Source organism: Brevibacillus fortis, from assembly GCF_003013395.1.
In the GTDB taxonomy this organism is placed as follows: Bacteria; Bacillota; Bacilli; order Brevibacillales; family Brevibacillaceae; genus Brevibacillus; species Brevibacillus fortis.
The window spans coordinates 1-45,726 of record NZ_PXZM01000032.1; the positions used below are offsets into that span (position 1 = coordinate 1).

At 47.1% G+C, this 45,726-nt stretch carries 40 protein-coding genes; 8 read left to right on the plus strand and 32 right to left on the minus strand.

The genetic code is table 11. The features are described from left to right. Positions 1-140: 140 nt before the first annotated feature. On the minus strand, positions 141-950 hold the full coding sequence (speD, locus tag C7R93_RS19550) for an adenosylmethionine decarboxylase (protein ID WP_106840415.1): 810 nt from the start codon (positions 948-950) through the stop codon (positions 141-143). A gap of 203 nt (positions 951-1,153) precedes the next feature. Between speD and C7R93_RS19555 the strand changes: the two genes are divergently transcribed. Next, entirely contained in the window at positions 1,154-1,507 is a 354-nt protein-coding gene (locus tag C7R93_RS19555; protein ID WP_106840380.1) for a DUF805 domain-containing protein, read from the plus strand. Positions 1,508-1,608: 101 nt separating this feature from the next. Here C7R93_RS19555 and C7R93_RS19560 read toward each other — a convergent pair whose 3' ends face one another. The 11 genes from C7R93_RS19560 to C7R93_RS19610 all read right to left on the minus strand — a co-directional run bounded on the left by C7R93_RS19560 (position 1,609) and on the right by C7R93_RS19610 (position 13,325). Then, positions 1,609-2,481, minus strand: a complete 873-nt coding sequence (locus C7R93_RS19560) for a sugar phosphate isomerase/epimerase family protein (RefSeq protein WP_106840381.1) — start codon at positions 2,479-2,481, stop codon at positions 1,609-1,611. 45 nt (positions 2,482-2,526) lie between these two features. Beyond that, positions 2,527-3,522: a Gfo/Idh/MocA family protein gene (locus tag C7R93_RS19565; protein ID WP_106840382.1), complete on the minus strand. Its 996-nt coding sequence runs from the start codon at positions 3,520-3,522 to the stop codon at positions 2,527-2,529. Beyond that, on the minus strand, positions 3,519-4,424 hold the full coding sequence (locus C7R93_RS19570; RefSeq protein ID WP_106840383.1) for a Gfo/Idh/MocA family protein: 906 nt from the start codon (positions 4,422-4,424) through the stop codon (positions 3,519-3,521). The genes C7R93_RS19565 and C7R93_RS19570 overlap by 4 nt, the downstream gene beginning before the upstream one ends. Next, complete coding sequence (locus tag C7R93_RS19575) at positions 4,418-5,659, minus strand: ROK family transcriptional regulator (protein WP_106840416.1); 1,242 nt, start codon at positions 5,657-5,659, stop codon at positions 4,418-4,420. The genes C7R93_RS19570 and C7R93_RS19575 overlap by 7 nt, the downstream gene beginning before the upstream one ends. Positions 5,660-5,681: 22 nt before the next feature. Then, on the minus strand, positions 5,682-6,644 hold the full coding sequence (locus C7R93_RS19580) for an ABC transporter ATP-binding protein (RefSeq protein ID WP_208637835.1): 963 nt from the start codon (positions 6,642-6,644) through the stop codon (positions 5,682-5,684). Continuing rightward, entirely contained in the window at positions 6,637-7,629 is a 993-nt protein-coding gene (locus tag C7R93_RS19585) for an ABC transporter ATP-binding protein (RefSeq protein ID WP_106840385.1), read from the minus strand. Before C7R93_RS19585 ends, C7R93_RS19580 begins: the two co-directional genes overlap by 8 nt. An 18-nt stretch (positions 7,630-7,647) precedes the next feature. Continuing rightward, positions 7,648-8,538 carry an ABC transporter permease subunit gene (locus tag C7R93_RS19590; RefSeq protein WP_106840386.1) on the minus strand — a complete coding sequence of 297 codons (891 nt, stop codon included), beginning with the start codon at positions 8,536-8,538 and terminating at the stop codon, positions 7,648-7,650. 19 nt (positions 8,539-8,557) lie between these two features. After that, complete coding sequence (nikB, locus tag C7R93_RS19595) at positions 8,558-9,481, minus strand: nickel ABC transporter permease (RefSeq protein WP_106840387.1); 924 nt, start codon at positions 9,479-9,481, stop codon at positions 8,558-8,560. 67 nt (positions 9,482-9,548) lie between these two features. Next, positions 9,549-11,135 carry a glutathione ABC transporter substrate-binding protein gene (locus C7R93_RS19600; RefSeq protein WP_106840388.1) on the minus strand — a complete coding sequence of 529 codons (1,587 nt, stop codon included), beginning with the start codon at positions 11,133-11,135 and terminating at the stop codon, positions 9,549-9,551. A 71-nt stretch (positions 11,136-11,206) separates the two neighbouring features. Next, positions 11,207-12,271 carry a Gfo/Idh/MocA family protein gene (locus C7R93_RS19605; protein ID WP_106840389.1) on the minus strand — a complete coding sequence of 355 codons (1,065 nt, stop codon included), beginning with the start codon at positions 12,269-12,271 and terminating at the stop codon, positions 11,207-11,209. Positions 12,272-12,350: 79 nt separating this feature from the next. Next, the gene (locus C7R93_RS19610) at positions 12,351-13,325 is read right to left on the minus strand and encodes an ROK family protein (protein ID WP_106840390.1); all 975 of its coding nucleotides are present in this window, start codon (positions 13,323-13,325) and stop codon (positions 12,351-12,353) included. Between the two features lie 349 nt (positions 13,326-13,674). On the opposite strand from C7R93_RS19610, the gene C7R93_RS19615 reads away from it, so the two are divergent. From C7R93_RS19615 to C7R93_RS19625, 3 genes are all read left to right on the plus strand, one after another. Further along, positions 13,675-14,442, plus strand: coding sequence for a matrixin family metalloprotease (locus C7R93_RS19615; protein ID WP_106840391.1), 768 nt, complete (start codon positions 13,675-13,677; stop codon positions 14,440-14,442). A 213-nt stretch (positions 14,443-14,655) separates the two neighbouring features. Then, on the plus strand, positions 14,656-15,180 hold the full coding sequence (locus C7R93_RS19620) for a GNAT family N-acetyltransferase (RefSeq protein ID WP_106840392.1): 525 nt from the start codon (positions 14,656-14,658) through the stop codon (positions 15,178-15,180). Between the two features lie 95 nt (positions 15,181-15,275). Beyond that, positions 15,276-15,467, plus strand: coding sequence for a hypothetical protein (locus tag C7R93_RS19625; protein WP_106840393.1), 192 nt, complete (start codon positions 15,276-15,278; stop codon positions 15,465-15,467). Between the two features lie 59 nt (positions 15,468-15,526). Here the strand turns inward: C7R93_RS19625 and C7R93_RS19630 are convergent, their stop codons facing one another. From C7R93_RS19630 to C7R93_RS19720, 18 genes are all read right to left on the minus strand, one after another. Further along, positions 15,527-16,744: a CynX/NimT family MFS transporter gene (locus C7R93_RS19630; protein ID WP_106840394.1), complete on the minus strand. Its 1,218-nt coding sequence runs from the start codon at positions 16,742-16,744 to the stop codon at positions 15,527-15,529. A gap of 234 nt (positions 16,745-16,978) precedes the next feature. Beyond that, positions 16,979-17,548: a helix-turn-helix domain-containing protein gene (locus C7R93_RS19635; protein WP_106840395.1), complete on the minus strand. Its 570-nt coding sequence runs from the start codon at positions 17,546-17,548 to the stop codon at positions 16,979-16,981. Positions 17,549-17,994: 446 nt separating this feature from the next. Beyond that, a complete protein-coding gene (locus tag C7R93_RS19645) occupies positions 17,995-18,462 on the minus strand; it encodes a hypothetical protein (RefSeq protein ID WP_167402482.1) in 468 nt (155 codons plus the stop codon). 85 nt (positions 18,463-18,547) lie between these two features. Further along, complete coding sequence (locus C7R93_RS19650) at positions 18,548-19,147, minus strand: response regulator transcription factor (protein WP_106840397.1); 600 nt, start codon at positions 19,145-19,147, stop codon at positions 18,548-18,550. Next, on the minus strand, positions 19,144-20,286 hold the full coding sequence (locus C7R93_RS19655; protein ID WP_106840398.1) for a sensor histidine kinase: 1,143 nt from the start codon (positions 20,284-20,286) through the stop codon (positions 19,144-19,146). Before C7R93_RS19655 ends, C7R93_RS19650 begins: the two co-directional genes overlap by 4 nt. A 63-nt stretch (positions 20,287-20,349) precedes the next feature. Beyond that, a complete protein-coding gene (gene desA / locus C7R93_RS19660) occupies positions 20,350-21,408 on the minus strand; it encodes a Delta(5) desaturase DesA (RefSeq protein ID WP_106840399.1) in 1,059 nt (352 codons plus the stop codon). A gap of 379 nt (positions 21,409-21,787) precedes the next feature. Then, complete coding sequence (locus C7R93_RS19665; protein WP_106840400.1) at positions 21,788-22,807, minus strand: ABC transporter substrate-binding protein; 1,020 nt, start codon at positions 22,805-22,807, stop codon at positions 21,788-21,790. Positions 22,808-22,924: 117 nt separating this feature from the next. Continuing rightward, positions 22,925-24,505 (minus strand): helix-turn-helix domain-containing protein, encoded by a 1,581-nt coding sequence (locus tag C7R93_RS19670; protein WP_244191589.1) that lies wholly within the window; start codon positions 24,503-24,505, stop codon positions 22,925-22,927. A gap of 121 nt (positions 24,506-24,626) precedes the next feature. Beyond that, on the minus strand, positions 24,627-26,708 hold the full coding sequence (gene fhuB / locus C7R93_RS19675) for a Fe(3+)-hydroxamate ABC transporter permease FhuB (protein ID WP_341866945.1): 2,082 nt from the start codon (positions 26,706-26,708) through the stop codon (positions 24,627-24,629). Continuing rightward, positions 26,708-27,727: an ABC transporter substrate-binding protein gene (locus tag C7R93_RS19680; RefSeq protein ID WP_106840420.1), complete on the minus strand. Its 1,020-nt coding sequence runs from the start codon at positions 27,725-27,727 to the stop codon at positions 26,708-26,710. The genes fhuB and C7R93_RS19680 overlap by 1 nt, the downstream gene beginning before the upstream one ends. Before the next feature lie 315 nt (positions 27,728-28,042). Next, positions 28,043-29,923, minus strand: a complete 1,881-nt coding sequence (locus C7R93_RS19690; RefSeq protein WP_106840402.1) for an FtsX-like permease family protein — start codon at positions 29,921-29,923, stop codon at positions 28,043-28,045. Between the two features lie 13 nt (positions 29,924-29,936). Then, the gene (locus C7R93_RS19695; protein ID WP_106840403.1) at positions 29,937-30,704 is read right to left on the minus strand and encodes an ABC transporter ATP-binding protein; all 768 of its coding nucleotides are present in this window, start codon (positions 30,702-30,704) and stop codon (positions 29,937-29,939) included. A gap of 176 nt (positions 30,705-30,880) precedes the next feature. Continuing rightward, positions 30,881-31,888, minus strand: coding sequence for an ABC transporter substrate-binding protein (locus C7R93_RS19700; protein ID WP_106840404.1), 1,008 nt, complete (start codon positions 31,886-31,888; stop codon positions 30,881-30,883). 156 nt (positions 31,889-32,044) lie between these two features. Then, the gene (locus tag C7R93_RS19705; protein WP_106840405.1) at positions 32,045-33,496 is read right to left on the minus strand and encodes a polysaccharide deacetylase family protein; all 1,452 of its coding nucleotides are present in this window, start codon (positions 33,494-33,496) and stop codon (positions 32,045-32,047) included. Beyond that, positions 33,497-33,619, minus strand: a complete 123-nt coding sequence (locus C7R93_RS30945; protein WP_279629453.1) for a hypothetical protein — start codon at positions 33,617-33,619, stop codon at positions 33,497-33,499. A 6-nt stretch (positions 33,620-33,625) separates the two neighbouring features. After that, a complete protein-coding gene (locus C7R93_RS19710; protein ID WP_106840406.1) occupies positions 33,626-34,855 on the minus strand; it encodes an efflux RND transporter periplasmic adaptor subunit in 1,230 nt (409 codons plus the stop codon). Positions 34,856-34,875: 20 nt separating this feature from the next. Further along, positions 34,876-38,007, minus strand: coding sequence for an efflux RND transporter permease subunit (locus C7R93_RS19715; RefSeq protein WP_106840407.1), 3,132 nt, complete (start codon positions 38,005-38,007; stop codon positions 34,876-34,878). Between the two features lie 38 nt (positions 38,008-38,045). After that, positions 38,046-38,429, minus strand: coding sequence for a MarR family winged helix-turn-helix transcriptional regulator (locus tag C7R93_RS19720; RefSeq protein ID WP_106840408.1), 384 nt, complete (start codon positions 38,427-38,429; stop codon positions 38,046-38,048). A gap of 233 nt (positions 38,430-38,662) precedes the next feature. Between C7R93_RS19720 and C7R93_RS19725 the strand changes: the two genes are divergently transcribed. Together C7R93_RS19725 and C7R93_RS19730 are read left to right on the plus strand one after the other, a co-directional pair. After that, positions 38,663-39,817, plus strand: coding sequence for a sensor histidine kinase (locus tag C7R93_RS19725; protein ID WP_106840409.1), 1,155 nt, complete (start codon positions 38,663-38,665; stop codon positions 39,815-39,817). Positions 39,818-39,852: 35 nt separating this feature from the next. Continuing rightward, positions 39,853-40,566 (plus strand): response regulator transcription factor, encoded by a 714-nt coding sequence (locus C7R93_RS19730; RefSeq protein WP_106840410.1) that lies wholly within the window; start codon positions 39,853-39,855, stop codon positions 40,564-40,566. Positions 40,567-40,597: 31 nt separating this feature from the next. Here the strand turns inward: C7R93_RS19730 and C7R93_RS19735 are convergent, their stop codons facing one another. Beyond that, on the minus strand, positions 40,598-41,035 hold the full coding sequence (locus C7R93_RS19735; protein WP_106840411.1) for a GNAT family N-acetyltransferase: 438 nt from the start codon (positions 41,033-41,035) through the stop codon (positions 40,598-40,600). Positions 41,036-41,101: 66 nt separating this feature from the next. Next, positions 41,102-42,823: an amidohydrolase gene (locus C7R93_RS19740; protein ID WP_106840412.1), complete on the minus strand. Its 1,722-nt coding sequence runs from the start codon at positions 42,821-42,823 to the stop codon at positions 41,102-41,104. 274 nt (positions 42,824-43,097) lie between these two features. Here C7R93_RS19740 and C7R93_RS19745 point away from each other — a divergent pair, with 274 nt between their 5' ends. After that, on the plus strand, positions 43,098-43,547 hold the full coding sequence (locus tag C7R93_RS19745; RefSeq protein WP_167402483.1) for a MarR family winged helix-turn-helix transcriptional regulator: 450 nt from the start codon (positions 43,098-43,100) through the stop codon (positions 43,545-43,547). Next, positions 43,535-45,154 (plus strand): DHA2 family efflux MFS transporter permease subunit, encoded by a 1,620-nt coding sequence (locus tag C7R93_RS19750; protein ID WP_106840414.1) that lies wholly within the window; start codon positions 43,535-43,537, stop codon positions 45,152-45,154. The genes C7R93_RS19745 and C7R93_RS19750 overlap by 13 nt, the downstream gene beginning before the upstream one ends. Positions 45,155-45,726: the final 572 nt, after the last annotated feature.

Here is a 45,726-nt window from a genome sequence, read left to right on the forward strand (position 1 = left end):
CAGGGGTCAGTGCATTCATTCCGGAGCGGACAGTCATTCCCCCCTTGTGGGGCGTAGGCCGAAGCGTAGACTGGAAATGCGCTTCTTTCCCCCACTTCAGCTACGAAAAAAAGCCTCCCCAATCAGAGAAGGCTTCCTCGTTAATTCACAATATTTTTCCCATAGTAAATCTCGTCCATCTCTATTTGCAGTTGCTCTGTAATATCCGCCTGCTCCTCCGGTGTCAGCTTGTCCTTTGTGTATCCAAACAAATAATTGTTCAGATCAAATTGCCTGCGCTTGCATTTGGTATGAAAAATATTATCTTGGTACACATTTACATCAATCATGTGGAACAATTCCTTAATTTCCTCGGGAATATAATTTTGGATTGAACTGATGTCGTGATCGATAAACAGCTTGTATCCATGTATATCCCGGGTAAAACCGCGCACCCTGTAATCAATCGTCATCAAGTCTGTATCAAACGAACGAATTAAATAATTAAGTGCTTTGAGCGGAGAAATCTCGCCACAGGTCGAGACGTCGATATCGGCTCGGAACGTACTTATGCCCTCCGTTGGATGGTACTCAGGGTATGTATGCACCGTAATATGGCTCTTGTCCAATTGCAGCACCACATTTTCAGGCAAAGGTCCGGGGGATTCCTCATATGATTCAGTAGGGACCTCTACGACTGGCCCCTCGGATACAAGAAAAGTGACGCTCGCACCTTGTGGTACATAATCTTGTTGGGCGACATTCAGTACGTGTGCGCCGATAATATTCGACACGTTTTTCAGGATATTCGTCAACCGCTCGGCATTGTATTGTTCATCTATGTATTCGATATACGCTTCCCGTTCCGCTTTTGTTTTCGTGTAGCAGATGTCGTACATGTTGAAGCTGAGTGACTTGGTTAAATTGTTGAAGCCGTGCAGCGTAACGTTTTGTTCTGTTTTTTGTTCCAAGCGCATTTCCCCCTGTGATAGCATCCAAACTCGTTTGCTCTTACTTTTTCCTCCATCTCCTTCATAAATACCCATTACTTTTGTCCCACACAAAAATGATTCATTAGCATTAGGAAAACTTGACAGGATATGGTTCTAATCCCATTGGTTTAGTGATAAAATATCGAAGTGTGTCAAAATTTAGCAGAAAGGGGGAAATTATCATGCATTGGTATACAAGCGTGTTGAAGAAATACGTTGCTTTTGAAGGAAGAGCTAGACGTCAAGAATATTGGATGTTCACTTTGTTCAACATCATCGTGTCTCTGGTAATTGCTCTCGTAGAGTCATTAATTGGTACAGCATCTGTTTTGGGCATAATCTATTCACTTGCAGTATTACTGCCTAGTTTGAGTGTAACTGCTCGCCGATTGCACGATACTGGAAGAAGCGGTTGGTGGATCCTTCTTGCGTTTATTCCTTTAATCGGGGCAATTATTTTGCTCGTATTCTTGTGCCAAGACAGCCAAGGAGACAACCAGTACGGCGCGAACCCAAAAACATCGCAATCATTCTAATGTCTCCATCGCCTCTCCTCATAAGGGAGAGGTTTTTATATTTCGCCTAAAGAAATAACGGCAATTCAGGTCTCCCCAAATGCCGTTTTTCCACTACCGTTTTACGCTTCGTCCCAAAAACGTCGCAAGTTGTCCATCCCAATCTTGGACCCTTCGCGGCAATCTTCCATGCCTTCGAATTCGACCGTGATATAGCCATCATAGCCGGACTGTTTGACCAGCTTGACGACTTCCCGGATGTTGATATCGCCTTGTCCAACTATCGCCCCACGCAGGAAGTTGCCGTTGACGGTTTTGAACCATTTGCCTGCGCCTGGATCATGGTAGGACGGACGGAAGTAAAAATCTTTGAAATGCACGAGCGAAGCGTAAGGCAGATTTTTTTGCACCCCTACCAGCGAAGCCTCGTCTACGCACATGAAGTTTCCGATATCCAGCGTCGTTTTGAAATTCGGACGATTGACCTCATGCAAGACACGCTGCACGCGGTCACTTGCCTGCACAAGCCAGCCGTGATTCTCGATTGTCGTCGTTATTCCGAATTGCGCGGCATAATCAGCGATTCGGCAGCTTCCCTCTACCATCTCAGCCAAATGCTTTTCGAAGTATTCGATTGTCGTCTCCTCTACGGGAACAGTAAAGGCGGACACATCGTGGCGCATATGCTTGATGCCCATGCGGTGCAGCAGATCAACATGTGTTTTTACACGTTCAACTTCTGCTTCAAAGGCTTGCTCGTCGGGCTGAATAAAGTTGGTCGGCATCGAGTAGTTGGACAGCTCAATCCCTACCGCTTTTGCCTTATCCCGAACAGCATCTGCCAATTCGTAGTTATCAACCAGTGTAAAACCGTACGGCACGATTTCCATGTGCTCGCCACCGTTATCCGCGATCCATTGCACGACATCCAGTACATCCATTTCACCAGCTCGAATTGCTGTCAGCAGGCTGTAAGTGCTCAATCCAATTTTCATCAGTTCCACCTCATTTGATTTATTGTATAGAAAGGCTACTGCTCATCATGATGAGAAATGCACCTTGTTGATAGTGACGACTTGCTTGAGACGATGGGATTCATAGGCTGCCTTCACCACTTCGAGCGTCCGCAGTCCATCTTCTCCTGTAATTGACGGAGGTCGGCCTTCCATGACATTTTGCACAAAATCGGCAATCAGCCGCTCATCCATATCCACAGCCCAAGGTAAATGTTGCAGCTTCGAATCGCGGTCATTGTAATAGAGCGCGTGTTGCTTGAACACATCGACGTCCAACGTGCCTTTGGTGCCAATAATCCGCATCGTCACATCTCCCCACGTCGGGAACGTCTTCGGCCGCGACCAGCTCGGATCGATACCGACGATCACGCCAGACTCCATTTCCACGGAAACCATGCCACAATCCTCTACCTCCATCTCGTAAAAGCGTGTGTCCAGCTCGGCGTAGACGTTTTTCACTTCATCTTGGAGCATCCAACGTACGAGGTCCATCAAATGGACGATGTGGTCCGTCGCTGCCCCACCGCCAGACAGCTCTTTTTCAATGAACCAGCCGCCGGGCATTTGTCCGTGGTTCGTGCCATCGATGGCGAGAATGTCTCCGAGAGCACCTGACTGAACAATCTGTTTGACGTTTTCCATCACGGGCGCAAATCGGACAGGATAGGCAACCTGGAGCATGACTCCTTCTTCTTTGCAGACCTGAATCATTTCACGTGCATCCGCAATCTCGGTGGCAATTGGTTTCTCGCACAAAATGTGCTTTTTCGCTCGTGCTGCCGCAATTACGTGCTCCTTGTGCTTGGCATTTTCCGAGCAAATAATGACCGCGTCGATACCAGACTGCAAAAAGACTTGCAGATCTTCGTAAAAATCGAGCTGGTAGGCTGTCGCCATTTCCTCTCCACGACGCGAGTCATCATCCCAGACTGCTATCAACTGCACATCACGGTGCTTTTGCAAATATGTAGCGTAGCTATGTGCATGCATATGGGCAAAGCTGATGATTCCTACCTTCATCCCTCGTCACCTCCGTGGATGAGCTTCACAGGTTGTCCCCTCTTGACCGATTCTCTCGCCGCTGCAACGATATCAAGTGCGGCTAACAGATCACGAGCATGCAGACGTGCCACTTCCTGTTTCTGTACACAGCGAACGAAATGCTCCCGCTGTCGCTGCATCAGGTCCAGCCCTCGGAATGTTACAGAAAGAGATCGCTCTCCCCCACTCCAGCGAATTGGGATGCTTTCCCGGCTATCATGCGTAATCATCCCTTGATCACCGGTAAGCTCAAAGGAAGCATGTTCTGTCCCATCCGCCAAAGACAGCTCTACATGAGCAATTGCCCCGCCTGCCATCCGAAGCATGACCAACGCATAATAGACGATCTGTCCTGACTCATTCATGTGCTTGACCTCTCGCGCCATCACTCGTTCAACCTCGCCAAATGTCCAGCGCAGCCAATCGAATTCCCGCATTCCAAGCTCTTGAAATAGGCATTTCCCTGCATTTTCAGCCGAAGCAGGAGCACCTCTTCGCAAGCGAATGACACCTGCTTTTCCTATGGTGCCATTCTTTATTTGCTCGTGCGCCTGCTCGTATTCTGGAGCAAAACGCAACGTATTTGCATATTGCAGCACTACACCATATTGATCGCACAAACGGATTCCTTCACGCCCTAGAGCAGAACCGTCTGCGCATAAAATATGCTTTCCCGCCTGTGCAGCAAGCGTCACCCATTGGTCAGCGCTTTCTGAAACCGAGCCAATATCCACGATATCCACTTCTGTTCCCTGCAAGATTTCGCCCAAAGAAGACAAGCTGTCAGCCACACCTACAATCTCTGCCTCTTTGATCCGAAACCAAGCCTGCGACTCTTTGACGCTTGTTCCCACTTCCCCTGCGACAACAACCTTTACCATGAACCCGATCTCCCTCTCCCCGTGCTTCCCTCATATAGCGAAAACTGAAATGTATCCTGCAATAAAACCGCGGCAGCTCCTGCGACCTCTACATTTTCACCCAATGAATTCGGCCGAATCTCCAATTCCTCCGTCAGGATTCCGTGCGCGTATTCCCCCACGTAGTCTTTTACTTTGGCGATCAACAGCTCATTTTCGAAGGCGATCTCACCGCCAAGAATGATGACTTCCGGATTGAACAAATGAATCAGATTGACCAGCCCCGAAGCCAAATAAGAAGCGGTTTCCTCCAAAATGCTGACCGCAAGCGGGTCCTGCTCTGCCAAAGCCTGCCGAAACACCACAGGAGTAATCCGGCCAACATCCTGCCCCACCAATTCCGAGATGTGGCTCGACTTTCCTTTTGCAAGCGAGGAGATCAGCTTGGAGTAAATCGCAGGCCAGCTCACGTAATTTTCCAGACAGCCTACATTTCCACAGTCACACCGCACACCTGCCCGATCAATCGTGGTGTGACCGAATTCACCGGCCCCGCCTTTAAAGCCCCTGTAGATTGCACCATTCATCAAAATACTGGCTCCCAGTCCATCCCCAATCGTGACGTACAGCATGTTTTGATAATGACTGAAATCCCCGAGTGTCTTCTCGGCGAGTAAGTACGCATTCGTGTCGTTATCCAGCCAGGTTTTCAACTGGAAGCGCTGCTCGACCATTTCCTTAACAGGGGCATTCTGCAAGCGAAGCTTCGGATTATAGCGAATCACCCCATGGACCGAGTCCACGATGCCTTGCGTGACAATCGAGATTCCCATGCATGTCTCCAGGCTCGCGGCTCCACGCAAAAATTGTTCAATGATGTCCATCAAATAAGCGAGGACACTCTCCCCTTGGTACGGCTTGATCGAGTGAACTTCCTTTCGTTTGACCGCGGCTTCCAGATTCATCTCGGCAATCGTAATCTTCGACCCAGAGATCGAAATACCGATCAGAAAGTGACTGTCAGGGGAGAACTGGACCAAGATCGGTTTTCGTCCGCCATTTGACTCTCCTGTCCCCACCTCACATACGAACGAGTCGCGAATCAACTCACTGACAGCCGAAGTCACGGTAGTAGGACTCAGTTTGTTCCGCTTCGCTATTTCACTCCGGGAAATGGGGCCGTAATGACGGATCGTATCGAATATGATGGAGCGATTCAGTTCCTGGATCAGCTTTAAATCACCCGTCCTACGCATGTAACCATCCCTTTTATTCAAATCATAAATGGCAGGCGACAAAATGATCACGGTCTGCCGCTTCCCGCAATGCTGGCGGTGTCGACTTGCATATGTCCATCACAAACGGACAGCGTGTATGAAACAAACAGCCTGACGGCGGATTCACCGGGCTCGGCACATCTCCCTGCAAAATGATCCTCTCCCGCTTTGCCCGTGGATCAGGAATCGGAACCGAAGATAGCAACGCTTTTGTATACGGATGACGGGGATTGGCAAAAATCATTTCCTTCGGGCCCGATTCTACGAGACTCCCCAAATACATCACGCCGATCTTGTCGCTAATATGCTCCACCACGCTCAAATCATGGGAAATAAACAAATAGGTTAAATGAAATTCTTCCTGCAAATCTTTTAGCAAATTCAAGATTTGCGATTGAATCGACACATCAAGAGCAGAGACTGGCTCATCCGCGACGATCAGCTTCGGCTTCAAAATCAAGGCGCGAGCGATTCCGATGCGCTGCCGTTGCCCTCCACTGAATTCATGGGCAAATTTCTCCGCATGATAGCTGGAGAGCCCAACAACCTCGAGCATTTCAGCGACAATCCGATCGCGCTCTTGAGCAGACAGCTTCGTATGAATGAGAAGAGGCTCTGCTACCACATCGCGAATTTTCATCCGTGGATTCAGGGAGGCGTACGGGTCCTGAAAGACCATCTGTACTTGCTTGCGCACCTCCCGCAGCTTCGTTTCGTTCATTTTGGAGATTTCTTCGCCATTGATCCAAATCTTGCCCTCATCTGGCATCAAAAGTCGTGTGACCAAGCGCCCTGTCGTCGACTTGCCGCAACCACTCTCTCCGACCAGACTGAACGTCTCGCCCTCCTTGATATCGAACGACACGTGATTCACAGCTTTTACGCTTTTTTTGCTGCTCAATAAACCGCTATCAATCGGGAACGTTTTTTTGATACCGTCTACCACGACCAGTGATTTAGACATGACCATCCCTACCTTCCTCTTGATAGAGCCAGCAGCGGCAAAAACGTTCCTCTCCCACAGTCGTAATGACGGGCTCCTTTTCCCAGCAGACAGGCATGACATCCTTGCAACGCGGCGCAAATTTGCAGCCCTTGGGCATATTGTTTGGTGTCGGTACGTTCCCGGGAACCGAATCCAGCCGCGCGCGCTTTTGCCCGATTTTGGGGACAGAACCGATCAGGCCTTTGGTATACGGATGTTTGGGCTCATCGAACAAGTCGTAAACAGATGCTTCCTCCACGACACGCCCTGCGTACATGACCACGACACGGTTGCACATCTCTGCCACGACGCCGAGATCGTGCGTGATCAGCAGCATCGACATATGCTCATCAGCCTGAAGCTGCTTCATCACATCGAGGATTTGCGCTTGAATCGTGACATCGAGCGCAGTAGTTGGCTCATCGGCGATCAACAGGTTGGGATTGCAGGACATCGCCATCGCAATCATGATGCGCTGCCGCATACCGCCGGAGAGCTGATGCGGATACTCCCCCATTATTTCGCTCGGGCGCGGAATGCCCACTTTTGTCAGCATGCTCACTGCTTGCTCTCGCGCCTTTTGGTCTGAGTAGCCGAGATGCAAGCGAATCGCTTCCATCAATTGCTCTCCGATTTTCATCACCGGGTTGAGTGAAGTCATCGGCTCCTGAAAAATCATCGAGATTTCTTTTCCGCGAATACGGCGCATATCACTCTCCGAAATCGAGAGCAAATTCGTACCGTTGTAAACAATCTCGCCATTGGTAATCTCTCCAGTCGTGTCTTTGAACAGGCGCATGATCGACAAGGAGGTCACGCTCTTGCCACAGCCCGATTCACCAACCAGTCCGAGCACTTCGCCTTTTTTTATATGAAAGCTGACATGATCGAGGACGACTGTCTTCTGGTTGTCTCTCGTAAATTGCGTCTGCAGATGCTTTACTTCCATGATGTTCTCACTCATCTGCCCCATCTCCCTCGTTTAGTTCTTCGTTTTCGGGTCCAAAATATCGCGCAAGCCATCCCCAACCAGGTTGAACGCCAGCACGGTCAAAAAGATCGCAATCCCGGGAATGATGACCACATGAGGAGAGGTGGCGAGATAATCACGCCCCATACTGAGCATCGCCCCCCAGTCAGGACTCTCAGGCGCAGCACCCAGACCGAGAAAGCTGAGACTGGATGCAGCCAAAATCGAGGTACCGATCCGCATGGAAAAAAAGACGATCATACTGGAGACGGTCTCTGGAAAGATGTGACGAAAAATAATCCGACTGCTTTTTGCCCCCATGGACCGCGCCGCTTCTACAAACACCGCTTCCTTGGCAGCCAATGTATTGCCGCGAATCAAGCGAGCAAATGATGGAATACTGAACACCGCTACCGCCACGACGACATTCGTCAAGCCCGGGCCGAGAATCGCAACGATCGCGATTGCGAGCAGCAAATCAGGAAAAGCAAACATGACGTCACTCCACCGCATGATGAGCCGATCCATCCAGCCCCCGTAATATCCACTGATCAAACCTAAAATCGTTCCAACCACTGCACCGACCAGAACAGAAGAAAAGCTGACGCCAAGCGAGATTCCCGTCCCTACGATGATGCGGCTCAAAATATCCCGACCGTACTCATCTGTCCCTGCCCAATACTCCATGGAAGGTGTCTGCAACGTCACATCATAGTTTGGCTCGTACGGATCATAAGGCGCGATCCACGGGCCAAACAGCGCGATGACAAACAAGAACAAGATAAAAAATCCAGCCCAGAAAGCTGTCTTTTGCTTTTTCCACTTCTTCCAAAACTCACGCGCGCGCGATTTCTTTTCCGTAGGAACCACTGCGCTATGGCCGATTTCTTTTACTACCTCCATTTACGTCACCTCCTTGCCATTAGCTGTCATAACGGATTTTCGGATTCAGTGCCTTGTACAAGATATCTACCAGCAGATTCACGAGAATGAACTCCAGTGAAAACAACAGGATGACAGCCTGTACAACCGGATAATCGCGGAACGCAATGGAATCGATCAACAGACGCCCCATACCCGGAATGCTAAACACCGTCTCCACGACAACTGATCCGCCCAACAGAAAGCCGAATTGAAGACCAGCGATCGTCACGACTGGAATCATCGAATTTTTCAATGCGTGCTTGCGAACGACTACGGATTCCTTCAGCCCTTTTGCTCGACCTGTTCGGATAAAATCTTCCTTTAAGGTTTCGAGCAGGGAGGAGCGTGTAAAACGAGCGAGCATCGACATGATGCCTGCTCCTAAGGTTAACGAGGGGAGCACGTAGCTCTTCCAGCTCTCAACCCCACCTGTGGGAAACCAGCCCAGCGTGACAGAAAAAATTTGTATGAGAATGAGCCCCAGCCAAAATCCAGGCAAGGAAATACCGGAAATCGCCGTCAGCATCCCTACATAATCCGGCCATTTATTGCGGAAAACAGCAGAGATCGTCCCAATCAGCAGTCCGAGCACCAATGCCCAGCCCAGGCTCATGAATGTCAGCGTCATCGTTACGGAAAAACGGTTTTCAAACATATCGCTAATGGGAAGCCCCGTCTTCAAGGAGTGTCCCAAATTCCCTGTTAGCAGGTTTTGCATGTAGTTGACGTACTGGGTATGCAATGGTTTATCCAAGCCCAGCTCCTGACGCACCCGTTCGATTTCCTCCAACGTCGCTTCTTTTCCCGCCGCCAAGCGGACAGGATCACCCGGAACCAGATGGATAAAAAAGAAAATGAGCAACGACACGACAAAAATAATCGGGATGATCTCGATGAGTCTCTTTACGATATAACGGAACATGGTACGGTTCCTCCTAAAAGGAAAGCAGCGCCCAGCGGCAGACAATGCCCGAACGCTGCTTCAAGTATTATTGGAACGCCGCTTCTCTTACATAGATGCCGCCACTCGGTGTGATATAAACACCGTTCACGTTCGCGCGTTTTCCGTACAAGATTTCATCGACTGCGAGGAAAATCCATGGTGCATCTTTAAACACGTTTTCTTGCACGACGCCATACAGCTGCTTTTGCTTATCTTGGTCTGACGATTGTGTCGCTTCCTTGATGCTTTGATCGACGCGGTCATTTTTGTAGAAAGCCGTGTTCGCTCCTGCTGGCGGGAAGTTCTCGCTGCTGAACAATGAACGCATCGCATTGTCTGGATCAGCAGACGACCAGCTTACGTACCACATGTTCATTTTTGCTTCTTCTGGCGATTTGATGCCGTAGATTTCATCAGACAGCGTCGCTTCTTCCATCGATTTCACTTCAACAGTAATCCCGACTTGCTTCAATTGCTGCTGGATGAATTGCATGCCTTTCATCGTATCTGAGTTCGTATTGCCCCAAATATCGGTTGTGAAGCCGTTCTCGTAGCCTGCTTCTTTCAAAAGCTTTTTTGCCTTTTCGATGTTGTATTCATAGACGCCTTGCTTCGAGTAGTGTGCGATCGTCGGGGACATCACGGATTCCAATTGCGTCCCGTATCCGGCCTTTACCACTTTAATGAACGCATCCTTGTCGACTGCATGGTTGATGGCTTGGCGCACTCGGGGATCATCAAACGGCTTTTTCAGCATATTGATCGAGACATAGCGGGTGATGGTAGAAGGTGTGCGCTCTACCTTTACTCCCTCTGCTCCATTCAGTGTCTCTACCTGCTGCTCCGGCAACGGATAGATGACGTCTGCTTCTCCGGTCTTCAGCATGGCTACACGAGAGCCGTTTTCCGGAACGGGCTTGTAGACGATTTTACCGACCTTGGCAGCGCCCTTGTTCCAGTGATCTGGATTCAGTTCTACCGTCAGATGGTCACCCTGTACCCATTCCACGAATTTGTATGGACCTGTACCGACTGGATTTTTGGTAATGTCTTTCCCGTACTTTTCCAAAGCCGCCGGGCTGATGATTCCAGTCGTGAATTTGTTGATCATCGCAGAAAACGGCTGGTTCAGCGTTACTTTTACCGTGTGCTCGTCGACTACCTCTGTGGACTTGATGTATTTGTAGTTCCGATAAGCTCTCAGGTTATTGTCTTTGTTGCTCATCCGGTCGAAGTTGATTTTGACCCCTTCTGCATTGAATGGTGTGCCATCATGGAACTTAACGTTTTGCCGGAGCTTGAAGGTGTACTCCGTCGCATCTTCATTCACCGAATATTCAGTCGACAAACCCGGCATGAGCTTCAAATCCTTGTCGTAAATCAGAAGCCCTTCAAACATGGCGCTTTGGACACCTGATGACAGTGCATCCCCTGTATTTTGCGGGTCCATCGTGATGAAGTTCTCGTTTACGGCGATCACCATCTGATCTTTTTGCGGCGCTCCTGTTGTTGTCCCCCCATTGGAAGCGGCCGGAGTTCCATTGCCACTACCACCGCCACTGGAACATCCGAAAAGTAAAGCCACTGAAAAAAGTAAGACGGATGCTGTTCGCAAAAACGATGCTTTTTTCATTTCTTTTCCCCCTTGTCTTCATCTGCTTTATGGGTGATATCTGGATGTCCATGGATTGGTCTTGCTAACCGTTATCGGGTGAACACAATTTCTCGTCCGGTCGTGGCCGATTCGTAAATGCCGCACAGAATCTTCATCATCTCTACACCGTCCTGCACGGGGCTGAGCGTTTCTTTTTCACCCAAAATGCTTGCGATGAAGTGATCGATCTCGTTTTGGAAGCCTCGCTTGAAATCAAACGATAATTTATCCATTTGCGGGCTGACGTTCAGGATGGTGTCATGCTTTTCCGCAATGATGGACAGCTCTGGCTCCACCTCGGCGCCTCCCTTGTCTCCGTACAGCTTGACGGTCAGCTCGTCTTTTTTCGCATGCAGCGTATAGCTCACATCCACGAAAAGGGACGCTCCGTTTTCAAAGCGAATGAGTGCATTGGCCATATCCTCTACCGTGTTTTTGGAAGGGTCGTAGTCAGCTGCTTTGTAAAAGGAAAGATTTTTGACGTTGGCGCGATTGCCCAGCTTGTTGTATGTATTGCCGCTAACAGTCGTTACTTTTGGGCAGCCCATCAAGTACCAGCACAGATCAATGACATGCACACCGAGATCGATCAGCGGACCACCGCCCGATCTGTCCTTGTCGGCGAACCAACCACCCGGATTGCCCAATCGGCGCAGACAGGATGCCTTCGCGTAATAAATCTCTCCCAGCTCTCCCGCATCGATGAACTGTTTGAGCAATTGCGCATTCGTGTCGTACCTTCTCACAAAGCCCACCTGAAGCAGCTTCCCACTCTTTTTCACAGCCTCTTCAATTTGGAGAGCGCTTTCAATTGTTGTACTTAAAGGCTTTTCCAAAAGCACGTGCTTTCCGGCTTCAAGAGCAGCGATGGCAATTTCTGCGTGTGTATTGTTCCACGTACAAATGCTGACAGCGTCTACCTGTTCATCTGCGAAAACATCTTCAAGCTTGCTGTAGTAAGTCCGGGCACCGTACTTCTCTGCTTTTTCCTTTGCCCTCTCCTCGTTGAAGTCGACGACAGCGCGAATTTCTGTACGCTCGTTTTGTTGGTACGATTGCAAGTGCATGTCTGAAATAGACCCTGCACCAATCACCGCAACCCTCAATTTTGCCATGATTTTTTCTTCCTCCTTGGTTCTCGTTTGTTAATTAATTTTTTCAGTGGAGTAATTAATAAGATGATACAAAATTGTTTTAATTTTTGCAATATGGATTTTTGAATATTCCCCCTGCCGCTCCCATCACACCTGCCTCCACCCCTATATGACTTGTGACCACCCGCACTTCATTCACCAATCCAGGGATGCATCTCTCTCTCATGCTCGTTTCGATTTCCGGGAGCAATAAGGCGGATGCGTTCATAACCCCACCACCAAAGACGATTACCTCTGGATTAAACAAATAGATCAGATTGGCTGCTCCTATGCCTAAGTAAAACCCAGCTTGCTTTACGATTTGCGCGAAAAATGGATCGCCTGCAAGAGCAGCTTCACTGATCACCTTTGCTGTCAGCTCTCCATTTTCAACAAGGGTTCGATTGGTAACGGGCTCCTTCGCGGTTGTCAGTATGTGACGGGCGGCGTTTTCGATGGCAGTGCCAGAAGCGTAATTTTCCAGGCATCCGCGATTTCCACAACGGCATGACGGTCCGTTCCAATCGATCGAGATATGACCGAATTCTCCCGCACTCCCATCTCTACCTGAAACCAACCGCCCGTCACTGATGATTCCTGCCCCTACCCCTGTGCTGACCGTGACGTAAATCATATTTCGTGTACCGACACCCGCGCCCCATAGCCACTCCGCAATTGCCGCTGCATTCGCATCATTGAACAGTTGAACAGGCAATCCGAACCTTTGCCCAATCAACGTGCCAATCGGTACATTTCGCCACCCCAAATTGCTCGCAAAAACGACTTCACCGCTATCGCTGTTAATCACACCCGCTGAAGCGATTCCTACACCGCGTACTTTTTCAGGATGGATGCCGCTTGCTGACAGGACATCGTGCGTGGCGGACAGCACCCTTTCGATCACTGCCTTCTCTCCCTCTTCCGCGTGCGTAGGCAGTTGCTTTTGTGCGATCAATCGGCCTGTCTGATCCACCAGACCAGCCAAGATTTTGGTCCCGCCCAAATCCAGTCCAATCGCATATTCCTCTTTTGACATGCTCGTCTCTCCTTCGTTTACTGTAACTGCTTTACGTTAATTTCTCCAATGGCTTTATAAATTCAACTAACTTTATTTGTAGCACAACCCTTCCTCTTCGTCCAGATTATTCTGTAAATTTACCTCGCGATTTTTGGGCGTTCATGCCCTCTCCTCCATTACTCCTTTTTGATCACCATTTCCAGAAATTTTCAGTAAAAAACTACTATTGAAATGGCAAGGAAAAACCAGATTTGTAGGGAGAAGGGTTCTATTATTGTAAATATTTTGTAATTGACTTGAAAATATTGGGACCCTATTTTACCATTAGACAAACATTTTTAATCTCGTTTGGAAAGGAGCCCCACTGATGTTAGAAAGAATTTTACGTACACTCCTACTATTCACGCTTACTCTAGTTACTCTCGTAAATGGATACTTTGTCACTCCGACAAGCGCACAGGATCAATCCGAATATAAAGTAGATTTTAGCGGTGTATCCGCTCCGATCCCTGTCAATATCCGTACCGGACCATCTACTTCTGCCGCAATCATCGACAGGCTTTCTCCTAATACCCGAGTACAATTTTCTGGTTGGACCCGAGGTACCTCGCTCACTGATTATTGGACAAGCGCCTCAGATAATAGATGGTTCTTCTACGAGAAAAACGGCGTGAAATACTATGTCGCCTCTGCTTTTATTAATGGAAATCCACCTGAAATCGATCAAAATAACCCCTTCGTTTCGTACCAAGTAACCATTACCACAAACATTCCTGCTCTTAGACAGGCCTATGAAAAAGCGATACGCAATTGGAATAACACAGGCATTGTTTTATTAACACCATCACAAAACGCTCCCATTACCTTAGGTGAAGGTTATGCGAGAGGCTATGATGGATTTGGCTGGTGGCAATCGAATGGCTCGAGAGTTACCGGTGGCACTGTCATCCAATGGAACAGAGTAAGCAACAGAAACGCCGCTTATTTAGAAGCCTTGGCTACTCATGAGATTGGACATGTCATACGCCTAAATCACAGGTCCGATTACTCGATCATGAATAATTCCTGGCTAACAAGAATCACCGGTCCCACACAAAACGACATCAATGAGCTTAGGAACATCTATAGTCGATAACTTCATTGCCGCAATTTTCCCATCCGTTACAAGCTTTATACGATAAAGCTTTGTCCAACAAAAAAGACGATACTAGGCAATCTTTTGGCTGTCGAGAATATCGACGGCCTTTTGTGATGAACAGCCCAACTCTTGGTAATAGACGCCTTTCCTTCTCATTCATCAACGTATACTATTAGAAATATTCCTTACAATTCCCCAAAGGAGGATCCCATGAATACTCAAATCCTCAGTGCACGCCTGACTCTCACGAAAGTGGCCTTACACGATTGGGAGCTGATCCGTTCCATCTATTCCAACCCGACACTGATGGAGCATATCGGAGCGACCATGAGCGAAGAGGACATCCGCCGTAACTTTGAGAAAGAACTCGCTCCGTGGAGCCTCGACTCCACCCACTGGCTCACCTGGATCATCCGTGAAACCGACTCTGGTAACGACGTTGGCTTGATTAGCATCTGCACCCGTAACCGAGAACATCTCACTGCTGAAGTGGGCTTCATCATTCTGGAGGGATCCAAAGGCAAGGGCTATGCTACAGAAGCAATCAGACGCGTATTTGATTTCGCTGTGGATACTTTTGGATTCAATAAATTTACGGCCGTTTGTTCTGAAGAGCATGCAGCTTCAAGACGCGTTTTGGAGAAGGCTGGAATGAAGCTGGATAAAATCATGCCCGAAAGCACTGAAATTGCGGGTAAGATGGTGAATGACTGTTTTTATTCGTTGGAGAGTTAGTTTTTGGATATATTTTCCTTATGAAGATTGGGCTTCCATCACGGAATCCCCCTGTAGGTTTATGCTATAATACTTCTTAACTGGAGGTGTGCAGCATGAATTCTTCGAACAACAATCAAGCCTTTAACAGCGCAATGAGTCACTTGCAAAATATCGAAGGACTCCCGAGCAAATCCGCCGATTTACATAGCATGCCAGCACCTGTAAGATGGTTTGCTTACATTGCTTTTGGAGGTATGGCTATCGGTGGAATCATTGCTTTCATCCTGGCCTTGATGAACAATTAACGGTCTGTACTCTGTACAGGCTTTTTTTATTCAATTTGTAGGAATGAACAGATGTTTTACTATTTGGGTGATCCAATATAACGATTTCTAGCTGCACCTAGACCAAATATAAAGAGCAAGGCTGACGCGCAAACCAAAATGAGAAGTGGAATCGTCCAGCTACCAGTTACATCATGCAGATATCCGAAAAGAGTCGGGCCTATTGCAGCAAGTAGGTATCCAACTGATTGAGCCATACCGGACAGCTCTGCAGCCTGTTGTGCATTCTCTGTACGTAAGCCAAAAAACATCATGGCTAAGCTAAATGCAAAACCTCCCCCAATTCCTAGTACGATGATCCACAAAACGATTAAATTCGGGCTTCCGTAAAGTAACCCAAGAGTTCCAATGAAAAGCAAAATCGTCGTAATCGTAACTAATGAACGTTGACTGGACATACGTCCTGCAATAATCGGAACGACAAAAGTAAATGGAAGCAAAGCTAACTGCATAATAGAAAGTAACCAACCAGATTGATCTGAGCTTATGCCTTGTTGTTTCAAGATTTCAGGTAGCCATGTGATAAGTACGTAAAAAATCATAGATTGGAGTCCCATAAATAAAGTTACTTGCCATGCTAGTGCAGAACGCCATAAATTCACGTTGCTATCAGCCGTTTGCTTATGAAGAGGGTCTGTTTCCCCACGGCGGCGTTTCATTTGAGGTAACCAAAAGAATACGGATACGAAACTAAGAATACCCCAAATTCCCAGTGCACCTTGCCATCCAAGTCCTAATCCAACTGCAATGGGAACACTAATACCAGAGGCTATCGCTCCTAATAAATTCATAGATATGGAATATACACCCGTCATTAAACCAATTCTTCTGGGAAACTCCCGTTTAATAAGACTAGGCAACAATACATTAGAGACAGAAATTGCCAATCCAAGAACAACAGTACCGATATATAAAGTAGCGATTCCTGACAGGGAACGCAAAATAACCCCAAAAGTAAGAAGAATAATGGAGATGAGAATCATTACTTCTACTCCAAACTTTCGTCCTAATTTAGGAACAATAGGAGAAAAAAGTGCAAAAGCTAATAGAGGTAACGTGGTAATCATACCTGCCAGCGTATTCGAAATGTGAACATCGTCCCTAATAAGACCAACTAGAGGCCCCACCGACGTTAAAGGAGCCCGTAAATTAGTTGCAATAAATATGATACCTACAATCATCACCCAAACTGCTGATCTAGTAACATTTGGATTTGATTTTATATCTTGAGTGCTCATAATTATCCCTCCTCGTTTTTTAAATTTGATACAGAAGTTCATTCAAACCCAAAACATTATAAGTATATTATAATATACTTTTTGCCCAACAAATATCACTATAATATAACTAGCAACAATTGTCCAATAGCTATCATCGTTTATAAATCACAACAAGAAATAACCCTTTATCAACCATTCAGTCGATAAAGGGTCATAGTCATCGTAGTCTATGAGAATACAGGGGATAGATTTTTAGACCCCGTATTTCAAAATAATATGGATCACAACAACATCGTCGGATTGATTTATATATGAATGCATGCCATCTGCACAAAAACTAATCGAATCATATTGATTCAAGGTGTATGACTCATTATTAACATTGATAGAAAGGGTTCCTGACATTACTGTCGCAATTTCCGTTGTATTGTGATGATGCTTCTCTGGATAGTATGAGCTATTCGGTTGTAAATAAGCTCTATACGTTTCAATTTCATTACTTACGTTTTGAAAGATTGGCTCAATTACCCAATCTTTATTATCCCCAGCAATTCTGAGTCCCTTCCCAGCCCGGGACAGATTCACACTGTTTTCGGTTGAGAATAAAGCCAAGAGTGGTATAGATAAGCATTTCGAAATCTTCCACAACACCCCGATTGTTGGATTAGTTTCTCCACGTTCAATATTTCCAAGTGTCAGTTTGCTCACACCCGATAATTCTGATAAATCTTCAAGGCTCAAATGTTTCTCTTTACGAAGTTTTTTTAATACCCCACCAACCTGTAAAACAACTTGTTTTGGATCATCGGTTTCTAGATTCACTTTAAGCCTCCCTTTGCAATATGGATGGAAACTATAAAAAAAATTTGCTATTAGCATTTTATTTACTATAGTGGATGAAATCATACTAAATATACCAGATCATCAATCATTAAGGGTTGCATCCAACAAAATTCAAGATGAAAGCTACACTCACATTGTTTAGGAAAGGAGACTTCCTAAATGAGCTTCGAACTAGTAATAAACCTCTTTTGCATCGGAATTCTACCTGTCATTACTGCACCGATCCTACTCTGTTATGCATTTTACCGTGATAAGCAGCGGTTGTTTCGGATTTGGCTTTTCCTGATGCTTGCATCCCTCATCTTCACGGCCTTCTTTAGTTATTTTTGTTGGGATACGATTACCTACCTCTTCGAGATCATTTCAGCTGGACTTAATCATTGATTTACCATGAAAAACTTTTGAGTACATACCAACGAGTACCTCTATTCCCTTATCAACTTTCTAATTTGAGAGTCATACTCCTCTGGTTGAAACGTCATACTTGGTACTTTTTCAAGCCACTCTACTTTTGTCCCTATATTTTCAAAACTGTTAATCAAATCTTCCCTCGTGCATTGGTCGATACCCATTCGCTCCCACTTAATAATGCCCTCAAATCTTACAACTTCAACGATAATTAATGTGCACCACAAGTCACAATCGTCGGGACACATCAATATGGGAAGCATTTCTCTCTGCTTGAATGAAAGATATCGGCTTCGCACAAAAGCCTTCTCTCTTGGTTCATCTATCCAGTCTAGAATAGTCGGAATCAATCCGTCCAAATGATGGTTGGGGTAAAGAGAATGAACGATAACATCAAGTGGGACCTCATCAATCAAGACACACTCATGTTCACTATCGCAGTATTTACTTGTCATCTTCTTCACTTCTATTTTATTCAGTGCCAACTGAGTAACCCTCCATCCACGGCTCCGCCGAAATACAATAAAACCCTTCCTGCCAAAACAGAAAGGGCCTCCTCCAGCTGGTCTACTACTTAAACCAGCCTTTTTCCTTGGAATGCATAATCGCTTCAATTCGATTGCTCACACCGAGTTTATCTAAAATGACGGAGATGTAATTCCGCACAGTCCCTGTCGTAATGTACAGCTGGCTGGCAATCTCCTTGGTGTTCTTCCCGTCTGCGATCAAGACCAGGACTTCCTTTTCCCGCTCCGTCAGCGGATTCTCCTGCCCGTATGCTTCATCAACCAACTCAGGGGCGTATATCCGTCTGCCCGCCATAATGCTGCGAATTGAGCTGGCCAACTCTTCACTCGGACTGTCCTTGAGCAAGTAGCCGTTTGCGCCTGCCTTCAGAGCTCTTTCGAAGTAACCTGGGCGAGCAAAGGTTGTCAGAATCATCACCTTGCAGCCGCTGCCTTTCAATTCCTCAGCAGCGTCTAATCCGCTTTTGACCGGCATTTCGATATCCATGATACAAATGTCGGGTTGATGCTGATGCACGAGTTTGACGGCATCCTCACCATTACTGGCTTTCCCGACGACCTGCATATCCTCTTCCAAATCCAGCAGGGAAGCAAGGGCGCCCAAGAGCATCCGCTGATCCTCTGCAATGACAATGCGAATCATCCTCCCGCCTCCTGTTCCGGTTGTTTGAAGACGTTGGGTACCCGAATCACTAGCTGTGTTCCAGCCTCCGAGGACTGGATTTCCATGCTTCCGTTGACGAATTCCAGCCGTTCCTTCATCCCACGCAAACCATTGCCTCGGTAGACCAATTCCTCCGCCATCCCGATCCCATTATCCGTTACGCTTACGACGAGATCGGTACGGGTGGGTTCGATGACGATGGAGCAGGCAGCGGCATTGCTATGCTTCACAATATTGTTGACGGCTTCTTTCAGGCACATGCACAACACGTTTTCCGTCATCAGCGAAGTGTTGGTCAGATTCGTGTCGCCTTCCAGCATGAATTCAATTTCGGCCGCCTTGAAAATTTGCTTGATCCGAAACATCTCATCCTCTAGCCGCGTCCCACGCATTTGCGTGACCATTTCCCGTACTTCTTTCAAAGCGATTCGCGCGGTTTGCCTGATTTCCTCTATCTCCCTTCTCGCCAGAGCAGGGTTCTTGCTGATCAACTTGTTGGCCAAATCGCTTTTCAACCCAATCAAGGAGAGCTTCTGCCCCAATGTATCGTGCAAGTCGCGGGCAATTCGCTGACGTTCCTCGAGCTTGACCAGCTCCGATATTCGCTTGTTCGCATGCTCCAGCTCTCCCTGTAGCTTCTCTCGCTTATTCCAGTTGTACGTGGTCACGGGCAAGAGAATGACTGCAATCATGCTTACCAAAACGAACGGAAGCTGGCCAATCAATTGAGTGTTTTTGGTGAAAAAGCCGATGTTAACCGATATGGTGGTGCTAATCAAATGTATCGTGTACAACGTAGCAAAACCGATCTTATTCTGGATATTCCCGATAAAAAACGCCAGGAAGAGCGAGAAATACACATAGCCGAACATCAAGGTCATGGCGACGGATATGATGATCTGCACACTCGTCCAAAAGTAAATCAGCCAGCCCTTTGACAAGAAAGAGAATACATAACATACGAAAAACAGAATGATCATGATGATTCCGATCACCGCTTCGTACGTCGAAGAGGACCGGAAGATGAAATAGAATGGCAGGATGTAGAAGACAACCCACACATAAGGGCTCAAGCCCGTATTTTTTTGAAGGATGTGATACCACTTCTGTTTTTGCATGCTTGCCCACCTTTTCTTCGCCACTCTCTCAAGTGTATCGGAATTCAAAGGTTTATGGCAGGCTTATTTTCCTTCCAAACTCGGTTTGGAGCCTTGAAGTGCATCTATGATTGCTTCCGATTGAGCAGCAGCCAACCGCTTGAGTCCTTTGAAGCTCACAAAACGCTTGTTGCTCTCATCCCATAAATGAAACCGCAGGCACTGCACGCTGGACGCCAGTGTAATCGTTGTCGCCATCTGAAGTGGCGGTGTCTCGTTATGTGCTTGTTCCAGGTTGTAATTCGGTACGCGCGGGCTTAAGTGATGGACGTGGTGAAAGCCAATATTCCCTGTTAACCATTGCAAAACCTTCGGCAGCTTGTAGTAGGAGCTTCCTTCTACTGCCGCTTTCACGTAGCTCCACTCTTCATCGTTCTCAAAGTACGAATCCTCATACGTATGCTGCACATAAAACAGCCAAATCCCAAACAAGGCGGAGACGAAAAAGATCGGACCTTGAATCAACAGGAATGCTTGCCAGCCAACCGCCCAGATCAAAAGCGCATAAAGACCAGCTAGCAGCACATTCGTCAAATACGTATTCAACCGCTCTTTGCGGCGAGCTCGCTTCACATTAAAACGATACTGAAGCAAAAAGACAAAAATAGGTCCCAAACCAAACATCACGATCGGATTGCGATACAGCCGATAAGAGATTTTGCGCCAAGTAGAAGCCTCGAGATATTCATTGACAGTCATCATCCACAAATCGCCTACGCCTCGTTTGTCGAGGTTGCTGCTCGTTGCATGATGAATAGTGTGACTGTTTTTCCATTGTTCATAAGGGACGAGTGTCAGCACACCGGTAATCGTACCAACGATGTCATTCGCCAGACGATTTTTGAAAAAGGATTGGTGGCAGCAATCGTGGCAAATGATGAATGTACGGATAACAAAGCCGGCTGCGACGATGACGATAGGCAGCGTGAGCCAATAGGACACCGACAGACTGAGATAAGCACCGTACCAGAGTAGAATCAGCGGAACTAGCGTATTGATTAGCTGTCGGATACTCTTTTTCAAGTCTGCTTTTTCAAAGGGGGCAACATTCTTTTTCAATTGGGCAATGTTGGCTTGATGCATCAATTGTTTCCTCCTCGATTGATGCGCACAGGGACATGTGAATTCGCCGGACGCAATATTCTATCTTTATTGTAGGAAATAGCGTCTGGCCGCTGTAGTCATAAACGTCAAGTCAAGGACATGACAAATGTCATGGTTGAATAAATATCTGAAAATTTAAGGGGGGAAACTACAGCAAAAAGGAAGATTCCAGCGCATGAAGGATTGCTGAACTGCGCTCCTTTAATTGATTTCATTGTTTCTTAGAAATTAGTATTCCCCATTTTCCCCGTTTGGAAATCTTGAAAAGCTTCTATGATTTCTTCATGGGCAGTCTTACTTAAAACAAAAGACCCCATCCTTTCTTCGGATGAGGTCTCTCGCTTTGACGCTTTTTGATTTACTTCACATCGAGGCGCTTCACGATGTCATCGAGCAGCAAATTCGCTGCCTTGATGCCGCCTGCTTTGTTCCAGATCGTTTCGTCTACTTGGTAAACTTGGTTGGTTTTCGCCACATTCAGAGATTTGAAGACTGGGCTATCCATCCATTTTTTCGCGTTGTTCACAACGTCAGTAGATTCTTTCGAAGGCTCCGTTACCCAGTAGAACAGGATGTCCCCGTCCATAGTGGACATACCTTCTTCGCTGATCATTTCTGCAAAGTTGTCTACGTCCTGGGAAGCTGGACGTGCGAGTCCCAGCTGATTGAGCAGCACACCGCTAAAGGTATCTTTTTGATAGATCTGTACACCTTTTTTGGAGAATTTCGCTACGGATACTTTGGTAGAAGCTTTAGGACCCAGCTTTGCTTTCACAGCAGCTACACGGTCATCGAATTCTTTCAGGACTTGCTCGCCTTCCGCCTTCTTGTTCAGTGCTTCTGCATAGAGCGTGAAGTTGCTTTTCCATCTTCCGGACAGCTCTTCAGAGAATACGGTTGGAGCGATTTTGGACAGTTGATCGTAAATCTTTTCATGACGTACTTTGTTACCGATGATCAAATCCGGGCTCATGCTTACAATCGCTTCTAGATTCGGCTCGTTTTCGAAGCCCAACACTTCTACACCGACCATCTCATCCTTGATGTGAGGATACCAAGGATCTTCATCCCAGGATTGTACAGCAGCGATTGGCTTAACGCCAAGTGCAAGCAAAGCTTCAGTACCTTCATTTGTTAGAATAACCACGCGTTCTGGTGTTCCCTTGATTTGCGTGGTGCCCATTGCATGTTTCACTTCACGTACTTCTTTAGAATCGGCTGGTGCTGGAGTAGCCTCAGTCGTCGTTCCCGATGCAGCTGGCGCCTGTTGAGCTTGATTGGCATTGCCTCCGCAACCGGCAAGGACAACCAGCAAACACAGCGCGAAGAAGCTGGTCATGATGTGGCGCATGGTACGTAAACTGGTCTTACTTTTCATATCGAGAATGCCCCCACTTCTGCTTATCAACTTAGTGATAACAATTATCAATTGATAGTATATAGAGACTCCTCTTACTTTTCTATGGACGTGATTGTCTAATTGCCATGGACCAGATTACCCCTGTGCGACTTGGAGAAAATACGCTGTGCCCCTTTGAATCGTATGCTCTCTGCCAAACGGTCCCCATGGGTCCCATTCGTGATTGGCGGGATGGTACACTTTGTTTTCCCTCACCGCACGCAAATCTCTCCACAGCGGGTTGTTCCACAGTGCTGCCACATGCTCCCGTTCGCTCCAGAACACGATGATTCTCTCCGGGTTCAATTCGATCAGATCGTTGAGCGCATTTGGTTGATAGGCCGCGTGGGTCACATTCCGGTCAGGCGCAAATCCCAGCTTGTGATAAAACAAGTCAGCAAGGGCGTGTCCCTCTACGCCGTACAGGCGCACCTCATCCGCAAGCACGCGAATCATCGTCCATTCACCCGTGCGTGTAACCGGCAACAGTGCATCTCTTGCTTGTTTTTCCACTTTGTCGATGTGCTTGATGATTTTCTCTGCCTGACTCTCTTTCTGGAAGAGCGTCGCCAATTTGGTTTGGTAGTCAATCCAGTTTGGATAGCCGTCAAAGGAGACCGTTCCTTTTATTTTCTCCCAGTCTCCTGCCTCCCGATTGTGGAAAAAATTCATCCTGACAATCACATCAGGCGACAAGGTCAAAATCTCTTTCGGATCGATCAACTGCTCTGCATTCAATGCTTTTGTCCCGCGCAGCTTTTGCTGCAAATAAGAGGGAAAGCCCGTCCTCGTTTCAAAGTAGTTCGGGAAGGAGGGGGCAGCAATCGGCTGAATTCCCATCGCAAGAAAATGATCCTGCAAAAACAGCTTGCTGACCACGACTACCCGCTGGTCACTTTGCTTCATATAAATTTGCGGTGACAATCCTTCGCGTTTTTTGAAGAGTCTACTAAAATACAGCTCATCGGCATAACCTACGCTACGAGCCACATCCTTCACACTTCCTCCAGTATGGGCAAGCAGGTCCTTGGCATGCTCCATCCGCAGCTCTGTCAAATACTCCCCAGGTGTCATTCCCGTCGCACGTTTGAAAGCACGGCAATAAGAGCTTGGGGTCAACCCCGCCAGCTTCGGCAAGCTGCCCAATTCCAGTGACTCGCGGTAGTGTTTTTGCATGTAGGTGATGGTCTCCTCAATCGCTCCAATACCCTTTTCCTCTTTCTTTTTCTGTTCATCATGAACAACACCAAGCAGCTCGTAGAGCAGCGCTTGGCTCCGCAAAAAAGAAGAGTAGTCCCGCTTCTGTGTCAAATGAGAGAGCTCCTCCAATACCGTCAGAAACGAGGCAGGCGTAGAGACAGCCAAAACCTGGACTTCTTTTCTCTCGGGAACGCTCTCGTGATGATTGTGTCTCGCTTCCACATAATGCAGCCTGTATATGTGCAACGGTCCTGATTGGCACCGCAATTCTTCTAACATCGTCGTCGGGCTCAACAACAAGAGCTTTCCGGTGTCGAGCACCTGCTTTTGACCATCAACCGTAATCTCTGCGCTTCCTTCTGCCACATAGCAAAGGACATGGGTATTTACCTCCACCTGGCGCAGGTGAAAATTCTTCAATCGCTGTTTGCGAAAGGCGGTCATCAAAAAGCCAGGATAATCTTGATAAATCGTCAACAGACTCACATCCTTTTATCACCGGAAATAACAAGAAAAAGTAGACAAGCTGATTTCCGGAATCAGCCTGTTCTACTTTCATCATGTTGGAGATCTTTCTATTTGGCAAGTACCTGCCTATCTATTGTGAGGAACGAGACGAACGGAACATCAGCAAGAACAGATATGGCGCGCCTAGCAATGCCACCACGACCCCGGCCGGAATGTCTTTTGGGATCATGACGATCCTTCCCAACAAATCAGAAGCAGCCAGCAATACGGCTCCAAGCATGGCGGAGACGACAACTGCACGGCGATGATGAGGTCCAACCAGCATACGTGCCGCATGCGGAGCAAGAAGACCGATAAATCCTACGGCTCCGACACTGGCAACTGCCGCTGAAGCGAGCAGCACTGCAATGACTGCCACAGACAACCTCGTCATCCGAACCTTTAATCCCAATCCAGTCGAGCTATCATCGTTAAATGACAAGAGGTCCACCCGACGTCCTAACCACCACGCCATCGGTGCTAAAACGAGGATCGCAGGCAGCAGGCGGCCTACTTCCATCCAGCCCCGCCCATATGTACTTCCTGCCAGCCAAGTGAGTGCAGGCGCTGCCAAGATCATGGAATGTACGATCAAGATATTGATAAGAGCGGCACCTGCGGCAGAAACCGCAATCCCCACAAGCGTCAAGATGATTGGATTGAGTCCCCTTCTCCAAGAGACCGCGTACACAATCGCAGCAGAAATGATTCCCCCTGCAACGGCTCCAAGCGGCATCCAAGCTGAGAGCTCGGGAAACACGAGGAGTACGATAATCGCCCCTACACCCGCACCACTCGTTACACCGACAATCTGTGGATCAGCAAGCGGATTTCGTACTGCACTCTGCATGAGACTTCCGCTGATCGCGAGTGCCACACCTGCCAGCATCGCCGTCAACAGTCGCGGCATTCGAAGCTCAAACACCAATTGACTGTACATCTCGTTTCCTTGTCCCATGAAAATGGCGATGATCTCTGACCACGGCAGGTACAAGTTTCCGCTAGACAAGCTGAGCATCCAAACGACCACAAGCAGCACAGCAAGCGTGCACACAATCAACGGATACGAAAATTTGCGTTGTGCTCCTCCGACGCTCATCGAGCCTCCAGCCCCAGCACTCATACTGCGCGAGACACGCAAAGCCAGCCAGATCAACCATGGTCCACCAATAGCTGCCGTGATGGCTCCTGCCGGAAGTTCACCATAGTGATTGATAAACATGCGTGCAATCGTATCGGAAGCTACAAGCAGCGCTGCCCCCCAGATCGCACATAGTGGCAGCAGCCATCTATGCTGGGTGATGCCAGACAATCGCACCAGATGCGGAGCCACGAGTCCGATGAAACCAATTGGCCCGACCACACTGACACTGACGCATGTGACCAAGATCGCAATAAACATGGTGAAAAGCTGTGTCTTTGCCACCTTTTGCCCCAATGATTTCGCAGTTTCCTCATTAAAGGTAAGTACATCAAGCTGCCTAGCCATGAAAAAGCTGACCAAAAGCCCGACTACAATCCAAGGCCAACTGAATTCGACACCCGACCAGTCATTTTGTTTCAAGGAGCCTGAGCCCCAGAGGAAAATGCCATTTGTCGTTTCTTCGTTAAACAAGATGATAGCACTCGTCAAAGAGGAGTACACTAAGGTGACAATCATCCCAGACAATGCCACACGTACTGGCGTACCTTTTCGCCCACCAGACATGAAATATACAGTAACGGCTGCGAGTATTCCGCCTGCCATCGCAAATGGCAGCGGGTGATCATGCAAGAATGATGGCCAAAAAACCATCCCGAACACCACGAAGAAATAGGCACCCGCATTTACGCCGAGTGTCGTTTCTGACGCGAGCGGGTTTCGTGTCACCGTCTGCATCAATGCTCCGGCAATAGCCAATGCTGCACCAGACAAAAGCCCCATGACCGTTCTCGGAAGCCTGACACCTTGTATCATATGGTGATCTGAAATATCCTGCGGATCAATGATGGCCTGTACGACAGAACGCAGAGAAATGTCTGCCATCCCCTGTGTCAAACTAACAAATGTAAGCACTAACAGAGCGACTAGTCCACTCCCTACCATCAAGAACAATCTCCAGCCCCCTCTTTGTGAGGAGGTGGCTGGAGTGATGTCAGTTCGTGTGAACATTTTATTTTTGGCTAAACTCATTATTTTGCCAACAGATCAACAACTTTATTAGCAAGAATCTTTGCAGACATGGTACCACCATACGGCCACAAATCTCCGCCCAAGGCGTAGACGCGATTTTCTTTCACAAAAGTAAGACCGTTCCAAACCGGATTGTTCTTCAATTGATTCTCAATCACGTTATCATCATTTTGAATGATATGGAGGAAATTCGCATCCTGCAACGCTGGAAGTGCCTCCACGTCTGCCAGTGTCAATCCTGTTTGCTCAAATTTCTTTGGCTTATACTTATTTGTCAGACCGATATGAATCAAGATGCTTGCTGCTGTAGAGTTATCCGTGGACAAACGGAATTCTACTGCATTTTGACTGCTGTAGCCCATCGCGAGAACAAATGGAACTTTATCTGCGCCAGCTTTGGCCAGTTTTTCTTTTGCTTCCGCATAAGTCTTGTCGAGGTCTTTCAAAGCGGTTTCGGCCTCTGCATTTTTACCTGTGATATCCGCAATTTGCTTGAAGATCTCGATCATTCGATCATACTGTGATCCTTGACCTTCAGCAGGATTCGTATCAAAAGCAATCGTTGGAGCAATTTTGCTCATTTCGTCGTAATTCGCTTCCACATTTCGCTTAATACCGATAATCAAATCTGGCTTCAACATCATGATGGATTCCAGGTTTGGTGCAGTACGGCTCCCTACATCCACTACTTCTGGAGCAATCTCCACAGGGAGTTTCACCCATTTTTTCATATTTGGAATATCTGCAATCCCTACAGGCTGAATACCAAGAGCCAACAAATGCTCTGCTGAGCTCCATTCCAATGCAACGATGCGCTTAGGAGTGCCTTTGATCGTCGCCTCTCCCATCATGTGCTTCACTGTGCGCACTTGCTCTTCTGCTGGCTTCGCCGCGTCAGGCTGAGCTGTAGCAGCTTGGTTGGAACCAGATTGTTGAGTTGACCCTGCATTGCCGCAAGCAGCAAGTAGCAGCATCGCAGACAAAAATACTAGCATCACTGGTAATTTCATAAGACGCATGAAAAATTCCCCCTTTTTTCTAGGTGTTACTTCGAAAGATAAAGGATGGTACACGGTGGACATATCTTCCAGTAAATTATGATAATGATTATCATTATCCTTGTCAACGATGGAATGTGTAAAAACTTGTTGTTCTCCAACTTCTGTGGTCGGGAAGAAGCGCTGCCACATGTTTTCCAGTCGCCTGTATCCTCTCTTCGTTCGGGCGGTCTCCTTCCAAACATGTGACAGCACTTCCGTACAGCTATGGTTGTTCACCAGTTTCATTAGCACCATACAAAAAAACCCCCCTCAAATTGAGGAGGATTATCCCTATTACGCTTCTTTCGGTAACACAATTCCACGATACAGCTGAACCGTGATGTAATAGTAAATCGCGTAGATCACGACGAAAATCAGAGTTGGAATCCAGATGTTCAGGTACGGGTCCAAAAGGATGAACGAGAACATCTCCATACCGATCAATACGTGCATCAGACCGATGATCGCCGGGAAAATGAATACCATGAACAGCTCTTTGTAGACCGATCCTACGAGTAGTGATTGGCGTACACCGATTTTTCTCAGCATGCTGTAACGGTCTTTGTCACGAGCAGCCCCGGACAAGATTTTGAACATGAGGCAGCTCGCCATCATCGCCAGGAAGGCAATTCCGAGGAAGAAGCCCATAAACATCGTTCCACTTGTGAAAATATACATGCCCGCATACGTGTTGTATTTGGAAGACGTGTATACATCTTCTGCTTTTACATTAACGATAGACGCAACCAATTGCTTTTGGCGCTCATCCATTTCTTTTAAATCCTGCGTGTATTTTAAATAATCGTCCACTTGGGCAACGAGAACCTTGTGTTCACTTCCCGTGATCCCCTCATACGCTACCTGATCGACGATACGGACAGATTTCCCCTGCATCAACTGATAGTTGTTGGCGAGATTGGTAGAGATCGCTTCTTCCCAATCCTCTGGAACCGAATCGATATTCCCTCTTTCTTCTTTTGTCGCATTCATGATGTACACATCTTTAGGCAATGGTTCTGTCACACGTTTTGGCTTATTTTCGGCAGAGTAATTTTGAATGCTGTTTGTGGAAATCAGCATTGGATTTGCCAGCAAGTCTTCTTTCAGGTAGTAAAACGACTTGTCATCGACTTTGTATCGATACGTATTTTGCTCCAGAACGTTCATTTTTTTCAGCGCCTGATAATCCGTTTCTACCGGATCATGCAGATTCACGTCATACACATGGAACACCGTAGTAAACAAATTGACGTTTTGCTGGAACGCCAAGCCACCTGCCATCGCGCCGACACCAAGCCCGATCAGCATTGCTACCGTTCCGAGGATTTTGGTCAGGTTGTTCACCCGAAAGCGCAGCTGGGCGAAGGTGAATGCGTTCAGCTTACTATCATTCAGCTTTTTATTTTTCTTCAAAGCCTGTACAAGAACTGGCAAGAGCGAGATGAAAATCAAGTACGTCCCGATTGTGCAAGAGATAGCTCCAACGATAAAGCCGAGTGCTTGCAGGTACATAAGCAAGTGCAAGCATGTATAGCCTAGAGCCAACAGGATAACTCCAAGAATGGCTACCAGCACCGCTCCGATTCCTTTTGACTTGATTTTGTCATTTTGCTGCTCGGCACGGATGAGAGCGAGCTCAGTAGCACGAGCCAGACGAATGGCATTAATTGTGGAGGTGATCAGAAAGAGTACGAGGAAGAATCCCCATGTCATCAACATTGCTGGCAGATAAAAAGCATAGTAACCCTCTGTCGAAATCTCCAACAGATTCATGAGCAAGACACCGATGCCGCTCGCGAGCGCAATACCGACGAGGCTACCGATCACCAAGGAAACGATCCCCATCGTCAATGTTTCCAGGAACAAAATCTGGCTGATTTTTCCCTTCTTCGCCCCTAAGACCATGTACATTCCGAGCTCTTTGCGCCGCAGTGAGAGTAGGAATGAGTTGGCATAGAAGATATAGAAAATCGTGATAAACGCTAGCAGGAATGCCCCTACATTGAAAACGATTTGAATCGAAGAGATCATCGAGTTGTTTTTCGTGTAGTCAGAATTGAGAGCAAGCGTCTGGAACATGTAAAAAATCGAAATGGAGATGACCAGACCCACAAGCAGAACCAGATAGTCCTTCATCATCTTCCGCATACTGGACATAGATAGCTTCAAAAGCATGAAACGTTACCTCCTAGCGTACATCATGTGATGCACCTAGCTCAGCCAGTACATCCAGAATTTGTTTGAAAAATTGCTGACGATCTCCCGTGCGCTGAATCTCGGTGTACAGCTTGCCGTCCTGAATGAACAGGATTCGTTTGCAATAGCTCGCAGAAAAGGCGTCATGCGTAACCATCATGATGGATACTTGGTGGTTCTCGTTCAAATCTGTCATCGTTTCCAGCAAGCTTTTGGCATTCTTCGAGTCGAGGGATCCTGTCGGTTCATCCGCCAGCAAAATTGCAGGATCATGCACGAGTGCGCGTGCTGCTGCGGCGCGTTGTTTTTGTCCCCCGGAAATTTGAACCGGATATTTTTGCAAAATCTCTTCGATCCCGAGTGTTTGTGCTACTTTACTTACTTTGGTGCTGATCTCTTTGGAAGAAACACCTTGTAGAGACAGAGGCAGTGCAATGTTCTCATACACGGACAAATTCTCTAGCAGGTTGAAATCTTGAAAGATAAAGCCGAGCTTTTGCGAACGAAAATCTGCGAGCTGGTTACGTTTCATCTGTGTAATGTTCGTGCCCGCGATTTCAATAAAGCCTTCCGTTGGACGATCCAATGTGGAAATGACATTTAGTAGAGTCGTCTTCCCCGAACCAGATGGCCCCATGATTCCGACGAACTCTCCTTTGTCTATGGTCATCGATACGCCTTTTAAGGCATGCGACTGGCTTTCACCTTTTGTCCCATATATTTTTTGAACGTCTTTCACTTCTAGTACAGCAGTACTCATTTTACGTTCCTCCATTCTATCTATTGGCTAGCGTTCGTTGTTTCCGTCGTTATCAACTGTAACCAAATTCCAGAATAGGAGCTATTGATGTTCCTTACAGTTTTCTTTACATTTTGTAAGGTTTATTTCGTGAGACGAAAAAAAGCCATCCGACGAGGGATGGCTTCCGTGATAAGCTATTTTTTACTTTTGTTCTCTTCGTGTCTTTTGATCAGCATATCTACGAACATATCAATATGTGCTGTGATCGCGATTGGGTCATAACGATAGAATGTATCGTAGTCGTTGTAGAAAATCTGATTGTTTTTGGCAGCAGGGGTCGCATTCCAGACAGCGGACTCTTGTAAGGTTTTCAGGGCTTCGCTATTTTTTTCTGGGTTGTAGAAAGTCACGAACATGTAGTCTGCCGCGTATTCTGGCAAGGTTTCCATCGATAGCTGTACGGTTTGCTCTTTGGATTTGTCTGCGTGTGGCATTTTCAGCTTCAATGCATTGTACACCGTTTGACCACCGCGCCCTGCGTTGTCACCGAAGATCCACAAATCTCCTTTGTTCGTCAACTCGTAGAGTCCAACCGTTGCATTCTCATCCACGATGCCTTTCAACTTTTCACGGCCCCAGGCAGCTTTTTTGTCAAAGTCAGCGATGAACTTGTCTGCCTTTTCTTTATCCCCAACCACTTCACCGAACAATTTGACCGTATCGTAGATGTTTGTCGCCGTACCGTACGGGAAATACACGGTTGGAGCGATTTTGGACAAGGCTTCATAATTGTCATCATACATGACGACGATGAGGTCAGGAGCGAGTTCTAATGTCTTCTCCACATTGATCCGCGGGCTCCCCACGTCCTGTGCATTTTTCAATTGTTCAACGGTAAACGGGCTTTTGAAAGCTTCCGTTTCTGCACCGATTACATTTCCGCCTACTGCAATCAACTCGCCTGCGTAGTAGTCAGTCACAATACGCCGTGGCTTGTCAGGAATTTGAATGGTCCCTTTTGGCGTTTTAATGCTCCGCATTTTTTTCTCAGCAGATGCTTCTGTTGACTTGTCAGCTGGCTTGGAAGCCGAATCCGTCGCTGGTGCTGGCGTTGCCGTATTTGCTCCACCGCACGCCGTCAAAAAAAGCGAGAACACAAAAATGACAGCAAGGATAGCTTTACCTGTTTTGTTCGTAATCATGATGAGCCTCCCTTATGTACGTTTGTAAGACAGATGTAAGAATTGCTGTTATCGATATTGATAATCATTATCGTCAAAACTATAACAAAGAGTATTTTTACTGTCAATTGCCCGAGCTTTGCGAATAAAAGTAAAAAACCCTTTCTGAGAAAGGGTTTAGTTGCCAGAGCGGCTTTGCTTGATCATATCGTTCATCTTAACAAAGGTGTAGCCTTTATTTTTCAAGCTTTCCAGTACAATCGGGAGTGCCTCAATCGTGTGGATGTCATCGAGCATATGCAGCAAAATGACACTGCCATTTTTCGTCTTGCTCATAACGCCATTTACAATATCTTGAGCGCTGTTTTTCTTGTCCCAATCCAGAGTGGTGACATCGTACAATGCGATGACCTCGTATCCCGTGGCTGCAATCACTTTGGCTGTTTGATCGTCTACCACACCAGTCGGCGGACGAAACAGCATGACAGGCTGCTGTTGTATCGCTTCCGTAATGACCTGGTGTGCTTTGACCACGTCCCTCTGCAATTCTTCGGCCGTCAGCGTCGTTACGACCGGATGGTTATAGGAATGGTTTGCCACATCATGACCACCCTCCACCATCGCTCTCGCCAAATTCGGGTTATTCTCCACCCCTTTTGCCCGTAAGAAGAAGGTCGCTTTAACATCATGCTCTGCCAAAATGTCTAATAGTTTCGTTACGGTTTTGTCGCTTCCCCAGTCGTCAAAGGTTAACGCGATCTGTTTTTTATTCGTGTCGACCTGGGAGATGATCTCGTACTCGGCATTTTCGTAGCCCGGATTCAGTTTCGCCGCGTCAAAGCCTGGTATTTGTTCCAGCGGCTTGCGTTCACCGCCGTTTTTCACCATCTCACTGAGCGGGACAAACTGGTAGCCGATATCCGCTGCTGCCTTGGCGATCAATGGAATGGCAGGAATCACCTCAGGATTGATGTCTGTATTGAGTGAGATAATGCTACCTCTGGACATGTAGCGAGCTATGTAATCTCCGATGGTTTTGGCGTCTTTCTGCAAATCACGGTCCTTCGGGTTGATGTTGTAGCTGACGACCGCTTCCATCCCGAGATGGGCGGCAGCCAAACGAATGTCATCAGTTACATCGCCGGATTTGGTTCTCACATAGCGAGGCAAAATACCCGTCTCGCGTTTGATTACCTCATTACTCAACTGAATCTCGCGATAAATTTGCTCGTAGCTGAGCTTGCTCATATCCAGTTGATTCAGTGTGTTGTTTTGGATTTCATGTCCGCCGGCCAAAATGTCCTTAGCGATGTTTGGCTCCTCGGCAACCCGCATGCCCGGCAGAAAAAAGGTTGCTTTGATCTTATGAGCATCTAGCTGCACCAAAAGACTTTTCATCGTTTTATCTTCGCCCATGCCGTTAAACGTCAGAGCTACTTCCTTGCGCCCCGTGTATACATGGGACAGCGCCTTGCTTTTTTCACCCGTGTATCGGGTGATTTTCTGCTCCTTCTCTATCTTCTGGCGCTCAGTGGATTCGTCTTTGCTCGCAAACATCGAGCACCCGGAGACGAGCATGACTGTCATGAGTAGGGCAATTCCTTTGTACAGTTTGGTGGAAATAATCATTTATGACTCCTTATCAACTGTCATAGCTAAAATTATACTCTGTTTGACAATTTTGGTAGAGTAGATAATCTTCCCATTTGATAAGAAAAAGAGGCGGATCTGCTCCGCCTCTTTTTCATCCATTTCTACTTACTCCTGAATACTCACCTTGCCTCCATCGGTAAGCAGTGTCTGTCCTTTTACCACGACCTTTTCTCCATTTGCTAGGCCGGACACCACTTCAATCAACTCGCTTGTCGAGTTGCCCGTCGACACTTCCACTTGCTTGACTGTTTCCCCTTCCAGCTTGAACACGTACTGTCTGCCTTCCCGATCAAAGACTGCCTTACGAGGAATGACCAGTGACTTCGCTCCTTCTGAACCTTGTGGGAAGGTAACATTTACGACCATGTCGGACTTCAATTCATTAGAAGCATTTAGGATCGTAATTTCTACTGGATAGGCTTTGAGCTGCGAATCCATGACGGGACTAATCGCCGTTACTTTTGCATCAATCGTTTTCCCTGTAGACTGCACGTTTACTTTGACGACTGTTCCTACTTTTACTTTCGTTACATCTGCTTCGGACAAATTCGCTTTGACCACAAGTGGATTCGTTTTGACGACGGTCACAATTGGTTGCTGGCCTGCCATCTGTCCAACCGCCCCGGTCACGCTTGCGACAAATCCGTCGATCGGAGAGACGACCGTTGCATTCGCCAATTGCTCTCGCGCATTTTGCAGTCTGACCTCTGATTCCGTTACACTAGCTGCCGATACTTGCACACTTGTTTTTTGTTTCGCGCTTTGCAGCTTTTGCTTTGCATTGTCATAGGAAATCTGGGCTTTTGTGTGCGTTGAATTTACCTCTTCCATTTTCTCAGCAGCAATCGCCCCCTCTGCAAACAGCTTCTGATTACGTTGTTGATTCAGTTTTGCGTCAGCAAGCGCTCTTTCCGCTTCTGTCAAATCATTTTGTGCTTCCACCAAGCCTTGGTCAGAGGTGCTGCCTGCTTGAGTTAAGTTCGCTTTTGCCACACGGAGAGCTGCTTCTTGTTCTCTTACGCTGTTAGACAGCTCATTCGTATCGAGTGTAAACAATAATTGACCTTTTGTTACGGGCTGACCCAGCTTTACGGGTAGAGAGATAATTTTCCCGCTGGTTTTGGGTGACATTTGCACTTCCTCACTCGGTGCCAATTTTGCTGTCAGTCCGGACTCAGAGGTTACAACGCCTTGTACTACCGTTTCAACCTGTACAGGGGTAACCGTTTCTTCTGGTGGAGGAGCAGTCGTTGTTGCATCCTCCTGGCTTGCGCATCCTGTGATCAAGGTAAGGGAAAGTAGCGCCACAATCGCGATTCTTTTATTTATGATCATGAATGGTTCCTCCTCTTTTCTCATGCGTTTGTCGATTCCAAAGTGGCAATCATTTTCTTCTCCTGTTTTTGCTTACGTTTGTTGCGTCTCTTCTGCCCCATCTCGTCAAACCATACCGTCACTACAGGTACGAGTATCAGTGTAATCATGGTGGAGAAGATCAGACCATACATGACGGTAGTAGCCATAGGCGCTTGCAGCTCTAAACCAGACCCTGATGCAACAGAAAGCGGCGCAATGGCCATAATCGTCGTGAGGGTTGTCATCAAAATCGGACGCAGACGAGCAGGCCCCGCATGTAAAATCGCTTCATGTAATTCCCAACCTTTTGCAAGCAATTGATTGATCAAGTCGATTAACACAATCGCATTGTTGACGACCAGACCGATCAGCAAAATGTATCCGATCAAAACAGATACGGTAATAGGCGTGCCTGTAAACAATAGTCCCAATATGACCCCAGTAAGGCTCGGAGGAACCGAGAACATGATGATAAATGGACTGAAAAGTGATTCGAACTGAGCAGCCATGACCATGTACACAAGCACGACGGACAAAACAATCGCGAGACCGAGATTCACAAAAGAATTGCCCATATCCTCGCTCTGCCCGCCCATTTCGATGGTATATCCGTCCGGAACATTCAGCTTATTGATGATACTCGTAATTTCCGTCGCGGCCGCTTGCAGGTTATCCCCGATCAAATCGCTGGTGACTGTCACTTCACGCGTCATGTTTTTGCGCTCAATCGATGGCGGTACATCGACTTTGCTGATGGTCGCTACGGAGGTGAGGCTGATTTGAGCGCCCGTCGGCGTGGAAATACGTAGGTTCTTCAAGTAATTGATATCTTCCTTATAGTCTTCTGGCAGCTTGAGATTTATATCAATTTCATCTTCACCTGTACGATACTGGGTAACGGTTTGACCATGGAAAGAAGTTCGCACAGCAGAAAGGATTTCATTTGTTGTCAATCCGTACAAGCTCGCCTTCTCTGTATTGACCTTCACATCGAACTCCTGACTCATTTCCTGGACACTGGTAGAGACGTTCATCGTTCCCTGTACCTTGGCTACTTCCCCTTTTACAATCTCGCTCAGTTCCGTTAAGACGTCCAGATCATCTCCGCGAATTTCAATCGAGATGGCTGGTCCGCCCCCCATACCACCGGAAAGGGATAGCACCTTGATTTCTGCTCCTGCAATATGCTTGACTTGCTCTTGCAGGCCTACAGCAATTTCCTCTGTTGATCGCTTTCTCGTAGAAATCTCTCCAACTTGCAGATCGATCGTTGCTTTATGAGAAGTAGATGCACCGCTCTCTGAAGTACCGTCGCTACCCCCGATCGAGGACTTGACCAATTTCTTTTCTGGCACTTGATTGACCACTTCTTCTACCTGTTTCATCACTTTTTCTGTTTCCGTCAAAACGGTACCCTTTGGTAACTTGATTTCTACCTGGATTAATCCTTGGTCCATTTCTGGGAAAAATCCTGCTCCGAGAGATGGAACTAGCATCAATGAGCTAATCAACATGGCAAAAGCAGATCCAATCACCGTTTTTCGATGACCCAATGCCCATTTGAGTACCCTTTGATAGCCTTTTTCTACTTTATGGAACCCGATATTAAACCAGATCAGCGGATTGAAGCCTCGATAGTTTTCGTGATTCGTATGCTCCGGTATTGTTTTTAGCATGCGAGCACTCATCATCGGAACCAGCAAGAACGTGAAAACGAGCGCTGCGATGTGTGAGAAAACGACCGTCAAAGCTAACGGTGCGAACAGCTCAGCAACAAGACCTTGTGTCAGCGCAATCGGTAAGAATACGCAAATTTGTGCCAATGCGGAAGCCATCACCGCGGTTCCTACTTCTTTGGAACCGACCAATGCCGCTTCCATCATACTCTTGCCCTGTTCCCGCTGACGGAAAATGTTTTCCAGCATAACAACCGCGAAATCCACTAATGATCCCAATCCGAGCGTGAGACCTGCCAGGGAAATCAGGTTGATTGTTTGACCTGTCATATACATCAAGAGAAAGGTCGAAATGATCGATACAGGCAGGACAATGACCGCAATGAGCATAGACGACAAACTGCCCAAGAAGAAGAACAGCATGAGTACGCCAATGGCACCACCTGCCAGAGCGTGTACCACCGTGTTGTCAACAGAGCTCTGGATGTATGTCGAGGTATCGAAAACGATACGTGTTTCTACATTTGCTGGAAGCGTGCTATTAATTTTCTCCAGCTCTGCCTTTACGTCTTTCGCGATTTTGATCGTATTTCCGCCGGTTCCTTTCATCACAGCAACTGCCAAGCTCGGCTTTCCATCAACGTAGCTCAGCTCGGTCACTTCTTTGATAGTGTCTGTTACTTTGGCGATATCGCTCAATCGAATGAAGCTCCCACCGACAGAGATCGGAGTGAGTGCAATGGTGTCCACATTGGTGAATTCTCCTTGCACGCGGATACTAGTCTTTCCGTCACCTTCCCGTATCGCACCAGCTGATCCGGATACATTGCTGTTTTCTAGTGCTGACTTTATTTGATCCAATGTCAACCCATAGGCAGCTAGTTTGGCGGGGTCCACGATGATGTCGACGATTCGCTCTTGCCCACCTGTGACAGTGACAGAAGCGACACCGTTAATTCGTTCCAAGCGGGATTTAATCAAATCATCTGCGATTTTTTTCAGTTTGTTGACATCTTGATCGCCAGTTACAGCCAGGTCAATAATCGGCTGGCTTGACGGATCGTATTTCAACACCCTTGGTGAACCAGCTGAATCGGGCAAGCTCCCTCGAACCAAATCCACCTTATCTCTCATGTTAAGCGTGGCTTGATCCATGTCTGTTCCCCATTTGAAATTAAGAGTGACCATGGAGGAGCCGTTCACCGAGCTCGATGTGATCTTGTCTAGATTTGGAACCGTACCTAATGCATTTTCAATCGGTTTGGTAACCAGCTTTTCTACCTCAGCTGGAGCGGCCCCCTCAACAGACGTAACGACCACCGCGACCGGTGCATTTAATGACGGCATCAATTCTATAGCTAATCGAGGAAAGGTAACCAAACCAAAAATGAAGATGGCTACGGATATCATAATCATCGTGACCGGACGTTTAATGGACAGTTCTGATATATTCAAAATTTTCTCACCTCATTATTTATAGGAAGCGTAACGTATCAGCTCAGTATTTCTTTCTCCAAAATAAGCTCGCGCAAGGAATCAAGCGATGCAGGTATGCAAGCCCTTCCCTCTTGTAGCTCCCAATTCGCTGGTACACGCTCCGTCAATGCTGCCCACACAATTCGCCGATCCGATTTATCACGAAATCTGTGCACCAAGTTCATCTGTTCCAGCCGACTGATTAAGCCTGAGGTCGTACTATACGAAAGATTGATCGCCTTGCTGATTTCTCCCATTGTTTTCGGGCTTATTGCGATTTGTTCCAGAATGAGAACTTGTTGCCAGGTAATATCACTTGAATCCAATGCTTGCATGGAAAGCGTGGAAAACACGCTGCTCGTTTCCCGTAGAATCTTTGCTAACTGAAACAGTTCGTTCATAAATAAAAGCCTCCCTACCCATCGTCTATTTTTCGGACCCTCTCGTTCGAGGCGTTCCCTCCACAGATCACATTTTACTTATACGATTCGTCGCCGAAGTCTATCGGATAGTTAAATTGTGGATTTCGATTTTATCTATCCAGAGATAGAAGACCATACACCCGGAGATAGACGACAGTGCATGCTAAAATGAAACTATATGGGTACGTATTCCAAGAAAGGAGGTTGTCTTCTTGAACGCTTCAACTCGCTCCCGTTTTCTGCTCATTTGTTTTTTTGTATTGATCTCATTTTTTCTCATTCCAACTGCTTACATGAATGAGCCAACCATTCCATTTATCATCTCTCTGATCATCATCTTCTGCTTCCTCCTGATGTTTCTCAGGCCAAAAAACAATTGGAAACCTTTTCAAAAAGACATCGCCATTATCGTTCTTGGTACCGTGTCATTTATAAAAGTTCTATATGTAGGAGAAGAGATCGGTCTATCCTTGCCATTGGCAGCTTTTATTGGATTTCACATTCTTGAACGCCGAGCATTGTACTATGCGACTTTTTTTGGGGGATGCTCCTTTTCTTACATGTACTTTTATAAAGACTATAATTTTGAGGAGGTAATCGGCTATGTCGTGGCCTATATCGGATGGTATATCGGCGCACGCGGATTATCTCTTCAAAATCAACAAAAGGAATCGAGTCAGCAGCATCTTAAACAATTACAAGAGGCGCATGTTGAACTCCAAGAAGCTCATTCTGAACTTCAAGCGGCCTCTGTGAATACACTTCGTGCCGCTGTCCTGGAGGAGAGGACCAGAATCGCCCGCGATGTTCACGACGCCTTGGGACACAGTCTCACATCGTTAATCGTTCAATTGAATGCTTTGAAATACATGCTGCAAGGCGGACCGATTGACGCACAGGAGGCTGTACGAGACATGCTTACGGTATCCAAGCAAAGCCTCGATGATATACGCTCGTCTGTACATACATTAGCTGCAGACAAATCATCTCTGGGAATCACACCGCTGCGTATACTCTTATCACGAGCCCAACAGCATACCGACATCAAAATGCATCTGATTAGTCCCAATCCAGACATTCCTCTGTCTCAGCAGATGACGATTACGCTTTACCGGATTCTCCAAGAAGCTATTACCAATTCCATTCGACACTCAGATGCAACGGAGATTTTCATCGCGATTGAAAAAAAGCAAAACTTCCTATTCCTGTCGATTTGGGACAATGGGACTATTACGAATCATCATCAAATCAAACCGGGACATGGCTTAACAGGTATCGCAGAACATGCCCAGCAATTAAACGGAGACCTTTCCTATTCCATTCGAGAGCCCCATGGCTTTCAAATTGACATCAGCTTTCCGCTTTGATAAACGAATAGCGATAGATACGGAGGAATGCCAGCATGGTAAATAAAAACAAAAAAGAGACCATTCGTGTGGTCCTGGTCGATGACCAAACGATGATCCGTCAAGGCTTGGGGTATGTCATAAAAATGCAGAAGGATATGGAAGTAAGCGGGGAGGCTTCCAATGGAGAAGACGCCGTGAAGCTCATAGGAGAAGTGATCCCTGATGTCGTCTTAATGGATGTACAAATGCCGAACATGTCGGGAATCGAAGCGACCCGAGAAATCACTCGACTCCATCCTTCGATAAAAGTGTTAATCCTCACAACATTTGACACGTACGATTACATCGTAGATGGTATTCGCGCAGGTGCGGTCGGCTATATGCTAAAGGATTCCGATTCACAGGATATGCTGGACCTCATTCGCAGAGCCCATCAGGGAGAGGCACTGTTCTACACGGCTACAGCTGCCAAGGCTCTCGCGGAGGTGCTACAGTTTCAACAAGAAAATCATGAGTCTGCATCTCATTCTGACTCTACTCCAGACTTTGTGCTTCCCCCGCTTGTCATGTTAGATCAGTTAACCGATCGAGAGCTGGACGTACTCGAGCAGCTATCCTACGGCAAACGCAACGATCAGATTGCGCAGCACTTGCTCATCTCAGAAGGTACAGTCAAGACGCATATCCATCGGATTTTGCAGAAAATGGGCGTAGTAGATCGTACGCAGGCAGTTGCCAAGGCGATCCGGTATAAAATCGTGAAATAATGAAGGAAACGCTGATTGGAATAGACTGCAGCTATTCCATACTCCGTACTTTTTTAATCTCCACTTCCAACAACGGCAATTTTCTTCCTGGGATAACGGTAGACGCGATTTCTCCTACTCGTTTTGCTCCCCTCGACAAGTAAAACGGTTCTGCGTACGGGTCGCTGTGGATGGTGATGACTGGGATATCCAGCTCTTGTGCCATCTCTACCATATGATGCCACAGAGCCTTTCCGTAACCTTTTCCTACTGCCTCCGGTTCCATGAACAAAAAGCCTAATAGCCACTTCTCTTGCTCTGAATCCTTTTCCAGACTCATGAAGCCCTTGATGCTGCCCTCAGCCTCTAGTACGTATACCTCGTGATTCTCAATATGTGCAGGGGACAACGTCAGGTCTTCACGACAGGCCTCCATGAATTCGTCACTGTATCCCCAATAAGCTTTGGATCGATAGGCCAGCTCGCTCAGCTCTCTTGCTTCCCGCCCTCACGCACAAAAAAATGGCCATCGCAACGGACGACCATTTTTCCCTTCTTACTTTGTTTCCTTTTGACGATAGACTTCCTTCCCTTCAACCAAGGTCAGTACAACTTTTGCTTCCTTGATTTGAGTCGCCGGAATTTTAAACAAGTTTTTATCGAGCACGATGAGATCTGCCTTCTTGCCGACTTCGATCGAGCCTGTGATGTCGTCCACGTGGTTGGCATAAGCACCATCAATCGTGAAGCTGGCGATCATTTCCGCAAGGGTCGCACGCTCGTCTGGGTTGGCAATTTTGCTCTGATCGGTTACACCGTCCTCGATCCGTGTAATGCCTTGTTGAATGCCGTGCAGTGGATTGAATTCTGGCGTTACGATGTAGTCAGACGAAGAAGCTACATGAACCCCTTTATTCAGGAAGCTCTTCATCGGGTATTCTTTTTCTGCGCGTTCTTTACCTAAGTACGGTACTTCGATCTCATCGTAGTAGCCCTCTTCCTGCATAAACCAGAACGGCTGCACGATTCCGACTGCACCCAGCTTTTTGAAGCGCTCGATGTCTGTTTCGTTGACCAGCTGCAAGTGAACGAGCGAGTGGCGAGCATCATGCTTGCCATTTTGTTTTTCAGCAAACTCCATACCGTCCAGTGCGATACGGGTAGAAGCATCCCCGATGGAATGGACGTGCAATTGGAAGCCTGCCTTGTCTAATGCGGCAGCGGTTTGATTGTAGACATCTTGCTTCCAAATTAATTCTCCGTTTGTTTCCTTATGGACATACGGTTTTTCTAAATATGCTGTAGCGCCTTCTACGACACCATCCAAGAAGATTTTAACGGCGTTTACTTGGAATAACGGGTTTTGATTGCGCTCACGGATTTTTACGAATTCTGCGACCTGCTCAGGTCCTTTTTCTGGATTCGCTGTCAACGCATTGCGGAAGCGGATGGTCAGCTTGTCCTCTTTCGAGAGCTCCTCGTATGCTTCGAGTACATTCGGATAACGCAGCATATCCGGGTCGCGCACCGTAGTCACACCGCGTTCTACTGCTTTTTCTTGGTAGGCTTCAATTCCGGACTTGTATTGCTGTACGGTGTATCCGCCGATTTTTGACAGCACCAGATCCATGGCACTTTCACGCAACGTTCCAGATGGTTCTCCTGTTTTCGGATCGCGCTCGATAATGCCGCCCTCAGGATTTGGCGTGTCCTTCGTGATTCCGGCCAGCTTCAATGCTGCCGAGTTTACCCACAGAGAGTGACCGTCATCTGAGGTCAACGCGATTGGCGTTTTTGGCACGATTTTATCCAATACTTCCTTGCGTGGACCGATACCAGGCACTACCGGATTGCTCCAGCCGCGGCCTTGCAGTGTTGGTTCGTTTGGATGCTCTTTTACGAATTTCTCGATGGTCGCAACGTACTCCTCGACAGAGCCTCCGTCAAATAAATCAATGGAGTAAATGAGTCCCGTCGTTTTGCTCGCATGCGTATGACTGTCGATAAAGCCTGGCAATACCATTTGGCCTTTCAGATCGATTACTTTCGTATCCTTGCCGATGTGTGCTTTCGCATATTCATCTGCGCCGACAAAGACGATTTCGTCACCGCGGATTGCCACTGCCTCTGCCCAGCTGTTCTTTATGTCCACTGTGTAGACCGCGCCGTTGGTTAACACGACATCTGCTGGCTGTTTCGTCCCTTGAGCTGCAAAAGCCGACATCGGGCTCATCAGCGCTGTTGCGAGCAAGGCGCTGGTTAATTTTTTCCCAAACACGTTAAGATCCCACCTATCTATTTATCTAATATGAAAAGAAAGCCAAAACTGATTGTAGCACCGCAACTCTGAAAATTCCATGAAATCAGGTCGAAATTTAGTATTTTTTCCCGATTTATGACGAAATTGATCACATAATGACCAACTGAATTGGTCAAATTGGTAAAAGGTTACTTTGACTCTCCTTCATGAGTCGGTGTATACTCGTAAATGTTTTAGGGGGTAAACATTTAACTCCATATATAATTAAGTAGTGAAAACAGGAGAGGGTACCATGCCAAGCCAGGTCAATTTTGAAGAACTTTATATTCAACTCCAACGAAAAGTTTCGGCTGAGTCACACAAGCGTCTGGACCCACTCGTGTCAGGATCACAAGCCATGCTATTGCGAATTCTAGATATGAATGGTCCGCAGAAGGCATCTTCTATTGCAGAACATATGAATATTACCCCCGGGGCTGTTACGAGTCTCGCTGATAAATTGATTGCTTGTGGCTATGCCACGAGAAATCGTGACAGTACGGATCGCCGCGTCGTGCAACTGGACATCACCGATCAAGGAAAAGACATCCTGCGGCAATACAAAGCCGTGGTAAGAAGCACCATTGAACAGTTTTTTGCCGGTGTATCTGATGAAGACAAGCAACACTTGGTCCGCATCTATCGCCAGGTTCTGAAGAATATAGAGCAACAAAGAGAGGAGCATCAAGATTGCAACAGCTGACAGAGAAAAAGAAAGTGACGATCATGATCGCGATTATTACAGCCATGTTTTTCGCCGCGATCAACCAGACCATTATCGGGGTTGCCATGCCGCGTATTATCTCCAAGCTAGGTGGCATGGATTACTATTCGTGGGCGATTACGATTTATTTGCTGACCTCCACTGTCGCTTCCGTGCTGGTTGGGAAGCTCTCCGATATATATGGAAGAAAGCCTTTTATTTTGACGGGTATCGGGTTGTTTAGTATCGGGGCCTTGTTATCCGGGTTTTCCACCGATATTTTTCAACTGATTACGTATCGTGGCATTCAAGGGGCGGGTGCCGGGATCATCATGTCTACTGCCTTTACCGCCATGGGTGATCTGTATGAACCTCGCGAGCGTGCAAAATGGGGCGGAATCATGAGTGCCGTCTTCGGCGTATCCAGTGTGCTTGGTCCTCTGATGGGCGGATATATCGTCGACCATCTCGACTGGCACTGGGTGTTCTGGATCTTCTTGCCGATTGGCGTGATTGCCTTTCTTCTGATCATGATTCATTTCCCGAAGGTAGCGAAGCAAGAAGGTGAGTCTGTCGACTATTTTGGCTCGCTGTTCTTAACTCTCACCATCGTACCGATGCTGCTCGCTTTCTCATGGGCAGGAGATGGGCCAGGCAAATACGCTTGGGGTTCGTGGCAAATAATTGGTTTGTTTGCAGCCACAATCGTTTCGTTGATCGTGTTTATTATGATTGAGATGAAAGTAAAGACTCCAGTGCTTCCGCTGGGCTTGTTTAAAAACAGTATTTTTACCGTCTCCAATCTGGTCGGATTCTTCCTGAACGCCGGGATGATGGGCGCAATCATTTATGTGCCGTTCTTTGTCCAAGGGGTCAAAGGCATCTCTCCGACGATGGCCGGTTATGTCGCGATGCCGATGTCCATTGCCATGCTCACGACCTCCGCACTCGCTGGACAAATCATGACTAAGACGGGGAAATATAAAAAGATGGCGTTGAGCGGACTTTCCGTCATGGCTCTGGGCATGGTGCTGATGTATTTCATGTCCCCAGCTACACCGATTTATTTGCTCGTGATCTACATGGTCATTCTCGGTCTGGGGATCGGGATTGCGATGCCGGTCTTCTCCTTGACCGTGCAAAATGCAGTCGCACCACAGCAACTGGGTGTCGCTACGGCAACTTCGCAGCTCTTCCGCAACCTCGGTGGAACCATAGGAATTGCTGTCATGGGGACCGTCATGAGTGCCAGCATGTCTGCAAAAATGACGCAACTGTCGGGAGCGATGGGCCAAGGAAACAATCCAGCAGCAGCCGATCCCGCTCTGGCAGAGAAGCTGTCGCTCTTTACGAATCCGCAAAATTTGTTGGATCAACCTAAAATTGAAGCCACGCTGGCTAGTCTGCCACCCGATTTACAGCCGCTGTTTACTCATATGCTGGATATGATTCGGGAAGCGATGAGCTATGGGATTACGACTACGTTTTTGACTGGGGCGATTGTAGCAGGAATCGCGGTCATCATCGCGCTGTTCCTGAAGGAAATTCCTCTGCGTAGTGGGAATGATATGGGGAAAAAGCCTGGAGACGAAGCAGGAAAGGCTTAATGTGAAAAGGAAGAGGGCACTTGTCCTCTTCCTTTTTTTCACTGGCGTTCTTGCTCTAATCAGTGTTTTTGCATTGCTAAATCAGCTGCCTTCATAAAATAAGTTTTAGACTAACCTTGTTAAAAGAGTCAGAGGCAGTCCAAGACACGAAAATAAAGTCCTAGACTACCTCTATTTCATTGACCTATAATTCACGAAAACACTGTCCATGCACGAAAAGTGAAAAAGATTGGTAGTTGAAAAGTTAATAAATCCCCTACTACATTAAGTAGAGCCTCCCAAAATTGCACCAGCAATGATTGCCAAACCAACATAAGTTTTCCCCAAACAAATTACTCGACTATTTAGCTCTTCTGCCTGTTAACTTACGCTCGCTGCCAGTCTAATACTTTATTAATTGGTCTAAAACTTTATTTTCACCCAATACCTACAGCACTTTTCAGTGTGTATTTTCCAATTAACACAAGGAACGTATTATTTTCGTACCTAATCATAAAAGAAGCCATTCCTTAAAGGAATGACTTCTTCATTAATTCATTCAAAACTGAATACGCATGATTGCTAAGAGTGTG

Bases quoted from the DNA above. Each gene is read 5' to 3' on its own strand.
- C7R93_RS19605 (WP_106840389.1), bottom strand. From the start codon at position 12,271: ATGGCAAAATTGAGGGTTGCGGTGATTGGTGCAGGGTCTATTTCAGAC.
- C7R93_RS19580 (WP_208637835.1), bottom strand. From the start codon at position 6,644: ATGTCTAAATCACTGGTCGTGGTAGACGGTATCAAAAAAACGTTCCCG.
- C7R93_RS19745 (WP_167402483.1), top strand. From the start codon at position 43,098: ATGCCAAGCCAGGTCAATTTTGAAGAACTTTATATTCAACTCCAACGA.
- C7R93_RS19570 (WP_106840383.1), bottom strand. From the start codon at position 4,424: ATGGTAAAGGTTGTTGTCGCAGGGGAAGTGGGAACAAGCGTCAAAGAG.
- C7R93_RS19665 (WP_106840400.1), bottom strand. From the start codon at position 22,807: ATGAAAAGTAAGACCAGTTTACGTACCATGCGCCACATCATGACCAGC.
- C7R93_RS19600 (WP_106840388.1), bottom strand. From the start codon at position 11,135: ATGAAAAAAGCATCGTTTTTGCGAACAGCATCCGTCTTACTTTTTTCA.
- C7R93_RS19695 (WP_106840403.1), bottom strand. From the start codon at position 30,704: ATGAGTACTGCTGTACTAGAAGTGAAAGACGTTCAAAAAATATATGGG.
- C7R93_RS19650 (WP_106840397.1), bottom strand. From the start codon at position 19,147: ATGATTCGCATTGTCATTGCAGAGGATCAGCGGATGCTCTTGGGCGCC.
- C7R93_RS19610 (WP_106840390.1), bottom strand. From the start codon at position 13,325: ATGTCAAAAGAGGAATATGCGATTGGACTGGATTTGGGCGGGACCAAA.
- nikB (WP_106840387.1), bottom strand. From the start codon at position 9,481: ATGTTCCGTTATATCGTAAAGAGACTCATCGAGATCATCCCGATTATT.
- C7R93_RS19615 (WP_106840391.1), top strand. From the start codon at position 13,675: ATGTTAGAAAGAATTTTACGTACACTCCTACTATTCACGCTTACTCTA.
- C7R93_RS19720 (WP_106840408.1), bottom strand. From the start codon at position 38,429: ATGAACGAACTGTTTCAGTTAGCAAAGATTCTACGGGAAACGAGCAGC.
- C7R93_RS30945 (WP_279629453.1), bottom strand. From the start codon at position 33,619: ATGGATGAAAAAGAGGCGGAGCAGATCCGCCTCTTTTTCTTATCAAAT.
- fhuB (WP_341866945.1), bottom strand. From the start codon at position 26,708: ATGAGTTTAGCCAAAAATAAAATGTTCACACGAACTGACATCACTCCA.
- C7R93_RS19655 (WP_106840398.1), bottom strand. From the start codon at position 20,286: ATGCAAAAACAGAAGTGGTATCACATCCTTCAAAAAAATACGGGCTTG.
- C7R93_RS19730 (WP_106840410.1), top strand. From the start codon at position 39,853: ATGGTAAATAAAAACAAAAAAGAGACCATTCGTGTGGTCCTGGTCGAT.
- C7R93_RS19590 (WP_106840386.1), bottom strand. From the start codon at position 8,538: ATGGAGGTAGTAAAAGAAATCGGCCATAGCGCAGTGGTTCCTACGGAA.
- desA (WP_106840399.1), bottom strand. From the start codon at position 21,408: ATGCATCAAGCCAACATTGCCCAATTGAAAAAGAATGTTGCCCCCTTT.
- C7R93_RS19680 (WP_106840420.1), bottom strand. From the start codon at position 27,727: ATGCGTCTTATGAAATTACCAGTGATGCTAGTATTTTTGTCTGCGATG.
- C7R93_RS19555 (WP_106840380.1), top strand. From the start codon at position 1,154: ATGCATTGGTATACAAGCGTGTTGAAGAAATACGTTGCTTTTGAAGGA.
- C7R93_RS19700 (WP_106840404.1), bottom strand. From the start codon at position 31,888: ATGATTACGAACAAAACAGGTAAAGCTATCCTTGCTGTCATTTTTGTG.
- C7R93_RS19575 (WP_106840416.1), bottom strand. From the start codon at position 5,659: ATGCGTAGGACGGGTGATTTAAAGCTGATCCAGGAACTGAATCGCTCC.
- C7R93_RS19690 (WP_106840402.1), bottom strand. From the start codon at position 29,923: ATGCTTTTGAAGCTATCTATGTCCAGTATGCGGAAGATGATGAAGGAC.
- C7R93_RS19560 (WP_106840381.1), bottom strand. From the start codon at position 2,481: ATGAAAATTGGATTGAGCACTTACAGCCTGCTGACAGCAATTCGAGCT.
- C7R93_RS19565 (WP_106840382.1), bottom strand. From the start codon at position 3,522: ATGAAGGTAGGAATCATCAGCTTTGCCCATATGCATGCACATAGCTAC.
- C7R93_RS19620 (WP_106840392.1), top strand. From the start codon at position 14,656: ATGAATACTCAAATCCTCAGTGCACGCCTGACTCTCACGAAAGTGGCC.
- C7R93_RS19585 (WP_106840385.1), bottom strand. From the start codon at position 7,629: ATGAGTGAGAACATCATGGAAGTAAAGCATCTGCAGACGCAATTTACG.
- C7R93_RS19705 (WP_106840405.1), bottom strand. From the start codon at position 33,496: ATGATTATTTCCACCAAACTGTACAAAGGAATTGCCCTACTCATGACA.
- C7R93_RS19625 (WP_106840393.1), top strand. From the start codon at position 15,276: ATGAATTCTTCGAACAACAATCAAGCCTTTAACAGCGCAATGAGTCAC.
- C7R93_RS19630 (WP_106840394.1), bottom strand. From the start codon at position 16,744: ATGAGCACTCAAGATATAAAATCAAATCCAAATGTTACTAGATCAGCA.
- C7R93_RS19710 (WP_106840406.1), bottom strand. From the start codon at position 34,855: ATGATCATAAATAAAAGAATCGCGATTGTGGCGCTACTTTCCCTTACC.